General features: G+C 66.5%; 59 protein-coding genes. 45 read left to right on the top strand and 14 right to left on the bottom strand.

The window, feature by feature from the left end:
- Window positions 1-210 precede the first annotated feature (210 nt).
- Window positions 211-483: a hypothetical protein gene (locus NA3_RS32070; RefSeq protein WP_062968123.1), complete on the bottom strand. Its 273-nt coding sequence runs from the start codon at window positions 481-483 to the stop codon at window positions 211-213.
- Window positions 484-609: 126 nt separating this feature from the next.
- Window positions 610-888 carry a hypothetical protein gene (locus tag NA3_RS32065; RefSeq protein WP_062968121.1) on the bottom strand — a complete coding sequence of 93 codons (279 nt, stop codon included), beginning with the start codon at window positions 886-888 and terminating at the stop codon, window positions 610-612.
- Window positions 889-1,254: 366 nt separating this feature from the next.
- Between NA3_RS32065 and NA3_RS32060 the strand changes: the two genes are divergently transcribed.
- The 3 genes from NA3_RS32060 to NA3_RS32050 all read left to right on the top strand — a co-directional run bounded on the left by NA3_RS32060 (window position 1,255) and on the right by NA3_RS32050 (window position 5,199).
- The gene (locus tag NA3_RS32060; RefSeq protein ID WP_062968118.1) at window positions 1,255-1,899 is read left to right on the top strand and encodes an MspA family porin; all 645 of its coding nucleotides are present in this window, start codon (window positions 1,255-1,257) and stop codon (window positions 1,897-1,899) included.
- Window positions 1,900-2,696: 797 nt separating this feature from the next.
- Complete coding sequence (gene mycP, locus NA3_RS32055) at window positions 2,697-4,055, top strand: type VII secretion-associated serine protease mycosin (RefSeq protein WP_062968116.1); 1,359 nt, start codon at window positions 2,697-2,699, stop codon at window positions 4,053-4,055.
- A gap of 133 nt (window positions 4,056-4,188) precedes the next feature.
- Window positions 4,189-5,199 carry a hypothetical protein gene (locus NA3_RS32050; RefSeq protein ID WP_062968114.1) on the top strand — a complete coding sequence of 337 codons (1,011 nt, stop codon included), beginning with the start codon at window positions 4,189-4,191 and terminating at the stop codon, window positions 5,197-5,199.
- Window positions 5,200-5,277: 78 nt separating this feature from the next.
- Here the strand turns inward: NA3_RS32050 and NA3_RS32045 are convergent, their stop codons facing one another.
- Complete coding sequence (locus tag NA3_RS32045) at window positions 5,278-5,658, bottom strand: single-stranded DNA-binding protein (protein WP_062968112.1); 381 nt, start codon at window positions 5,656-5,658, stop codon at window positions 5,278-5,280.
- A gap of 385 nt (window positions 5,659-6,043) precedes the next feature.
- On the opposite strand from NA3_RS32045, the gene imuA' reads away from it, so the two are divergent.
- Complete coding sequence (imuA', locus tag NA3_RS32040; protein WP_128145844.1) at window positions 6,044-6,817, top strand: DnaE2-dependent mutagenesis accessory factor ImuA'; 774 nt, start codon at window positions 6,044-6,046, stop codon at window positions 6,815-6,817.
- A gap of 415 nt (window positions 6,818-7,232) precedes the next feature.
- Entirely contained in the window at window positions 7,233-8,426 is a 1,194-nt protein-coding gene (locus NA3_RS32030) for a DUF1173 family protein (protein ID WP_063917844.1), read from the top strand.
- Window positions 8,427-8,474: 48 nt separating this feature from the next.
- Here the strand turns inward: NA3_RS32030 and NA3_RS32025 are convergent, their stop codons facing one another.
- Entirely contained in the window at window positions 8,475-9,683 is a 1,209-nt protein-coding gene (locus tag NA3_RS32025; protein WP_167355070.1) for a helix-turn-helix transcriptional regulator, read from the bottom strand.
- 394 nt (window positions 9,684-10,077) lie between these two features.
- Between NA3_RS32025 and NA3_RS37280 the strand changes: the two genes are divergently transcribed.
- From NA3_RS37280 to NA3_RS32005, 5 genes are all read left to right on the top strand, one after another.
- Entirely contained in the window at window positions 10,078-10,266 is a 189-nt protein-coding gene (locus NA3_RS37280; RefSeq protein ID WP_128145847.1) for a hypothetical protein, read from the top strand.
- Window positions 10,267-10,473: 207 nt separating this feature from the next.
- Window positions 10,474-11,427 carry an NAD-dependent epimerase/dehydratase family protein gene (locus tag NA3_RS32020; protein ID WP_062968104.1) on the top strand — a complete coding sequence of 318 codons (954 nt, stop codon included), beginning with the start codon at window positions 10,474-10,476 and terminating at the stop codon, window positions 11,425-11,427.
- The gene (locus NA3_RS32015) at window positions 11,424-11,711 is read left to right on the top strand and encodes a ubiquitin family protein (protein WP_040724005.1); all 288 of its coding nucleotides are present in this window, start codon (window positions 11,424-11,426) and stop codon (window positions 11,709-11,711) included. Before NA3_RS32020 ends, NA3_RS32015 begins: the two co-directional genes overlap by 4 nt.
- Window positions 11,712-11,713: 2 nt before the next feature.
- On the top strand, window positions 11,714-12,661 hold the full coding sequence (locus NA3_RS32010) for a formylglycine-generating enzyme family protein (protein WP_063917843.1): 948 nt from the start codon (window positions 11,714-11,716) through the stop codon (window positions 12,659-12,661).
- Window positions 12,645-13,073, top strand: a complete 429-nt coding sequence (locus NA3_RS32005) for an NUDIX hydrolase (RefSeq protein ID WP_040724004.1) — start codon at window positions 12,645-12,647, stop codon at window positions 13,071-13,073. Before NA3_RS32010 ends, NA3_RS32005 begins: the two co-directional genes overlap by 17 nt.
- 356 nt (window positions 13,074-13,429) lie before the next feature.
- Here NA3_RS32005 and NA3_RS32000 read toward each other — a convergent pair whose 3' ends face one another.
- The 3 genes from NA3_RS32000 to NA3_RS31990 form a co-directional block, all read right to left on the bottom strand.
- Complete coding sequence (locus NA3_RS32000; RefSeq protein WP_062968102.1) at window positions 13,430-15,121, bottom strand: hypothetical protein; 1,692 nt, start codon at window positions 15,119-15,121, stop codon at window positions 13,430-13,432.
- A gap of 256 nt (window positions 15,122-15,377) precedes the next feature.
- Complete coding sequence (locus NA3_RS31995) at window positions 15,378-15,857, bottom strand: LysM peptidoglycan-binding domain-containing protein (protein ID WP_062968100.1); 480 nt, start codon at window positions 15,855-15,857, stop codon at window positions 15,378-15,380.
- Window positions 15,858-16,289: 432 nt separating this feature from the next.
- A complete protein-coding gene (locus tag NA3_RS31990; RefSeq protein ID WP_062968099.1) occupies window positions 16,290-16,967 on the bottom strand; it encodes a hypothetical protein in 678 nt (225 codons plus the stop codon).
- 435 nt (window positions 16,968-17,402) lie between these two features.
- Here NA3_RS31990 and NA3_RS31985 point away from each other — a divergent pair, with 435 nt between their 5' ends.
- Window positions 17,403-17,939: a hypothetical protein gene (locus NA3_RS31985; RefSeq protein WP_128145848.1), complete on the top strand. Its 537-nt coding sequence runs from the start codon at window positions 17,403-17,405 to the stop codon at window positions 17,937-17,939.
- 206 nt (window positions 17,940-18,145) lie between these two features.
- Here NA3_RS31985 and NA3_RS31980 read toward each other — a convergent pair whose 3' ends face one another.
- A complete protein-coding gene (locus NA3_RS31980; RefSeq protein ID WP_218021930.1) occupies window positions 18,146-18,787 on the bottom strand; it encodes a hypothetical protein in 642 nt (213 codons plus the stop codon).
- 260 nt (window positions 18,788-19,047) lie between these two features.
- Here NA3_RS31980 and NA3_RS31975 point away from each other — a divergent pair, with 260 nt between their 5' ends.
- The 6 genes from NA3_RS31975 (at window position 19,048) to NA3_RS31950 (ending at window position 26,624) form a co-directional block, all read left to right on the top strand.
- Entirely contained in the window at window positions 19,048-22,059 is a 3,012-nt protein-coding gene (locus NA3_RS31975) for a Tn3 family transposase (protein ID WP_062968093.1), read from the top strand.
- Between the two features lie 85 nt (window positions 22,060-22,144).
- Entirely contained in the window at window positions 22,145-22,537 is a 393-nt protein-coding gene (locus tag NA3_RS31970) for an ArsR/SmtB family transcription factor (RefSeq protein WP_062968091.1), read from the top strand.
- Window positions 22,534-24,501, top strand: a complete 1,968-nt coding sequence (locus tag NA3_RS31965) for a heavy metal translocating P-type ATPase (RefSeq protein WP_062968089.1) — start codon at window positions 22,534-22,536, stop codon at window positions 24,499-24,501. The genes NA3_RS31970 and NA3_RS31965 overlap by 4 nt, the downstream gene beginning before the upstream one ends.
- A complete protein-coding gene (locus NA3_RS31960) occupies window positions 24,498-25,013 on the top strand; it encodes a signal peptidase II (protein WP_062968087.1) in 516 nt (171 codons plus the stop codon). The genes NA3_RS31965 and NA3_RS31960 overlap by 4 nt, the downstream gene beginning before the upstream one ends.
- 10 nt (window positions 25,014-25,023) lie before the next feature.
- On the top strand, window positions 25,024-25,497 hold the full coding sequence (locus NA3_RS31955) for a hypothetical protein (protein WP_128145821.1): 474 nt from the start codon (window positions 25,024-25,026) through the stop codon (window positions 25,495-25,497).
- 356 nt (window positions 25,498-25,853) lie between these two features.
- Window positions 25,854-26,624, top strand: coding sequence for a tRNA-dependent cyclodipeptide synthase (locus NA3_RS31950; RefSeq protein ID WP_084492048.1), 771 nt, complete (start codon window positions 25,854-25,856; stop codon window positions 26,622-26,624).
- A gap of 205 nt (window positions 26,625-26,829) precedes the next feature.
- Here the strand turns inward: NA3_RS31950 and NA3_RS31945 are convergent, their stop codons facing one another.
- On the bottom strand, window positions 26,830-27,168 hold the full coding sequence (locus NA3_RS31945) for a DUF1707 SHOCT-like domain-containing protein (RefSeq protein WP_062968084.1): 339 nt from the start codon (window positions 27,166-27,168) through the stop codon (window positions 26,830-26,832).
- A gap of 288 nt (window positions 27,169-27,456) precedes the next feature.
- On the opposite strand from NA3_RS31945, the gene merB reads away from it, so the two are divergent.
- The 4 genes from merB (at window position 27,457) to NA3_RS31925 (ending at window position 29,958) form a co-directional block, all read left to right on the top strand.
- On the top strand, window positions 27,457-28,068 hold the full coding sequence (merB, locus tag NA3_RS31940; protein WP_062968082.1) for an organomercurial lyase MerB: 612 nt from the start codon (window positions 27,457-27,459) through the stop codon (window positions 28,066-28,068).
- A 51-nt stretch (window positions 28,069-28,119) separates the two neighbouring features.
- Window positions 28,120-28,530, top strand: coding sequence for a MerR family transcriptional regulator (locus tag NA3_RS31935; RefSeq protein WP_062968080.1), 411 nt, complete (start codon window positions 28,120-28,122; stop codon window positions 28,528-28,530).
- Window positions 28,527-28,835: a hypothetical protein gene (locus tag NA3_RS31930; RefSeq protein ID WP_062968078.1), complete on the top strand. Its 309-nt coding sequence runs from the start codon at window positions 28,527-28,529 to the stop codon at window positions 28,833-28,835. The genes NA3_RS31935 and NA3_RS31930 overlap by 4 nt, the downstream gene beginning before the upstream one ends.
- Window positions 28,836-28,950: 115 nt before the next feature.
- Complete coding sequence (locus NA3_RS31925) at window positions 28,951-29,958, top strand: tyrosine-type recombinase/integrase (protein ID WP_062968076.1); 1,008 nt, start codon at window positions 28,951-28,953, stop codon at window positions 29,956-29,958.
- Here the strand turns inward: NA3_RS31925 and NA3_RS31920 are convergent.
- The 3 genes from NA3_RS31920 to NA3_RS31910 all read right to left on the bottom strand — a co-directional run bounded on the left by NA3_RS31920 (window position 29,883) and on the right by NA3_RS31910 (window position 32,858).
- Window positions 29,883-30,443 carry a hypothetical protein gene (locus NA3_RS31920; RefSeq protein WP_062968074.1) on the bottom strand — a complete coding sequence of 187 codons (561 nt, stop codon included), beginning with the start codon at window positions 30,441-30,443 and terminating at the stop codon, window positions 29,883-29,885. The genes NA3_RS31925 and NA3_RS31920 overlap by 76 nt on opposite strands.
- 562 nt (window positions 30,444-31,005) lie before the next feature.
- Window positions 31,006-32,460: a replication protein gene (locus NA3_RS37275; protein WP_128145824.1), complete on the bottom strand. Its 1,455-nt coding sequence runs from the start codon at window positions 32,458-32,460 to the stop codon at window positions 31,006-31,008.
- A 221-nt stretch (window positions 32,461-32,681) separates the two neighbouring features.
- Window positions 32,682-32,858: a hypothetical protein gene (locus NA3_RS31910; protein WP_157126615.1), complete on the bottom strand. Its 177-nt coding sequence runs from the start codon at window positions 32,856-32,858 to the stop codon at window positions 32,682-32,684.
- Window positions 32,859-33,202: 344 nt separating this feature from the next.
- On the opposite strand from NA3_RS31910, the gene NA3_RS31905 reads away from it, so the two are divergent.
- The 3 genes from NA3_RS31905 (at window position 33,203) to NA3_RS31895 (ending at window position 36,065) form a co-directional block, all read left to right on the top strand.
- Window positions 33,203-34,495 (top strand): sensor domain-containing diguanylate cyclase, encoded by a 1,293-nt coding sequence (locus NA3_RS31905; RefSeq protein ID WP_062968070.1) that lies wholly within the window; start codon window positions 33,203-33,205, stop codon window positions 34,493-34,495.
- A 153-nt stretch (window positions 34,496-34,648) separates the two neighbouring features.
- Window positions 34,649-35,200 carry a hypothetical protein gene (locus NA3_RS31900; RefSeq protein WP_128145825.1) on the top strand — a complete coding sequence of 184 codons (552 nt, stop codon included), beginning with the start codon at window positions 34,649-34,651 and terminating at the stop codon, window positions 35,198-35,200.
- A gap of 229 nt (window positions 35,201-35,429) precedes the next feature.
- Window positions 35,430-36,065 carry a class I SAM-dependent methyltransferase gene (locus NA3_RS31895; RefSeq protein ID WP_227995668.1) on the top strand — a complete coding sequence of 212 codons (636 nt, stop codon included), beginning with the start codon at window positions 35,430-35,432 and terminating at the stop codon, window positions 36,063-36,065.
- A 34-nt stretch (window positions 36,066-36,099) separates the two neighbouring features.
- On the opposite strand, the gene NA3_RS31890 is transcribed toward NA3_RS31895, so the two are convergent.
- On the bottom strand, window positions 36,100-37,050 hold the full coding sequence (locus NA3_RS31890) for a hypothetical protein (protein WP_128145826.1): 951 nt from the start codon (window positions 37,048-37,050) through the stop codon (window positions 36,100-36,102).
- 297 nt (window positions 37,051-37,347) lie between these two features.
- On the bottom strand, window positions 37,348-37,800 hold the full coding sequence (locus NA3_RS31880; RefSeq protein ID WP_062968187.1) for a helix-turn-helix domain-containing protein: 453 nt from the start codon (window positions 37,798-37,800) through the stop codon (window positions 37,348-37,350).
- A 453-nt stretch (window positions 37,801-38,253) separates the two neighbouring features.
- On the opposite strand from NA3_RS31880, the gene NA3_RS31875 reads away from it, so the two are divergent.
- From NA3_RS31875 to NA3_RS31775, 21 genes are all read left to right on the top strand, one after another.
- Complete coding sequence (locus tag NA3_RS31875) at window positions 38,254-39,522, top strand: hypothetical protein (protein ID WP_128145828.1); 1,269 nt, start codon at window positions 38,254-38,256, stop codon at window positions 39,520-39,522.
- 35 nt (window positions 39,523-39,557) lie between these two features.
- The gene (locus NA3_RS31870; protein ID WP_167355069.1) at window positions 39,558-41,090 is read left to right on the top strand and encodes a cutinase family protein; all 1,533 of its coding nucleotides are present in this window, start codon (window positions 39,558-39,560) and stop codon (window positions 41,088-41,090) included.
- 517 nt (window positions 41,091-41,607) lie between these two features.
- Window positions 41,608-42,018, top strand: a complete 411-nt coding sequence (locus NA3_RS31865) for a DUF8176 domain-containing protein (protein ID WP_062968056.1) — start codon at window positions 41,608-41,610, stop codon at window positions 42,016-42,018.
- A gap of 248 nt (window positions 42,019-42,266) precedes the next feature.
- Window positions 42,267-42,734, top strand: a complete 468-nt coding sequence (locus tag NA3_RS31860) for a hypothetical protein (RefSeq protein ID WP_227995670.1) — start codon at window positions 42,267-42,269, stop codon at window positions 42,732-42,734.
- The gene (locus NA3_RS31855) at window positions 42,731-43,021 is read left to right on the top strand and encodes a hypothetical protein (protein WP_062968052.1); all 291 of its coding nucleotides are present in this window, start codon (window positions 42,731-42,733) and stop codon (window positions 43,019-43,021) included. The genes NA3_RS31860 and NA3_RS31855 overlap by 4 nt, the downstream gene beginning before the upstream one ends.
- A 10-nt stretch (window positions 43,022-43,031) precedes the next feature.
- Complete coding sequence (locus NA3_RS31850) at window positions 43,032-43,292, top strand: hypothetical protein (protein ID WP_062968050.1); 261 nt, start codon at window positions 43,032-43,034, stop codon at window positions 43,290-43,292.
- A 43-nt stretch (window positions 43,293-43,335) separates the two neighbouring features.
- On the top strand, window positions 43,336-43,959 hold the full coding sequence (locus NA3_RS31845) for a DUF8175 domain-containg protein (protein ID WP_062968048.1): 624 nt from the start codon (window positions 43,336-43,338) through the stop codon (window positions 43,957-43,959).
- Complete coding sequence (locus tag NA3_RS31840) at window positions 43,956-44,816, top strand: DUF8175 domain-containg protein (RefSeq protein WP_062968046.1); 861 nt, start codon at window positions 43,956-43,958, stop codon at window positions 44,814-44,816. Before NA3_RS31845 ends, NA3_RS31840 begins: the two co-directional genes overlap by 4 nt.
- Window positions 44,810-46,345, top strand: a complete 1,536-nt coding sequence (locus NA3_RS31835) for a hypothetical protein (protein WP_174561130.1) — start codon at window positions 44,810-44,812, stop codon at window positions 46,343-46,345. Before NA3_RS31840 ends, NA3_RS31835 begins: the two co-directional genes overlap by 7 nt.
- Window positions 46,342-47,832, top strand: coding sequence for an SCO6880 family protein (locus NA3_RS31830; protein ID WP_062968044.1), 1,491 nt, complete (start codon window positions 46,342-46,344; stop codon window positions 47,830-47,832). Before NA3_RS31835 ends, NA3_RS31830 begins: the two co-directional genes overlap by 4 nt.
- Window positions 47,829-49,577: a putative type IV secretion/conjugal transfer ATPase gene (locus NA3_RS31825; protein ID WP_227995672.1), complete on the top strand. Its 1,749-nt coding sequence runs from the start codon at window positions 47,829-47,831 to the stop codon at window positions 49,575-49,577. The genes NA3_RS31830 and NA3_RS31825 overlap by 4 nt, the downstream gene beginning before the upstream one ends.
- Complete coding sequence (locus tag NA3_RS31820) at window positions 49,574-49,918, top strand: hypothetical protein (RefSeq protein WP_062968042.1); 345 nt, start codon at window positions 49,574-49,576, stop codon at window positions 49,916-49,918. Before NA3_RS31825 ends, NA3_RS31820 begins: the two co-directional genes overlap by 4 nt.
- Complete coding sequence (locus NA3_RS31815) at window positions 49,915-51,033, top strand: C40 family peptidase (RefSeq protein WP_063917841.1); 1,119 nt, start codon at window positions 49,915-49,917, stop codon at window positions 51,031-51,033. Before NA3_RS31820 ends, NA3_RS31815 begins: the two co-directional genes overlap by 4 nt.
- A complete protein-coding gene (locus tag NA3_RS31810) occupies window positions 51,030-51,590 on the top strand; it encodes a hypothetical protein (RefSeq protein ID WP_062968040.1) in 561 nt (186 codons plus the stop codon). The genes NA3_RS31815 and NA3_RS31810 overlap by 4 nt, the downstream gene beginning before the upstream one ends.
- On the top strand, window positions 51,560-52,102 hold the full coding sequence (locus tag NA3_RS31805) for a hypothetical protein (protein WP_062968038.1): 543 nt from the start codon (window positions 51,560-51,562) through the stop codon (window positions 52,100-52,102). Before NA3_RS31810 ends, NA3_RS31805 begins: the two co-directional genes overlap by 31 nt.
- Window positions 52,103-52,151: 49 nt before the next feature.
- A complete protein-coding gene (locus NA3_RS31800; protein ID WP_062968036.1) occupies window positions 52,152-53,342 on the top strand; it encodes a DNA translocase FtsK in 1,191 nt (396 codons plus the stop codon).
- A 68-nt stretch (window positions 53,343-53,410) separates the two neighbouring features.
- Window positions 53,411-55,126: a type IV secretory system conjugative DNA transfer family protein gene (locus tag NA3_RS31795; RefSeq protein ID WP_062968034.1), complete on the top strand. Its 1,716-nt coding sequence runs from the start codon at window positions 53,411-53,413 to the stop codon at window positions 55,124-55,126.
- Complete coding sequence (locus NA3_RS31790; protein ID WP_062968032.1) at window positions 55,123-55,527, top strand: DUF4913 domain-containing protein; 405 nt, start codon at window positions 55,123-55,125, stop codon at window positions 55,525-55,527. The genes NA3_RS31795 and NA3_RS31790 overlap by 4 nt, the downstream gene beginning before the upstream one ends.
- Window positions 55,528-55,636: 109 nt before the next feature.
- Window positions 55,637-56,185 (top strand): hypothetical protein, encoded by a 549-nt coding sequence (locus NA3_RS31785; protein ID WP_128145833.1) that lies wholly within the window; start codon window positions 55,637-55,639, stop codon window positions 56,183-56,185.
- 33 nt (window positions 56,186-56,218) lie between these two features.
- Window positions 56,219-56,407, top strand: a complete 189-nt coding sequence (locus NA3_RS31780) for a hypothetical protein (RefSeq protein ID WP_062968028.1) — start codon at window positions 56,219-56,221, stop codon at window positions 56,405-56,407.
- 183 nt (window positions 56,408-56,590) lie between these two features.
- Window positions 56,591-56,911 carry a hypothetical protein gene (locus tag NA3_RS31775; RefSeq protein WP_128145834.1) on the top strand — a complete coding sequence of 107 codons (321 nt, stop codon included), beginning with the start codon at window positions 56,591-56,593 and terminating at the stop codon, window positions 56,909-56,911.
- Window positions 56,912-56,941 lie beyond the last annotated feature (30 nt).

The following is a 56,941-nucleotide window of genomic DNA, read 5'->3' as shown; positions in this document are numbered from 1 at the left end:
GCGAGACGTTAGGCCGGACGACTTGCCACGGTGACCGCCAAATGGCCTCAGCCGAGTAGGTCCCCCGTCAGAATGCCTGACAGTAGACGAAGGGCGCGCATCTTCTGATGCGCGCCCTTCGTGCCCTTCCACCGGCTCGAGCTAGATCCGGGAGCTGATGATCGGGCCAGATGTCCGTTCAGTTGTTGCCGATGCTGCCCTGAGGATCGCTCAGTAGCCTTCCCCGCCGTTCGGCAGCTGCCCGCTGGAGTCGACGTTGTTGGGGTCGTACGGGGTTGTGACACCAGGCTGGATCGGGGGGGCCGGGATCGAATGTCCTTCCAGGTACGGCGGCCGCTCCCCGTAGCCGTCCCAGGCTCCGGTTTCCGGGTCCACGCCGGTGTGGACCCCGCCCGCAGTGACTGCGGCGTTGGCCGCGCCGGCGCCGAGCGCGGCGATCGCCAGGCCGAAAGTAGCTGCTGCTACGGCCTTTTTCAGTGTCATCGGTGCTCCTTCGTGTCGCGGCGGCGCCGGTGTGCGCGCCGGCGGCGCATGGATACGCGCCCTGCTGCCGGGGCCCGGGCAAGGACAAGATGCAGGGGTGTTGACTGTCCCGCCCGGGAGTCGAAATCAGTTGTTGGGGAAGGGGATACTGCCCTGCGGGTCTACAGTCGGGTTCGTCACGCCGGGCTGGACGGGAGTCGACCGCCACTGATCGTTGTTTCGATCCCAAGTCCAGTTGCCCGAGTTGTCCGGCGGCGCCGGAACCGAGCAGCCCGCCATCGGATCGTCACCACATCCGGTATGCAATCCGCTACCGGCGCCGAGCGCGGCGTTGGCCGCGCCGGCGCCGAGCGCGGCGATCGCCAGGCCGAAAGTAGCTGCTGCTACGGCCTTTTTCAGTGTCATCGGTGCTCCTTCGTGTCGCGGCGGCGCCGGTGCGCGCGCCGTATCTCCAGCGGCCACCAGTGGTGGTTGCTGTGGATTACGTGGAGTGGAAACCCGAGCATTTCCCCCCGGCGGTCTCTGTAATTACCGGACGTTAGCAGATGGCGTAGCGCGGAACAATGATTGTGAACTAGCCAATAGGCTGGAACTCGGCTCGTTCGTGGTGCGTCCCAAGTTATCGATCCCTTGGAAAGTGGCATTTGGACGGCCCGGTTAGACTGCGGTTCATACCGGCATGCAAGTCGTTTCTGTGCTTATTTGTCGGGGGATTTAGCAGTTGCGGTTCCATGCTGCCGAGTGGTGTGGACAGACTTTCGAAGGGGATCCATGAAGCACGTGAAAACGGTGATGACTGGCGCTGCGCTGGCAGCGGCGGCGTGTGTCGGCCTGCCGAGCGTGGCACAGGCGGAGGTCATCACGTTGGCGCCGCACGAGCGGACCATCACCACCGAGGACGGCTGGAACGTCAAGATCCGGCTCGAGGATGAGTCGTGGAACAAGGTTCCGACCACCAACATGACGGGGACCAGTCGCGAGGGGTACGGCTCGCTGCGCGCCGTGGTGGAGATCTCGGGCAAGGGGGACACGCCGTTGAAGGGCGCGCAGGTCTCGGTCGGGTACGTGATGGGCTGCTTTGCCACGCTGAACAGCGTGAACCCCGGCATCCAGCTCAATGTCGGCCCTAACATCGGTTTCAATGTGGGCCCGATCGACCCGGGTGTCCGCGCCGGCGTGGGGGCGTTCGTGCAGCCGTCGGTGAACGCCTCGATCTCGCCCGGCCAGATTCAGACCGTGCCGGTGAGCTCGAAGAACGCCGAGAAGACTAAGACGGTCGTGCAGGTGCGTGAAGCCCACATGAGCATGGACGGCTGCCTGGGGCCGCTGCAGGTGCGGGCGTACGCGAGTGTCGGGATCGATACCAAAGAGGTCAAGGACGGCACGGTTGTCTATGGCGACACTTTCCCCATCTGAGCTGCGGAGATAGCACCATGAGCAGACGTCACCCCAGCAAGTATCTGCGCCGCGCGGGCCTTGTCGCGGCCACCGCGGCTGTCGTCGTCTCCGGGGGGCTGAGCATCGCGTCCGGTGCGGCGGCCCCGGAGCTCGACCCCGGCCCCGAGATCGGGAATCTCCCGACAGTGACGCCGGACAGAAACGGCAGCTCGGACTCCGGCAAGACCGACCCCGGGCATAGCGGGCCCGGTCCCACCGTGCAGCCAACCGGCGGCGGTAAACCGACCCCTCCGCCACCAGGCGACGGCGGCCGCACACAGCCCTGGGTACCGCATGTGCTGGTGCCCACCGTCAGCTCCGCTGTACCGACTACGACGACTCCTCGGCCACGGTCGAGGAGTGTTCTTCCGGGAATTGCAACTGATCCCGGCGGGTCGCAAGTTCCGGATGCACCGTGGTCCCCGTAGCGGGAATCAGAGGGTCGAATTAGAACAGTTTTCGAGTCCGCCGAGAGTCACGATTCTCGGCGGACTCGCCGTTTATTCGACATTTCTTGCTGTGCGAAATAACGGATTGTTGTTACAGCACAAAATTCGCCCGCAACATGACGTTATGTTCTACCTGCGAAAATAAGCTCCAGCGACCACGCATTGCGGTTGCGAAGAGTTTGCTAACGGGTCCTTGTTGCTGCGGGAGTCTCGCCACTGTGGTGATGGGATACTGACGCGGTGCGTGGAAGCAAGGCGGGGGTGGGCCCCGCACATTCAGTGCAGAGAGCCACATGGCGTGTTACGGGGGTTTCGGCGGCGATCGGAATGGCTGCGCTGTCAGCTCTGATCGGCGCACCGGCGGCAGGTGCGTCCGGTCCACCCGCGATCGATCCGGGGCAACTGCCCGCGGCGGCCGCTCCGGCGCCCCCGTTCCCAGTCGAGCCTGCCAACGCGTGCATCAACACGTTCACGGTGCCGTCGCCCGCTCATCCGCCCGCACAGGCGTTCCTCGATGTTGAGGCCGCGTGGCGGTGGAGTCGGGGCGCCGGCCAGACGGTCGCGGTGATCGACACCGGCGTCGCCCGGCATCCACGGCTACCTCAGCTGATCGGCGGCGGTGACTACGTCGCGACATCCGATGGCACCGAGGACTGCGATTCGCACGGCACGGTCGTGGCCGGATTGATCGGCGCGCAACCCTCGCCGTCGGACGGCTTCGCCGGGATGGCACCGGACGCGCGGATCATCTCGATCCGCCAGAGCTCTGAGATCTACCGCCCCAAGGGAACTCAGCCCAATCCCAACGACCCGAAGAACGGCGGCGGTGTCGGCACAACGACCACGTTGGCTCAGGCTGTGCGCACAGCAGCTGACAGCGGAGCTACCGTCATCAACATTTCCGAGGTGGCGTGCGGGCCGGGCGGCACCGTAGCCGATTTGGCGCTGGGTGCTGCGGTCCAGTACGCGGTGCAGGTACGGGACGTGGTGATCGTGGCGTCCGCTGGAAACAACGACAACCCGGCCTGTAAAGCGGGGAACGCGGATATCGACCCGCTGCATCCAGCCGCAGATCCGTGGGACGGCCTGCGTACGGCCGTGACCCCGGCCTGGTACGACTCCTACGTTCTGGCTGTCGGCGCAACGGATTTGAACGGACAGCCGTCGAAGTTCACGGTCCCCGGGCCGTGGGTGGGAGTGGCCGCGCCGGGTGAGGAGATCGTGTCTCTGGATCCGCACTCGGCGGGATTGATCAACGCCACTCAGCCGCCCAACGGCCAGCGAAACGCATTGGCAGGTACGTCATTCGCCGCTCCGTACGTCGCTGGGCTGGCCGCGCTCGTGCGGTCACGGTATCCACAGCTGAGCGCGACGGAGGTCATCAAGCGGATCGAGGCGACCGCACACAGACCGCCTGAGGGGTGGAATGAATGGGTGGGGTTCGGCAGTATCGATCCGATGGCCGCGCTGACCCATGAGGTGCCACCGGACCTGGCATTGGAGAAGAAACCGACCGCACTCGCGCCCGCGGCGCGGGCGCTGCCGGTGCCGCAATCAGCGCCGGAGCCTGACCACACCTCTCGCAACGTGGCACTGATCGGATCTGGCATCGTGGGTGTCCTTTTGGTCTTGGGAGTTCTGGCGTCCTTCCCATTGCGGCATGCGCTGCGACGGGATGACGAGTGATGGGCGACATCGGGCCGATCCGCCGCCGCATCGAAGTGGTTCCAGCCACGCGGCCGGTACTTCCTGTGCCTGCCGAGCCGGATCGGTCGCCGGCTGAGCCTGAGCCGATCCGGCCTGAGCCGGAACCATCGCGATGACCGAGCCGGTCGTAGGTCTCTACGCGCTGCGGACCTTTCGGGTGGAATCGGCGTCCGGGAGGCTGCTCCCGGTCACTACCTACACCGCGGCGCGTGGGAACAGCGCGTGGGACGGCGGCGTGTGCGTGGCCGAATGCGTCGAGCCGACCTCCGATCCACATCGGCCACCTTCTGAGCAATGCGGCTGCGGCATATACGGTTTCGGGGACCTGCAGACGTTGCGCACCGAATACCGCCAAGCGCACGCGATAGTCGCGGTGATCGCGCTTGAGGGCACGGTCCTCGAGGGTGAGCGCGGATATCGGGCGGAAGCGGCGCGGATCGTGGCGTTGTGGGCCGACAGCACGATTCTCGGCGCCGAGCTGGTCGCCCGCATCCGCGGCCACCTACCTGACGTCGCGCACTTCGACGACGTCGAGGAGTTGATCGCCGCGCATCCTGGCCTACGCCATACCCGGCCCCCTCGGCCCGCCGGCGACACGAGCGGTGCCCTTCGCACGGGTCGCAGGCGTGGTCTGCTCGTCGGCCGCTGGCCGGTCCAGCGGGCCCACGCGGTGGCCGTCGGGCGATGGTGGATCCGGGTCGGAATGTGGGTCTCGGTGTTGGGCTGGCACGGGTTCGTCGGCGCCGATGCCCTCCTGGGGCTGGGGCGGCTCACTGATGCCCTGATCGATGTGGGGCGATCGGCGACGGCGGCCGCGCTCACCCTTGGAGCTCCCGACGAGATGTGGTGGGGCCTGCTGCCGCTGGCTGTGGTCGCCGGGCTCTACATCATCGCGCCGACACGAACGCTTGCACGGCGTTTCATGTATCCGGCGGCGGTAGCTGCTCGGGTCACCTCGGCGTCATCGATCGTTGCGGCGTTGCTCGACCATCCCTCGGTCGCTCGGGCGCCGGTGGTGTGGCTGACTGCGGTCACCGTCTCGGTTCTCATTGTGATCGTCCGGTCAGATCCGAGTCGAAATGGTCTGGGCGGCACACTGATTCGGCGCAGCACGCTCGGCTGATCCGTTCGCATCCCGCGTGAGAAGTCGTTCCCGGCCGCAGGCCGGGCCAGGCGCGGTGGGCGCGCCTGGCCCGGTGGGTCAGGCCGCGGGGATGCGCGGGGCGCGGGTGATCGCGACGGTTTGGGTGCCGAGGTCGACGCGGATACTGTCGGCCCGCAACTCGAGCGTCGCGCGGGCGGTGCCCTCACGATCGGTCCATGCGTCGGCCGTCAGACGTCCGCCAGAAACGGTGACCAGGGCGCCTCGGGTCAGGGAGTCGACGGCGTGGACGGCGAGGGTGTTCCATGCGGTGACGCGGATCGCGGTGGTGTGGGCGTCAACCCATTCCCGCCGGTCTTCGTCGTATCGGCGTGCATTGGCCATCACCGTGAACGAGGTGACGGGGACTCCGTTGTTCGTGACGCGGAGGTCGGGGGTTTCGGCGAGGTGGCCGGTGATTTCGACAGCGACGCTGGTCATGGTGTGCTCCTGGGGATTGCTGAGCCGGTGGCCCTGATTGGTCCCGGATCCGGGTTGGTCACGACTTCGCGGGCCCCGACGGACGGTGCAGTGCCAGGCTCGGCGCGCCACGCCGACACGCCTAGGCCTGGCGGTGACCGGCCGTCGGGGTCATCGTGGTGTTGGGCCCTGCACGGAGATGGGGTGAGCGGGGCGCCGGGCGGAATCCATAGGCGCACAACAAGAGAACTGCGCTGACATCCTGTCCCCTGTCCGGTCGGCTGCCCGGCCTCCCCTCGCGGCCGCCGGGCTCCCGCTTCACGGCGATAGCCGACAGTGCGCTGTCGGACGGAGAGTTGGGGGCGGGGTGCACCCTACCAGCGGGAACCGTGCCATAGTAGAACACATGTTCGAGTCGAATCCGGGACGCAGTGCGGGTGCGCGGCTCGATCCGGCGCTGGCGGCGATGCCGATGGGACGGCGCCTGGACGAGCTACGACGGCGGATGGCCGCTATCCCGGGGAAGGTCGGGGCCGACGCCCCGGCGACGGTCGCCGCACACGACCTTCTGCCGATTCCAGGTCCGCTCGGCGAGCTACTTCCCTCTGGCGGCCTGATGCTAGGCACCGTCGTGGCATGCCCGCGGGGCGCGATTACCTCCGCGATCCTGGCGGCCGCTACTAGCTCCGGGCACCAAACAGCCATCGTCGGCGAGCAGTTCGACCGGCGGCGCCCGAGCTTGATCGACATATGGGAGATGGGCGGGACGCTCGAGCGGGTGGCGCTGGTCGACGCGGCCGGAGCCGATCCGGCCGAGATTGTGTCGGTGCTGGTCGACGGCGTGCCGGTGGTGGTGCTGGCGATCCCCGGCCTGCGACTGACACCGACTCAGGTGGAGACGCTGCGTGCCCGGGTACGCGGCAACCGAGGTCTATTGGTGGTCACGGAGGGCTCGTGGGTCCGTCAGCCGCACCTAACGATCGGCTGCCGCCTGCGAGGCGTCGGCGGGATCGGCCGGGGCCTGGGGCGGCTCAGTCGGATCGAAATGGACGTCGATGTCACCTCCGGTCAGTACGCACGGAGCGGGCGATTGGTGTTGGCGGCCAGCAAGGACGGACGTAGCCGGTGGATTCCCGCGCCTACGCCGGCGGGTCTCTTGCGTCTAGCGCACACCGGGTGATCGAAGTGGAGAAGGATCGGGAGCCGCAGATGATGCGGTGGTTGCCAGCTCCGCGTCCGGTGTTGGTGGATCCGCGGGCCGTATTCGTGTTGCCTCGTCGATGGCCCGCCCCTGGCGAGACAGCGTTGGGGGTGCTGTCGGGCGCGGTGGATCCGATGCTGAGCGAACGGTGGGTTCCGGCTCTCCTGCACCGGTGGTTGCGGACCAATTTGGGCGGCCTCTGGATGGGTGAGGTGGAGATCGTCCTGCAGAGCCGCAACCGGATGCTGCGGGTGCCGATCCGGCAGTGGATAAACCAATCTGCCATCCGGATACCTGACGACTCTGACTAAGGCACTCGAGATTGTCCGTTCGGATCGCTATCGTGGAGTCGAATGTCCTGCACGCGTGGGGTTTTCGGGTTCGGGGAGGCGCAATGAGTTTTCAGACCTGGGTGCGGCTGGCTGGCCGCCGGCTGCCCTATGCAGAGCTGCGGGCTGAGCCTGATCGTTTCTCCGGCCTCTTGTCCCGGGCCTGGGCCGACAAGGACGCCGAGTGCCTGTGCCGGACTCCTGCGTTGCCGTTGGTGACGCGCTGCCGGTCCGGCCACTACTCGCTCGCTGTCTGGCCCCACGGCGGCCCTCGGCATAATCCGATGTGCGCGTTCTTCAAGGTCGACGGCGAGCTGAGCGGCCAGAAGCCATACACCGGAGCAGCGATCCGTGAAGGCGATGACGGCGGCGTGGCGATCAGTTTTGCGGGCCCGCTCGCTGCGAGCACGCGATCGGATGCGCTGTCGCGTGAGCCGGTCGAACGCTCGGTGTACCCGGGAATCGGGCGCTCCCGGATCGGCCTGCTAGGCATTTTGCACTGGCTGTGGGAAGAATCCAGGCTCACTACCTGGCATCCGACCGTGCGCGACCGATCGTGGGCCGACGTGGTCCAGGCGCTGCGCAGTCAGGCCGAGATATGCACGATCAATTCCCAGCCGGGTTCCGACGTCCTGTACGTCGTACCACCATGGAGCCGTGGCAGCCTTCCGGCCTTCGATAGATTTCTCAGCAACCTCGATGGACGCTCCGCGTTGCGGCGAGGCTTCGTCGTCGGCGAGCTCGCGCATCGCCACGAAGCAGAGTTCGGGTACCGATATGAGCTCGTTGACCAGCGAGCGCGGCAGGTGATGGTCCGAAAAACACTGCACGAGAGGCTGACCCGCTCCTATCGACATGCGGTGTCGAGAGCGGCAACCGAGGCCGGCGGCCGCCGAGTTCTGCTCGCCTACGTCGAGCGTTCCCGCACGGGTTACGCCGTGGCGGTCGACGCCGCGATCATGTTGACCAATCAACAGTGGATACCGGCCGATTCATCGTATGAGGTGCTCGCCACCGACGCCTTGGTCCGTGCGGGCCGGGCCTTCCTCAAGCCCTGCCGCTACGACGGCGATGCGGTCTTCCCGGACTATGTCTTCCTCGACCAGCCGCAATCGTTCATGGAGGTCTGGGGTCGGGAAGACGATGCCGAATATCGCCGCAGGAAGCTGGAGAAGTTGCGGCATTACCGCGAATCGGGGGCACGCCTTTTGGAGTGGAGCGCGCCGGGCCCGATGCCGTCGCTGGCGCTGGCTGGGTGACCCAGCTCGGCGATCGATTCGCCGGACGGGCGGCTCACCACCTGGAGATCAGGCTGCATGGACGTACGCGCGCAGCGTTTGACGTTCTTCTTCTGCCTCTCGTGATCCTGGAAAATGTTGTGCTAGAAGCCCATCCAACTGGTTTAGGCGCTTCCTGACCCAACTGAAATGGTGCTCGATCGGCTGTTCGAGCACCGGCGAAACAGCGGCCAGACTGGCGTCCAAATCGCCGACACGAGCATTGGCCATGGCCAAATAGATCGTGGTCAGCATCTCGTCGCCTGGCGACCGCTGGACCCGCCAAGCCTGCAGAGCCTCCTCTGACGCCTTAATGGAGCGATTCAAAGTCTTCAGGTCATCGGCCCACATCAGCGAAAACCCGTGGTAGTACACCTGTTTAGCCGGGGTGAAAGTGAATAGGCCCGCGATCTCGTCGCTGTTGGCGCCTTGTGCCCGAGCGCGGTCTGCCTGTTTCAGCAATTCGAGCGCTCGCTCGCTTTGGCCGAGATTCGCGACCGACGCGGCGAGCCCGCACAGGAGCCGCGGTTCGGTGGTGCCAGTCGACTTACCCACATAGGTCAGACCGTCCTCAGCTGCGGCGGCCGCCAGCTCGAAGTCCTTCGTGAAACGGTGGGCGAGTGCCTGTGTGCCACGTGACCACGCGCGCAGCTGATCGTGGCCGGCGCGCTCGCCGAGCTGAAACGCTGCTTGGGCGTGGACCTTGGCATGATCAGCCTGACCGAGGTCGAGCGTCAGATACGCCAGCACGCCACAAACACGGCCCAGTGCTACGTAGAGATCGCGAATCGCGTTCGGACTATATGCGCCCACCTGTAGCCGACGAGTGAGCTCAGCGCGCAAGCCGAGGGCTCGCTCCAGCGTTAGGTCGTAGGACTCAAGCCTTGCCTTGGTCGCGATATCGACGATTCGCTGCTCAATTTCATCGAGTGAAGCACCGTCCGGAGCTAACAGCAGTTGCTCCGACCCGCGGCGGGCATCTTCAAGCAGTCGCATGGTGTCCGCCGCTGCTGCGCGCTCAGCCTGGTCAGCGTCCCAAGCAGCGACCAGTTCACCTCCCGCATCCAACGCCAGATCCGCTTCTTCGACCCAGCCACGATTGCCGGGCCACCGGCGGCCTTTCTCGACGCTCGTGATGTAGGAACGATCGCAGAACAGGACCGCCGCCAGCTCCCGTTGGCTCATCGGCTGGGCGAGGCGGAATCGGCGAAGTGCTTGTCCGATTCGGTTCGCGTTCATATTCGGCAATCGTGCAGTCGACGGGGTCATCTCTCATCATCCCAGGTGGTGACAGATCACGGATACGCGTTTTGTCACCACCGTAGTCCTACGGACACGAGCAGGTCAGTGGTGAGCTGAATTCACCGCTCGGCCAGGGAAATACCGCTTCGCCGAACGGGTCGAAAACCACGATCAGGAGGCAGAGTGCCAACCATCGACATGGAGCGGGATGTGACGCACGGCGACTGCGATGCGGACCTCAATGGGTTCAGCAGTCTGGCCTCAGCCTCGGCCGTCATGAGGTCACACGCTTCCCACGGGCCGTTTTGCATGCCGTATCTGGCAGCGCATGCCTACGTATCCGCTGGGGTTGAGGACTGATCCCGGCCTCGAGGCCGATGGGAGACGAACGGTGCAGATGCATTTGGTTATCGAGTTCCCGGAACTGCCGCCATTGCATTTTCGCGCCGATGCGGGGGCCGCCCGTGCATTCCGTGCGGAAATGGCGCGCTGGCACCGACATGTGTCGATCCGCCTGGACGACGCCGTACTTCCGACCATGAGGCCTTTGCCCTGTCATCGATTGTTCGAGAAGACGTGATGCCCACTGTGACCACAACCGACGGGGACGAGTTGCCTCAACGCGTCGCGCGACCGGTTCCCGGCCCTTTCAGACCGATTTGGACCGAAACGGACGCCGAGCTTATGCGCAGGGTCGCTCACGGCCTAACCAACCTCCAGCTGTGCGGCCAGGCACACAACCCCGAAAGCCTTTGTCCTATATGCCAATTGGAACAGGAGTAAGTTCATGCACACCGTGATTACGGGTGGCGCCGGCCTCATCGGCAGTCACCTCGCGGCCCGGCTGCTCGACGACGGCCACCGCGTAACCGTGATCGACAATCTGAGCACCGGCCACAGAGCAAACCTCGATGAGGTCGAGCAGCATCCAGCATTCACGTTTCGTGACGCCGACATCACCGATCGCCGGGCCTTTGCCCGGCTAGACGAAGTGAGCGGGATCGTGCATCTCGCGTGCCCAGCCGCACCTGCGATGTATCAGCAGCGGCCGATAGAAACCCTGTGGGCCGGATCCGCTGGAACACTCAATGCGCTGGAAGCTGCGGCCGCTCATGGTGCACGGATAGTGCTCGCCTCATCCAGCGACGTGTACGGCGACACCCCGATACATCCTCAACTCGAGACCTGTCTGGGCGCTGTCGACCCGCTAGGCCCGCGCTCGGCGTACCAAGTGGCGAAGGTCTTCACCGAGGCTGCTGCATTCGCATATCACCGCGGCGAGGGCGCCTTGGTGGGCGTGATTCGACCGTTCAATGTCTACGGGCCACACATGTGGCATAGCGACAGCCGGGCAGTCCCGGCCTTCTGTGCCGCCGCGTTGGCGGGGCGAACCTTGACCCTGCACGGCGGCGCTCAAACCCGCAGCCTGCTGTACGTCTCCGACGCCGTGGACGCGATATCCGCCATGCTCGACTCGCAGGAGTTCGGCCCGGTCAATATCGGCGCTACAGAGGAGGTGAGCGTCAAAGAGTTGGCGATGATGATCATCGCTGCGGCTGGCTCAGGGCAGCTCGATATCGCCGAGGCTCGTGAGCAGGAGGCGCCGGCTCGATGCCCGGACCTGAGCCGGGCCCGCGAGCTGCTGGATTGGGCCCCCCGTGTCTCGCTGGCCGAAGGCATCGCACTCACGATCGGATGGATGCGGGAGCACCGCAACGGGTATGAGGTGGCCAAAGCATGAGCCAGGTCCGGTTCATCCTGCCTGCGAACTGGGCAACCCTCACCGGCAGGGACATGTCGAACATCTGGTGCCCCGAGGTGGCCACCCTCGGTGAAGCGCTGCGGTGGCTGACCGTCGAATATCCGGCCGTCGCCGAACGGGTACTCACCGCTGATGGGACAATCCCGCGGTTCGCAACGGTGGCTCTCGACGATGAGCGTGTCGTGTCCGCCGACGGAATTGATATCCCGCTGACCAAGCCGCATCACGAGGTCTGTGTACTGTCGGCCTTCATGGGCGGGTGAGTATGTCCCACAAGACCGATGGCATGGTCTGGATTCCGCCTGGGCGCGCCGAAATCGGCTCACCGGAAACGCACTTAGCGTTTCTCGAGGAACTGCAGCACTACTCTCGGAAGTGGTTCGAGGATGAGGCTCCCCAGCACACAGTGATGCTGGATGGGTACTGGATCGATCGGCATCCGGTCACCAATGCGCAGTTCGCCGAGTTCGCCGACGAGACTGGGTGGGTCACCACTGCGGAGCGACTCGGCGCTGGCCTTGTCTATGGGCCGGACTATTGGGAACCGATCCCCGGCATATCGTGGCGACGGCCGCATCCGGATCTGAGTGCGGTCGACGATCGTCCCAACCATCCGGTCGTGCACGTCTCCCACGACGACGCCACGGCTTACGCCACGTGGGCGGGTAAGCGTCTGCCGACCGAGGACGAGTGGGAGTACGCGGCTCACGGCCCGAGCTGGCGAGCTTGGCCGTGGGGGTCGATGTGGTCACGCTCGGCGGCCAACAGCGCTGAGTACTGGGCTGGCTTCGCGATGCGCGACCTCGACGACTGGAAGCGCTGGTACGCCGGTCATTGGCGTTACCACGGGCCTGCGCCGGCCACTACGCCGGTGGGATCGTTCGCCGAATTCGTATCTCCGTTTGGTGTGCACGACATGGCAGGAAATGTCACCGAATGGACGTCGAGTAAGTACCGTCTCTACGGATTCGGAACCTACGACGATGGGTTCGGCGCGGCCGCTCGCCTCGGTTTCCGCGTCGCCCGCGGCGGGTCTTGGAAGATGATGCGATTGCAGACCCGCACAAGCGAACGTATTTGTGGCACACCGGAGTACGAAGCTTTCGACCTCGGATTCCGGTGCGCCGCCACTTTGGCCGCGCCCCACCCCCTCTCCACGGCCGGGCGTTCATCCATCACCATTGAGGAGAAGTTGCATGGCGATCACCGCTGAAGGTTCGAACATCATCATCCGCAACTCCGCCGACCAGATTTTGCTGTTCTTGCGCGACGACAAGCCGGACATTCCTTGTCCTGGCATGTGGGCCCTCCTCGGCGGCTACCGGGAACCGGGGGAAACTCCGCTCGAAAATGTAATCCGTGAGATCTCCGAGGAAATCGGGGTGGAGTTGGACCCCGCGACCGTCGAACATCACTGCACTCGCGAGAGGCATTGGGGACTTCTCGAGCACACCTTCAAGACCCAGATGGACCTCGATCTTGATTCCGTCACACTGACGGAAGGTCAGCGCCTCGGGTGGTTTACGGAGGCCGATGTTGCTGCCATCGTTCTCGGGTTCGAAGAGAACGAAATGTTGGCCGCATACTTCCAACAGACCCGAGGACAGCAACAACCTGTCGCATAGTGCAAGGAGTTGGCGGGAGCGGGGAGCCGGGATGCGCCGCCCCGCCAACACCGCATAGATGATCTGGTCGGCAGCGGTCTCTAGGTCTTTAGCTTCTCAAGCTGCCTGCGAAGCAGTTCCCAGACCCTGAAATCGCATGTCGCCTCTGCAGATATGCCAGTGCCGCCGGGACTAAGGGGGAGAAAGTTCTCGGCGGCACTGGTCTGTATCGGCGACCCCACTGGACCGCCCCCTGAGTAGCCACCTGGGGGGGAATGGGGTGGCTACCCTGTGGCTGATCATACGTGGCGAGCCACCGGAACCGGTTGTCCGCCACAACCTACCGGTTCCCGGGATCGTCGGAGCGGCACGGGTAATCAGCGCACTACCCGGACGGGCACCCGGACCGTCTCGGCGGCTGCTGCGATGGTCTTGATGGTCTTGTGGTGAACTCCCCCGCTGGTGGGAGTTGCGGTGGCCTTGTTGATTTCGTTGTGCGAGCACCCTTCGTCGAGCATTCGCAGGACGGTCGCGATCAGTTCGGGAGACTTCCGTGTGACGAGTCCTCGTTCCACGATGCGCTCTGCGAGGGTCGTGAACTGGTCGGGCCCTTCGTCGGTGCGAGGGACGGGCAGCGCTCGCACTACTGCACCGGATCCGGCAGTTGCGTTCGCACCGAGGTCCGCCTGATTCGCACTGGTGATGCGAGGTGCGAACGACGCCCGCACTTGATCGTCGTGGCGCTGGGCCGCGTCAGCGTCGCCATCGGCGGCCCCGGCGTGGTGCGGGTCTGTGCTCGCACTTGGGGCCGTCGCGGTCCGCGCCTCCTGCGCAGTTGGTGCGGGATCAGACGCGGCCGCTGTGGGGGTCAGGATCGTGGTGGGGCCTGCGTCGTCACTGGGACCGGTGACCCCCGCACCGGCGGCCGCACTACCTGGTGCGGCGCGCATTTCGGCGCGCTCCGCGGAGGACGGGGCCGGGAGGCTCTCGGCAGTCCGTGCCATGGTCCGGTGGGCTTCTAGTACGGCCAGGACCTGGGATCCGAACAGGCCGACGCGCTGGCCGATGGCCGCCGGAGTCCAGTTGTCGGAGGCGAGTGCCAGGATCGCGGCGATCTGCTCAACAGGCAGGGTGGTCAGTTCGCGCGTCGCCATCGCCTCTGCTGTTGCGAGGTCTGTCGGACCGAACTCCATCACCGCATGGTCGGGGTCGGGCACGATGCGCGCGGGGTCCGCACTTCCGCTGTGTGCGTGCAGCTGGTTGGGGGCAGTGTCTGCATCGGTGTTCGCACTGGCGCATGCAATGCCCGCTGCTGCGATGGTGCGACCGTCCTCGGCGGCCGGTGCGGGCCTGTCCTCACACGGTGCGGGAGTGGTTTTCGCATCGGCGTCCGCATCCGCCGGTGCGGCGCTCGCAGTGCGAGTCTGAGTGTTTTCCAGTGCGAGGGTTGCATTTCCATCGTGGTGTTCGTGGTCTGGTGCGAGCTCGTGCGAGTCGGTGTGCCCAAGTGCGGGTGCGTGAGCAAGTGCCTCGTCGATCAGCACGCTGTAGCGGTTGGCGACCCAGGCGTGAAGCCAGATGATGGATCCGACCATGATGGGCGCGACAGCGAATTCTGCGGCCTTTCCCGGATCGCCGGCGAACAGACGTGGTCCGGCATTGAGCCCGATTGTGGCGCTCAGGAGAGCGAGCTCGAAGAAGAGCACTCGCCCTCGTTCGATTTCGCGACCTTGGCGCGCGGCGGTGGTGGCGACAACCATGATGACGATGATCGGGATCGAGATCATCGCCTCGAAGCCATAGCTGAGCCAGTAGAGCGGGTTGGTCATGTCCCCGTCTGGGACAAGGTTGTGCTGGACATTCACTCCCGCCCACAGCATCCCGAGCACCACGACGGAAATCAGCGCTCGCGACGACCATTCGGACCGTCGGAAAAGGGTGGCGAGGTTGGCGTCAGCGGAGACCACACGCTGCCGCGCAGCGAGAGCCTTGCGATGCCACCGTTGATCGGCGTGATCGGCGCGCGCGATCGCATCCGCGGCGCGCCGGTTCCGCTTCTGCGTGGTCAACTCCGCGCTGACTGCCCGGCGCTCCTGTCGCCTCCGCTTCCGGCGAGTCCACTCAGCCAACCGCCGCTCCGCGGCGAGTTCTTTGGGGGACAATGCTTCTCGCAGCGCTGGATCTGTCTGCAGTGGGAGCATGCCTCGTGCGGCGTCCACTTGCTGCTGGAGTTGCTCCACAGACACCGGGGCGGCGGCGGAGCGGAGGATGTTCGGTTTCGTTCGCAGCATGATATGTCCTGTTCGAGGCAGGTGCCAGGTTCGGTCAGTCGTCCGATATCGCGGCGCGCACTGCCGCCGGAATGTCGTTGTAGCTGGTGCCGTTCTTGCGTGCGATGCTTCGTAGGGTGTCCTCGAGGTGCTCGCCGTCCACGCCCGCTGCCTTGGCATCTGCCACTGCGAGTACGGCCTCGTCGACGTACGCGCGAAGCTTGGCGAACCGGGAAACCAGCGGGAGGAACGTCTGCTCGACGGTGCGAAGGGCGAGCCTCGCGCGCGGTGCGGGGACAGCCGCGCCGGCCTCTGCGGGGGCGGCGATCGTCGCGCGGACGGTTTCGGGAATGTCGCCGTACCTGACGTCGGTCTTCCGTGCGATCCCCCGCAAGGTGTCTTCGAGTTGCTCGGCGGTCACTCCCACCGCTTTGGCGTCTTGGATCGCGAGTCCTGACTCGTCCACGTATTGCCGAAGTTTGGCAATGCGCGAGATCAGCGGGAGGAACGTCTGCTCGGCCGTGCGGAGCGCCAACCGCGCACGGGCGGGACTTGGCGCTGGGGCCGACTGGCTCGGTGCACTCTTCGTCTGCGACTTCTGCGAAGACGGTTGGGCAGCTGCAGATTTCGGCTCAGGGCCAGGGGCCGGGCGAGCATCTACAGGCGGCGCCGGATCTTCGACTGAAGCGTCCGGCGTCGGCGCGGTCGGACTGGTGTCTGTCGCTGTTGTAAGCGCGGCTTCTGCAACGCTCGCATCGTGGATTTTTGGAGCTGCCGCAGCGGTAGCGGGCGCATCCTCAGCTACCGCTACCGACGACTGCTGAGCGCTCTGCTGGGGCAGTTTCTCGCGGTTCACCCGAGTTCGGCCACGCTGGGACGGTGCAGCCACTGCTGCTGCGACCTTGTTGGGGTCGATAGCCATGCTTGGTGTCTCCCTTGAATACGAAAGTCGTTGTGTTGGTTGCCCTTACGAAGCTTCGAGTTCTTCGACGACCTTTTCGTAGCCGAAGCATCGCAGAGGGACAGTGTGTGCCGCTCGGGCGATATTCCCGTCCTGGCGGATCATCGACTCCATCACCGGGATATTGACGGTAGTCAGTGCCTCACGAACGTCTTTCGTGAGAGCTAACGAAGGGTTAACGCGAACGAGCAGGACTCGTGCATCGATCTGTCGATTCTGTTCCTCCTCGATCTCCCCCACCAGTTCGAACGCTGCTGTGACTTGTTCGATGGTCAGGTAGCTCGGTTCGGTGGGGAGAATGACGGTATCCGACAGTCGTACAACCTTTTTGAAGCTCTCAGGGTCGGCCGGTCCCCCATCGATGATTCGCCTGGAAGCTGCGCTCCCGTGAATCAGGGACCACAGGTCATCGTCTGTGTCCGCGGGCTCGACATTGTAGTTCTTGGGCCATGGTCGATGAGCGGCCTTACCGAGTCCTAGGCCTTCATGAGCCTTATCCGCCCAGCTGACTGCTGAGTGGAAGTAGTCGAAGGAGATGACATCAACGGTCTCCCCTCGTGCAATGTAGGCGTGCCCGGTGAGGATCGCTGCCGTGGTCTTGGTGGTACCTCCACCTTTGACGTGAGCGCTGCCGATGGTCTTACCGGTAGCAGGAGGTCGCCATGCGGAGTACGGGTCGGTCATGGGCAGAGACGGTACCGGATCGTTACCAAATCTGCTGCGCTACAACCGAAACACACTAGTGGATCGGCGTGTCGTTCGTGCGCGCGTGTGCGCTTGGGCGCACACGCGCGGTACGCGCGTACCGCGCGCGAATACCATTCGAATCGCCAGTTGTCTATAGCTTCTGAAAAGTTCGCTATTTATGTCACGTGACACAATGGCTCTCCTTCAAGGGGGACGAAACATGGGCGAATTGGCTACTGGCGGCCGCGCTGGGCGGTCGAAATCGTGGTCTCTGACACCGCGCGAAACGGGGCTGCGGCGGGGGAGTTGAAGGGGTTGGGCAGCCATCGCGGCCCCCGGCGGGGATGGGGATGGCGTGGAACTTACTCCCGTCGGCGGCACGATGACGGTCCTTCGGCGGCGCGGGGCACTGCGCGCCGTAGTCTCGGAGGCGTGGCGGGTGTTGTGGATTTGGTGAACGAGACGGCTGAGCGACTCGAGGCCATGCCGTCGGACGTCACTGCACCCATGGCTCTGGCATACGCCCACACGGGATTCGGTGCACTGACCCTCGCGGCCGCGGTTCTCAGCGGACAGGCGTCGAGCGCCCGTGCGAGCGAACTGGCCGCGATCAATCTTGCCGTCGTGGCCGCGCATGAGGACATCGCCGCCGTGGTGGACGAACAGTTGCTCGACGACGTGATCGATACGCGGGTGATCGAGCTACTCGAGGATGCCGAAAGTCTTCCCCGTATCCGTGCGTCTGCTCGGTATCTGCGCGAGGCAGCAATGCGGACCGTGACGGCAACTCGTGCAGTTCTGACAGATCTAGCGGCCGCGCAGGGGATTTCAGCTCCATTGCGGGAAGCGATCGCAGAGGCGGGAAGCATCGTGGACGACATCCATATCCTTCTGGATGGGCCTGCGCATCTCCGTTCTGCTCTCGCCGAGGACTACTACGAACGAGTGATCGTTCAGTCCGGCGAATAGCGCCTATTGCCCCAACAGTGTGCTCGCGCCGAACTGAGTCCCAGGCAGGGAGTGCGACGCCGGCGGAGGGGCGTGAGTTGGGTACATGCTTCGCGGGATTTCGGCGTTTCTGGGTTTCCGGTAGAACTCGCCGAATTTTTGGGCGGATATGCAGCAGCGCCGAACCACCCAGCTGGGGTGAATGGTTCGGCGTTGCTGGGCGCGTGTCAGCCTTCTGCGCGGGCGGGGTCGGTGGTGGCGTGGGCGGCCTGGTCGTAGGTGGTGGCGCCGGTGGCGTGCATCCAGGCCAGGATGCGGGCCAGGGCGTCGGCGCGGGTGTAGTTCGGGGCGGTCACCTTGCCGATGTGCCGGTTGACGAACACTTCTTCGCCCAGCGCGTTCCGGATCTGGGCGTTGGTGCGGCCGTGCATCGTGCGGGCCAGCGCGTCGGATACGCGTCCGCCGCGCGGTTTCGGCAGCTCGGCGCGGGCACCTGTGATCGCCGCGCGCGCCGATCGCAGGGCGGAGCGCAGTTTGCCGAGCTTGTTGAAGTCGGTCACCGCGCGGGCCTGGTCGATGGCGGCGCGGTCGACGCCGGTCAGGGTGCCTTCGTCGTCGCGGCGCGCGATCTCGTCCAGCACGGTGGCGATAGTGCCGATCAGGTCGTCGAACAGCCGGTTGCAGCCGTCGAGCGCGGCGGCCAGGTCCGCCGGTGAGTCGCCAGCGCGGTACATCCAGTCGCAGCCGTAGCGGTTGAGGACGCGCTGAGCTTCCCAGATCGACTCCGCGGGCGTGCCGGGCACGATATCGGTGGCCTTGGCCGTGTTCATGCCGCTGACCCCCGCCGGTACCAGCTGGGTCGTGGACACCGGTCCCGGCAGCAGGTGCCGCACTCGGTCGCCGGCCTCGGCCTCGGCCGCGCCGGGATCTTGTCCGGGCTGGGGCAGGGTGTGGCCCCGACCGCTCGCGCACCACAGATGGGGTCGCCGTAGTATCGGCCGAATTTCGGGCGGATTTGGCGGAGTGGGCTGGTAGAGAACGGTTTTGGCGTTCGGGGTGCGGGGCCGGGTGGTTGATGCTTGGCTTGGCTGCTGATGAGGGTTGATCGGCGTGCTGGAGGTTGGGGTTCGTGGCGACGCGGGTGTTCGCGGACGAGGAGTTGGAGCGTCTGCGGGGGTTCCCGGAAATCAGCCGGGAGGAGTTGTTCCGGTATTTCACGCTGACTCCGGCGGATCTGGCGTTCGTGGATCCGGGCCGTGGCCGGGGTCCGGCGGATCGGTTGGGTTTGGCGGTCGCGTTGTGCACGTTGCCGTGGCTGGGGTTCGTGCCGGACCGGGTGGCGATGGCGCCGGCGGTGGCGGTGGCCCGGCTCGCTGAGCAGCTTCGGGTGGACCCGGTCCAGATCGGCTCGTATGGCAAGCGTGTCAAGACCCGCACCGAGCATGTGCGGCTGGCCGCTCAGTATCTGGGTTGGCGGCCGGCCGGGCCGTTGGAGTTCAAGGAGTTGGATGAGTTCTTGCTGGCGCGGGCGATGGAGCATGATTCCCCGACGCTGTTGTTCCGGCTGGGCTGTGAGTATCTGATCTCGGCTCGGGTGATCCGGCCGGGCCCGGTTACGGTGGTGGAACGAGTCGCGCACGCCCGCCATCAGGCGCAGACCGAGACCTATGACCGGCTCGCGGACGAGTTCACACCTGAGCGGTGCGCGGAGCTGGACGCGTTGCTGGTCACCGATGCTTCGCTCGGGGTTTCGCGGTTGCGGTGGCTGTCGACGCCTCCGGTGGAGGCGTCGGCGCAGGCGGTGAAGGCCGAGGTCGAGAAGCTGGGTTTCCTGCGCGGGATGGGCGCGGATCGGCTCGATATGTCGGTGTTGCCCGCCGAGCGGCGCCGGTTCCTGGCCACGATGGGCCGACGTTTGACCCCGCAGGCCCTCGAACGTCGTGACCCGCAGCGCCGGTATCCGATCTTGTTGACGGTGCTGGCGCAGTCGGGCACCGACGTGCTCGATGAGGTGGTGGCGCTGTTCGATCAGGCGATCTCGGCGAAGTTCGGGCAGGCGGAGCGGCGCATGCAGCAGCAGCTGGCCGAGCGCGGCAAAACCGGTGAGGACCGCCAAGCCCTCCTCGATGAGTTGCTGGCTATCGTCACCGATCCGCAGATCGGCGATGAGGAAATCGGTGGTTTGATCCGGGGTGATGCGATCGGGTGGGAGCGGTTGCGGGCTGCGATCGCGCAGGCCAAACCGCGGCTTCCGCGGGATCACGGGCATCTGGCCGCGCTGGACTTGTCCTACAACTATTTGCGGCAGTTCACCCCGGCGGTGCTCTCGGCGGTGCGGTTCGCCGGTGGGACCGCGGCGACCGAACTGTTGCTCGCGGTGGACATGCTGCGCGAGCTGAACGCGACCGGCCGCCGCAAGGTGTTCGACGAGGCCCCGGACGGGTTCGTGCCGGCCAAGTGGCGCGGCTATCTCGAGGAGGCCCGGAAGTCGGGCAGCGCCACCGGGTATCGGCACTACTGGGAGTTGTGCGTGCTGCTGGGGCTGCGGGACGGTTTGCGCAGCGGGGACGTGTACGTGCCGGGCTCGCGCCGCTACGCCGATCCGGCCGCCTACCTGCTCACCACCGACCAATGGGGCCCGCAGCGGGCCGAGTTCTGCCGCCTGGTCGGCAAACCCGCCGACCCCGGCGAAGCCCTGGCCGCGGTGACCGACGAGCTGCACGAGGCGGTCGAAGGGCTGGAGGCGGTGCTGTCCGGCGGGGACGGCCCGGTGCGTGTGGACGAGGGCGGGGATCTGGTGATCTCGCCGTTGACCGCCGAAGACGTTCCCGCGGAGGCGGTTTCGCTCAAGGCGGAGCTGACCGAGATGCTGCCGTTCGCGCCGATCGTGTCGCTGCTGATCGAGCTGGACAAACGCACCGGCTACCTGGACTGCTTCACTCACGCCTCGGGCAAACAGACCCGTACCCCGGAGCTCAAACGCAACCTCATCGCGGTGCTGCTGGCCTATTCGACGAACCTCGGTGTGACCCGGATGGCCGAAGCGTGCGGGATCTCCTACGACATCCTCGCGTGGACGGCGGAATGGTATGTGCGGGAAGAGACCCTGCGTGCGGCGAATCTGGCGATCATCGACTACCACCAAAGGTTGCCGCTGACTGCGGTGTTCGGTGCGGGCACACTGTCCTCGAGTGATGGGCAGCGGTTCCCGGTGCGGGGCAAGTCGACGACGGCGCGGGAGATGGTCATCCACGGCGGCCGGGTGCTGTCGACCTACACCCATGTCACCGATCAGCACGCCACCTACGGCACGAAGATCATCGTCGCCACGAAACGCGAAGCACACTACGTGCTCGATGAAATCCTCGGCAACGCCACGGATCTGCCGATCACCGAACACGCCACCGACACCCACGGCGTGACCCTGGTCAATTTCGGGCTGTTCGATCTGCTCGGGATGCAGCTCTCGCCCCGGATCCGGGACCTCGGGCGCATCACGCTGTACCGTCCCGGCGCCCGCCGCGACACCGAGGCCCGGTTCCCGCACGCCGGGCCGCTGATGACACGGCGGGCCAATCTCGAGCTGATCGCCGAGCACTGGGACGACCTGCTCCGGTTGGCCGGGTCGCTGAAGTTCGGGCACGCCACCGCCTCGCTGCTGGTCGGCAAGCTGTCCGCGTCCGGACGGCAGAACACCCTGGCCACCGCGCTCAAGGAGTACGGCGCGGTGCGCCGCACCGTCTACGCCGCCCGCTACCTGTCCGATCCGGACTACCGGCGCAAGATCTCCCGCCAGCTCAACAAGGGCGAATCCCTGCACGCCCTGCGCCGCGACCTGCTGTATGCGCACGAGGGCACGATCCGGGCGCGGCAGCTCGACGACCAAACCGGGCAAGCCTGGTGCCTCACGTTGGCCACCAACGCCGTGATCGCCTGGACCACGGAGTATTACGGGCTCGCGGTCGAGCAGCTGCGCCGGGCCGGGCGCCGCATCGATGACGAGGTGCTGGCCCATATCAGCCCGGCACACAGCGAGAACATCAACTTCTTCGGCGCGATCGAGGTCGACATCGACGCCGAGCTGGCCCAGCTCGGGCCGACCGGCTACCGGCCGCTGCGTGTGCGCGACACCCTGTTCTGATCTGACCGGGGCCGGCAGCCCGCCGGGCGTCACTGTGACGTGATCGCCCCGTGGACCAATCCTTATTTTGAGATATCATCGGATTATGTCGATTAAACCCGGCCCGGTCGATGGATCGGTGCGTGACGACCTCGCCGGTGCGGTGGCGTTGTTCCACAGCCTGTCCGACCCCACCCGGCTGGCGATCGCGCGGCACCTCGCCTGCGGGGAGGCGCGGGTGGTGGACCTGACTCGGGCGCTGGGGCTGCCGCAGTCCACGGTGTCCTCGCATCTGGCGTGCCTGCGGGACTGCCGGTTGATCACCGGCCGCCCCGAGGGCCGGCAGATGTTCTACGCTTTGGCCCGCCCGGAGCTCCTGGATCTGTTCGCGGCCGCGGAGACGCTGCTGGCCGCGACCGGCAACGCGGTCGCGCTGTGCCCCAACTACGGCACCGGCACCGGCACTGCATTCGACACCGCCGAGGAGACCATCCGATGAGCGATGCGTGCGGCTGCGGCCACGACGAACCCGCCACCGGCGACGGCGAGCAACGTGAGCCCGAGAAGCTGTGGGAGGTCGGCGAATTGCGCTGGGCCGCGGTGTCGGGTGTGTTCCTGGTGGCCGCGTGGATCACGAGTTGGACCGGCGGGCCCGATATCGCTGTGCGGGTGCTGGAGTGGGTGGCGTTGCTGGCCGGCGCGTATACGTTCGTCCCTTCCACGGTGAAACGCTTGGTGCAGGGGAAGATCGGTGTCGGCACGCTGATGACCATCGCCGCTATCGGCGCGGTCACGCTCGGCGAGGTCGGCGAGGCCGCGATGCTGGCGTTCCTGTTCTCCATCAGCGAAGGGCTGGAAGAGTATTCGATCGCCCGCACCCGCCACGGTCTGCGCGCGCTGCTGTCGCTGGCGCCCGACACCGCGACCGTGCTGCGCGACGGTACCGAAACCGTCGTCGCCCCCACCGACTTGCGGGTCGGGGACCGCATGATCGTCAAACCGGGTGAGCGGGTCGCCACCGACGGCATCATCCGCACGGGCCGCACCGCCCTGGACACCTCCGCCATCACCGGCGAATCCGTGCCGGTCGAGGCCGGTCCGGGCGGCGAGGTGTTCGCCGGATCGATCAACGGCGCCGGTGTGCTGGAGGTCGAGGTCACCACCACCGCCGAAGACAACTCCCTGGCGCGGATCGTGGCGATCGTCGAGGCCGAGCAGTCCCGCAAGGGCGCGGGCCAGCGCCTGGCCGACCGCATCGCCACACCCCTCGTCCCGGGAATCATGGTCGCCGCCGCGCTCATCGCCGGAATCGGTGCCCTGGCAGGTGATCCCGTGGTGTGGATCGACCGCGCGCTGGTCGTGCTGGTCGCCGCGTCGCCGTGTGCGCTGGCCATCGCGATCCCGGTCACCGTGGTCGCCGCGATCGGCGCGGCCAGCAAACTCGGCGTCCTCATCAAGGGCGGCGCCGCCCTCGAAGCGCTCGGCGCGATTCGCGGGGTCGCGCTGGACAAGACCGGCACCCTGACCGCCAACCGTCCCGCCGTCATCGACGTCGCCACCATCGACGGGGTGACCCGTGAGCAGGTGCTGGCCGTGGCCGCCGCGCTGGAGGCTCGCAGCGAACATCCCCTTGCGGCGGCGATTCTCGCCGCCGTCGACCACGCCGACCCGGCCACTGAGGTCGAGGCGGTCACCGGCGCCGGGCTCACCGGGCATCTCGACGGCCGCCGCGTGCGGCTCGGCCGTCCCGGCTGGCTCGACACCGGTGTGCTGGCCGCCGATGTGGCGCGGATGCAGGAAGCCGGGGCGACCGCTGTGCTGGTCGAGGATGACGGGCGGGTCATCGGCGCGATCGCCGTGCGCGACGAACTGCGCCCCGAAGCCGCCGAAGTCATCGCGCGGTTGCATGCCGACGGCTTCCACGTCGCCATGCTCACCGGCGACAACGACGCCACCGCAACAGCTTTGGCGAACGACGTCGGGATCGATGACGTGTATGCCGAGTTGCGGCCCGAGGACAAGGCCCGCCTGGTCGAGAAGCTGCGCGGCCAACGCCGGACCGCGATGGTCGGCGACGGCGTCAACGACGCCCCCGCGCTGGCCACCGCCGACCTCGGTATCGCCATGGGCGCCATGGGAACCGACGTCGCCATCGAAACCGCCGACATCGCGCTCATGGGCGAAGACCTGCGGCATCTGCCGCAGGCATTCGGGCACGCCCGACGTGCCCGCCGCATCATGTTCCAGAATGTCGGACTGTCCCTCGGATTGATCACGATCCTGATCCCCTTGGCGTTGTTCGGGATCCTCGGTCTCGCCGCCGTCGTTGCCGTCCACGAGCTCGCCGAAATCGTGGTCATTGCCAACGGTGTCCGCGCAGGACGCACCGCACCGCTGGCTCCCGCCCCCGGCCGGTCGGTGGCACCGCTGCCGCAGACCGCGACAGCGGGGACCTCGGCATGAGGACTACCGATCGCGCCTCGGCCGCGCGAGCCCGTCTCGCGGCGGTCGCTGTCGTGGCGGTGCTGGCCGCGCTCGATCTGGGGCTGAAAGCCTGGGCCGAGCGCGGCCTGACCGCGGGCCGCATCGTGGAGCTGCCCGTGGTCGGGCTGCGGCTGGCCCACAACCCCGGCATCGCGTTCAGCCTCGGCGACACGCTGCCCGCCGCCGTGTTGCTCACCGGCATCGGGGCGATCATCACCGGCATCACGGTGCTCACCTGGCGGGCCACCGGGCCCGGGTCCTCGATGGCGTGGCCGCCGCTGGCGGTCATCCTCGCCGGCGCGATCGCCAACTTCGCCGACCGTGTCGGCGACGGCGTGGTCACCGACTACCTGCACACCGGCTGGTGGCCCACCTTCAACCTCGCCGACACCTACATCACCTGTGGTGCCCTCGCCCTGGCCGTGCTCGCCCTGCGCCCGGCCCGCACCGGGGCGAGCGCCGGCAGCCAAACCGAGTACGACGCCCGGTAGTATCGCGGTTGTGATCGCTGCCCCGCCCGCTGTGCGACGAGCCGGTATCGCCCGGCTGCTCGTCGTGCTGGCCGTGCTGGCGGGCATCGTGGCGATCCAGAACGCGCACTGTGCCACGGGTTCGGCGATGACCATGAGTCCGACCATGACCGCCACCCCTGTCGCTGCCGTCGGCAGCGACAGCGGCGGGGACATGCCGCACCACGGGATCGACCCCGTGACGCATTCGGGCCCGCGCGACACCGTCACCGCCGCCGCGCTGACACCGCGCACGAATGCCGATCCCGGCACTCCCGCGCTGGCCTGCGATATCGCGATGGCCTGCCTGGCGGTGTCGCTGGCGCTGCTGGTCGCCCTGGCCCTCGTTCACCCCGCACTGATCCGGTCCCCGCATCGGCTCCCGCTGCCACTGCGGGCCCGGCGCCCGGCATCGGCGCCGCCACGCCCACCCAGCCTCTCCGCGCTCTGCGTCCTGCGGACATAAACCCGGCATGCACCGGTTCGTCGCCCATGACGAACCGGCAGCCCGTGCTACGCACCGCCTCACCGTTGTGGCGCGCCCCCCGGAAAACCATCCGCGCCCGGCAGCACCCAGTGCCCGCCCACGCCACCGGAGGGTTTTCCCGCTGCGCCGCCGTCCGGTAGCGGCGTCGGATCCCCGGCGACCACCGTCCGCGTGAGCTGACGGTCGCCCATCGCTGCGTCGCACACCCGCGGTGTTCTCACCGGATGGCCTGCCGCTTCCGGCGCCCGTGTCCCCGGGCCCGGCCGATCCGGTGACCGCACGGCTGCCATCTGCCCTGTCACTGTTGTGCTCCGACCGAAAGGCCCTTGCTGGGTATGACCGTCGAATCCGCTGAAGACCACGCCACCACGACCCGCACCGTCGCGTCGGCCGCGTTCACGGCCGAGGCGTTGACCGGCCGCTGCCGTGCGCTCGCCGACGCCGGTGATCACGCATGCATCGGGATCAGCCCGTTCAACAGCTACTTCACCACCGACCGCATCACCGCCCTGGCCCGCTGGGCACGCCCACGGTTCGCCTCGGTGCACTTCTACGTGCCCGACGGCCCGTCGGCCTACACCCTGCAAGCCCTCGGCTACACCCCGCAACAGGCCGCGCACAAGGCCCGCCGCCAGGGCCGCTGGCTCGGCAACAAGATCCGGCGGGCGCTCACCGATATCGGCGTACCCGACCCCGAGCCGCTGGTACTGGACTCGGCCGCCCTGCGCACCAACACCGCCTATCACCGCCTGCACACCGAGGTGTCCGGACAGTTCACCCGCGACCCGGACTTCGCCGCCGCGTGCCTGAGCGCGTCGGGATGGGTGCTGGGCCAGCGACTACCCGACACCGCGGCCCCCACCGACGCGCAGACACACGCGGCCGTGCGGTATCTGCTCGCCGAGCTGCCGCTGTTCACCGACACCGCCGCCATCGTCGGCACCACCGCCTCGGTGTTCTGCTACCACCAGCCACCGGCATTCCTGCACGCCCTCTACCACCACCGCCTGGCCTGGAAACCCGCACCGCACCAAGGATTCCTCGTCCTGGCCCCCACCGGCGAGCGCGCCGACCCGACCACCCGGCCCGACCATCCGAACCGATAACAGAAAGGAGGACCGATGAACCCGCTCCAGATGATCTGCGACTGGCTGTGCAAAGCCATGGGCCCCTGCTGCCCGATGTAACCGACACCTGCGAGGCGGTGCCCGTCGCCGACCGGCACCGCCCCGCAGGCCGACACCTTCCCAGGGCGAGCCGACACCCGCCCACACGTCACACCACCACCCAGGGCAGCGCGAGCCGGCCCCATCAGCAACCGGGCATCACCGACATCGACGCCGGCATGTGCGCTGGCAGCTCGACTGCCGCAGCGATCCCCCCGCCCATCAGTGCTACTGCCGCGGCGGTCGCGACGGCCACGATCACCGGACGCCACCGCGATCGACGCGCGGTAGGAGGCACCGGGACCGGTAGGTCATCGGTGAGAGCGGCGAGCTCGCCGAGGGTACGGGCAGCGAGCGCCCGCTGAACCCGCTCGGAATATTCGTCCACGCTCAGCCGCCCGGTACCGACTTCGTACTCGAGCTGCCGGGCAACACGTTCCCGGTCGGAGTCGGCTGCCCGAAACGATGCAGGAAGCCCGTTCATGATCCCAGCGTAAGCACGAACCAGTGCGATTCACACACCCGGATACCCCGGATAACGAGCCCTGGAATACAGAGCATCACCGGCTCGCCGTCGAGCAGACGCGCAGGGCGGGACCGCCGCATCGATGACGAGGTGCTCGCGTAGCGGCCGCTGCGGGTCCGCGACACCTGTTCTGACCAGTCCGCGAGAGCGCACGTCCGCAGGGGGCCGGCGGCGGCTTGACTCGGTACCCCGGTACAGGGTGGACGCTGGAGGGACCACGCGGAAGCATCGTGAAGGGACACGACGATGACCGACGATCTGCACACGAGCCTGACCGAGTTCCTGCGCCACGACGATATGCCGCGCTTCCTCGGGCCGCTGGTCCGGCTCGTCGCTGCGGGCCGACCCGTCGAGCTGGCGCGGATCGCCGAGGCCGGCGACATTCCTGTCGAGCAGCTGCGGACGTGGCTGCGCGATCAGCCCGGCACCGACTGGGACGAACAGGGCCGGCTGGTGGGATTCGGCCTGACCCAACGGGAGACCGTCCACCGGTTCACCGTCGATGCCCGGGTGCTCTACACGTTCTGCGCCGCCGACACACTGTTGTTCCCGCCGATCCTGGGCCGTCCGGCCCTGGTGGAGTCGCCGTGCGCGGCGACCGGCCGACCGATCCGCATCGAGGTCGGCCCCGACGCGGTGGGCGCCACGGACCCCGAGACCGCGGTCGTGGCACAGCCCGCACTGTGCGGCACCGCCGACATCCGCGCCACGTTCTGCGACCACGGCCACTTCTTCGTCACCTCCGACGCGGCACGGGAATGGCAGGCCCGGCATCCCGGCGGAGATGTGCGCCCGGTCGCCGAATTCTTCGACATCGCCCTGGCCACGTGTCGTGAGCTCGGATGGGCCAGCAGCTGACCGCCTCGCGCGAGTTGACCCTGTACTCGGGTACCGGGTTTACCGTGGGTCATGAGAACCGCACAGGTCGCCCACCAGGCCGGGGTGAATGCCCAGACGCTGCGCTACTACGAGCGACGTGGCCTGTTGCCCGAGCCACCCCGCACCGAGAGCGGTTACCGCCGATACGGACCCGAGGCCGTGCGCATCGTGCGGTTCGTCAAGCGCGCGCAGGAACTCGGATTCGACCTCGCCGAGATCGACACACTGCTGCACCTGGCCGAAGGCGGGCCGCAGTCGTGCGACGACACCCGCCACCTGGCCCAGAACAAGATCGCCGACCTGAACGCCAGGATCGCCGCGTTGGCAGCGATGCGAACCTCGCTGACGCGCCTGGTTGCCACCTGCGACCAACCGCCGACCGACCGAGACTGCCCGCTGCTGCACAGCCTGCACCCCGACCCCGAACAGGACACCCCGTGAACCAGGACACCGACGCCGGCCCGCACGTCCAGCTGCTGCACGTCCCCGACTGCCCACTGCTGGGCCGCGTGCGCGACACCCTCGCAGAAGCCCTGCGCCGCACACCCATTCAGGTGGTGCGGGTCGACGAAATCGAAGGCAACTACCCGTCCCCATCGCTTCTGATCGACGGCATCGACGTGATCACCGGCGAACCACCCCAGCAGACCGCGTGCTGCCGATTCGACCTGCCCACACCCGAGCAGATCACCACCGCACTCGACAACGCCACCCACATCCGGGCATCCGACCCCGAGAGCGAATAACCCCGGATAACGGGCTGTTATCCGGGGTAACATCGGATCCGGCCTGCGGCGATCCCGCCGCGGCGACGACACGAAGCGGCCCCGTTATCCGGGGCAAGCCAGGAGAGGTGGGCCGATGGCGGCGACCGTGACCCGGATCCACACCGCCGCGCCCCGCACACTGCGCGGATCCGCCGAAGCGTTCCTGGACACCATCAGGCCCGGCAACACCCGCCGCGCCTACACCGTCGCGGTCGTCAAGACCGTCGACCAGCTCGACGGCCGCGACCGCGACGGGCTGCCCGGTCCCAGCCGGGTCCTGGACTCGGTCTCCGACGACGAGATCGGCGCAGCCCTCGAATCCCTCTGGGGCCACGCCGCGGTCAACACATGGAACGCGCGCCGCGCCGCGGTCTCGAAATGGCTGTCCTGGTGCCGTGAGCAAGGCTGGAACGCACCGGCAGTCCCGGCATCGGCCGCGCGCTCGACGCCGCCGGACTCCGAGACACCGGTGCGCTCGCGGACCGCGATCGACCGGCTCATCTCCCGCCGCGACATCCACCTGCGGGAGAAGACGCTGTGGCGGATGCTGTATGAGACCTGCGCTCGCACAGAGGAACTGCTCCAGCTCAACATCGAAGACCTCGACCTGGCCGGCCGGTGCGCCCGGGTGAAGTCCAAAGGCGCCAAACCCCGCACCCGCCGCCGCGGCGCCACCCACCACGAACACGCTCTGGAAACCGTGTACTGGGACGCCGGCACCGCCCGGCTGCTACCGCGATTGATCCGCGGCCGTACCCGCGGACCGGTATTCGTGACCCACCGCCGTCCCGGACCGGGCAAATACCTCGCCGACCGCGACCTGTGCCCCGACACCGGACTCGCACGGCTGTCCTACGATCAGGCCCGCGATCTACTCGACGCCGCCACCGCCACCGACGGGCCCGGAACCGGATGGGACCTACACGAACTCCGCCACTCCGGGCTGACACACCTCGGCGAATCCGGCGCGAGCCTGCTCGAACTCATGGCCAAATCCCGGCACCGCAAGGCCGAAAACCTGCGCCGCTACTTCAAACCCTCACCCCAAGCGATGCGCGAACTCACCAGCCTCATCGGCCCCGGCACATCCCGCACCCACTGACCAGCAACTACGCCCAAATCCGCCCGAAATTCGGCCGATACTACGGCGACCCCCAGATGCATGCTCGGATACAGCGCCTGATCGGCTGGGTCGTTCGGTTTCATCAGCTCGGGCAGAGCAACGATCGCCCCGGATGCCAGCGCGCTGCGTTCGGCGTATTGCTGCAGATCCCACAAGGGTTCGTGGATCCGCGCGTAGGCGGTATCGAGCGCCCCTCTCTCGGTGTGGCGGGTGTGGCGCTCCGCGGTGCCGGGTGCCCCGTGGTCGGCGGCGAGACCGTGCGCGGACGCCAGATGCATGCGAGCGGCGGCGATATGGCGGGCCTGCATCACCGCGACCGGTGCGGGCAGCACCGCCGCGGTGAGACTCTTCAGGTCGTCGGGGGCGGTGGACTGGTCGAGCTGTCGGGCGGCCTCGCTGTAGGGCTCACCGGTGCGGGCCATCCGCGCCCGAACCTTTGCCTTGCGCGCTTTGTCGCTGGTCATGACCGATTCCTTTCCGCGGCGAAGTCCCCACGCGACTTCGCCGGTACTCGCGAATCAGCAAGAGGTGGAAGCGAAGTCGATTCGTTCGCGCGAGGCCGAGCCCCTTGTCCTCGTCCACACCCGGCGGCGTGGGCGCTCGGGCGGTCGGAAGCGGGCAGGCGCGAGACTGCCACTACGACAACGGTAAACCCACCCACCGACACACAACGTGTGACCATATCCGCCCAAAAATCCGGCGAGTTCTACCGGAACGCCCTTTTCCGACACTCCGCAGACCACGAGGGTGATAGGCGCCGACCGCGTCGCCGCGATCCGCGCCTCGCAGCCCAATCGAAGCAAGGGTGAATTAACCAGCAGCTGTCGGGAAATCATCCCGGAAGCAGGCCGACGCGGCATCATGCAGACGACGAAGACTGAGTCAAGCGAGCAGACCCGGCCCGCCGGCCGGGTCTCTGTTCGCTCGGCTCGTCATCAACAAGCGCCTGACTGTCCGCGACCGTCTCCTCCAAGACGCAACTCGCGGCGTAGTCGTCAACCGCAGCCAAGCCCACCGTCGCGCTGGTCATCGGCCGTGAGCCAACCGACGCCAATGGGCCCGGTGATCGAATTGCTCCCCAGCCTTTCTACGATTCTCGCTCGCTTCACCGATCGCAGAGGCCTGGGCCAGTGCGGACCGGCGGCCCTCGCCACCGAGCGCTTCATCCGCCCGAGCGCGAACGGCCTGTTTGACCTCTGTGACAGCTTCCTCAACAGCAGCATCGATCGTCGCTTGCGCTTGGACGGCCCGCTGCACCTCGATTTCGCGGACGATATGGCGAGGGAACGGCAGATCAACCTTGGCCAGCATCCCCCGGACATATGCCAAAGGGTGACGTACTTCGACGGCGCGCAGCTCGTCGTTGAGATCGTCTGCCGTCCAGCCATGTTCGGCAGCAGGCGCTAGCACCACTGCCCAGGCGTCGGCCCGGTTACGTTGCGCCCACAGCGGGGTTCGTGCGTCAGCGAGCCATTTGAGGGCCAAAATGAGGGCTTTCTGAGGCGCCGCCCCAGCTTTTCGGCGAGCCGCCTGCTTCTCATTGCGGCGCGAAGCGCCTCGTTTTCCACAACCTGTCGCCAAGTTAGAACCACTAGAAGTCACTTTTCTCAAAGAAAAGTGACCCCTAGCGGGATGGGTAGCCATCTTGTCTTGACCAGGGTAAACACCATCACGACGGACCACCGAGTTATCCACAGCTTCACGAGCTGGGTGCAGCGCCCACACCGACGCCCATCCGCGGGCCCGGTCTCCTACACGCCAGCTCGCCATCCGCTCGGCGTAGGTCCGCTGCCGTCCACGGAGCACCTCGGTCGCGACCCCCATCAGCAGCATCGCCAGACGCACACGGGTGACCTGAGTGACCGATACACCGGATCGCTCGGCGATAGAGGCATTCGTGAGCCTGCACTCGCGACCGGTGCCACTGTTCGCGGCGGCCGCCATTACGGTTGCGACCTTCAGAAACGTCTTCTTCGTGACGCCGCCGCCTGAGTTCTTGGCCCCTGCACGCTTCTTGACCAAAATCGGCCGGATTGAGCGGTACCGCCGATCGAATGTGCTGCCGATACTTTCGAGCCATGCCTCACGAGTGATCCAGCACTGCACGCCTGCGTACGGGGAATCATTGTCGTCCCGACGCGGATCGAGCTGTACCCGGCACAGACGGCGGCAGGCGGCTTGCTTGCCACCCCAGATTGCAAGTAGGCGGGGGGAAATCGCGGTGCATTGATGGCCACAGACGTGACCTCGGACCAGGCTCGTCGGGCACTTGGCTCGCCCGCGACGCCGGCGGGCGGGGCTGGATCCGCGATAGGGGCCGACGATCGCGGCCTCGATGGTTTTGGTCCATTCATCATCCACAGGCCGCAACGGGCGGTAGGGGAGCACGTCGGTAAACGAATTGCCGCGAGGAGAGACACGCTGCCGATCGGTTGTTTCGGTCTGCGGGCGTGCGATATCCTGGGACCAGTGGTTCGTCATCAAGAGGAGTCCAATCCTGGTTCTTGGTGAGGGGCCCGGTGGGGGCGAGGTGACGCTCGCCTCCCCACAATCTTTCGAGGGCTCCCGGTTGTCCGGCCGGGGGCCCTCGGTCCGTTTGGGGGTCCAAACGGGCCCTGGGGGTCATATTCAGTTGCTGAGTCGTTCGGTAGGTCCTTGCTTTCCGTTCCTCCGGAGTCGATGCCCTACAGCGGCAAGCGGGTTCAGCTCGCTCGACGAGAAGCCTGCGGCACCTCGAGCAACGTAGGGTCGGCCAGCTCGATCTCGCTCTCGTCGGGGAGTTGCGATCGCAATGCGTCCTCGACGACCTCCCAGACATGGACGTTCTTCAACGCGGCGACTTTCCGTGCACGCGCCGCCACCGACTTGTCGATCGTCACGAACAAGTCGTCAATCTCGCTCTCATCGCGTCTCACACGGCGCGGGCCGATGCGTTCTCTCCGGCGGGGCATAGTCATATGACTATCACCCTTGGGCCGGTATTGCACCCGCGCCACGCCGGAAATTGTTTACGCCGTGGGATATACGTCACGACTCGCCGGATCCTGATCTCCCCGGGCCGGTCGATTTCACCGCAGCCGACGACGGTTGAGCGGTCCGGCGAGTACCTCACGCATCGGGCATGCAGTACTTTTAAACGGCAGCGTCTTGGACAGCAGTACCAGCCGGAGGAGGACCGCCGCGCACCCGAAGTAGCAGCTAGCGACTCGGATGGGGAGTTGTAGTGGACGACGACCTGAGCACGGCACTCGCCCAGCAATGGGAGCGGGCGCTTTCGACGATCACCGCCGATCCTTCCTGCGCCACGGTAGAAGTCACCTTCCTGCGTGACCTCCTACGAGACCTTCACGTCGGTCTCACAGCAGACACCTTCGATGCCGCCGCCGGTTCCCGAGCGGGAGCGGCGTTGGCGGGTGCCCGGCTCACCGATCCCGCGCTGCCGGTTCTTTCCGCCCCGGTCCTCCACCGGCTCACCGAGTTCAGCGATCACCCCGACACCGGCTCGCGCATGGCGGCCCTGCTCGTCGCGTTCGGCCACGGCCACCACTTCCTCGCCGAAGCCATCCGGGCCGACGATGTCGAGGAAGGCCAGCGCCGGTTCCGGCTCGTCTTCGACCACGCGTCCATCGCCATCGCGATCGGCGACACCAACGGTGTTCTGCTGGAAGCCAACCCGCATCTGGCCGACATGATCGGGGTACCGGTCGAGTCGCTGCGCGGAATCAGCGTCTACGACTTCGCCCACCCCGACGATCAGGCCGCGATCCGCCAGATGGTCTACGACGACCTCGTACCGGCTCGGGCGGGCACCGCGAAGATCGAACGGCGCCTGCAACGCGCGGACGGCAGCACCGGATGGGCCACATTCGCGATCACCTATGTCCGGAGCGCCTTCGGGCCGGACTACCTGCTGGCCATCGGCGAAGACGTCACCGAACGCCACCAACTGCAGGAACAGCTCCACTATCAGGCACGCCACGACGCGCTCACCGAGCTACCCAACCGCCGCCACCTCCTCGACACCCTCAAATCGGTGATCGCTCAGGCCGGCGAGAACGATCTGATGGGGCTGTGCTTCACCGACCTGGACCACTTCAAAGAGGTCAACGACCGATACGGTCACGGTGTCGGCGACCAAGTGCTGGCCACCGTCGCCCGTCGCCTGCACGACAGCCTGCAAGACGACGGATGCCTGGTCGCGCGAATCGGCGGCGACGAATTCGTCATCCTCATCCCGCCCCCGGCCGACACCCGGAGAGTCGCGGCTGTGGCAGACCGCCTGCGCGGCGCCCTCTCGCATCCCCTCATCGTCGGCGGGCACCGGCTCCACATCTCCGCCAGCATCGGAGCCGTGGTCACACCGGTCGCCGGCAAGGAAGCGGAGTGGCTACTCGACGCGGCCGACACCTCCCTGTACGACGCGAAATCCGGCGCCCGAGGCAACTGGATCCTGCACACCGTCCGTGGTCTTGACGCGGAGGGTGAGGGTGGCTCTGCCAGGTACGGAAACGTCTGACAGCCTCACTGACCAGGCAGTATCTCGCGGATCCGCGGCTGTTGTGCGACGATCATGACCAAGAAATTGGGGAACGGCCCGTCTGTGGTGCTCTGTCACCGGCGTCGATGCGCCAGCACGGTGATCAGGGGCAGTTGAACGGATTGGAAGGCTATGACATCGGAGATCGAAGCGGAGTTCCGACCAGACCTGTCACCTGATCATTTGCGGCGTTTTGTGCGGCAGATCCAGGCAGGAATGCCGCGATCCCTGTGGCAGCTGATCGAACCGTGGTCCCGCACTCCACGGCTGTGGGTCGGGGACGCTGACGGCGGCAAGGCCTATGGCTTGGACCTGCCAGCGCACAGCGATGAGGCGGTCTGTGAACTTCACGCACCGATTCGTTGGCACGAGATTGTGCGTGGATCGCGCGACATTCACCTACTTCACCCCGCGCCGACCGCAGAGCAATTGGGGGAAATGTGGGACAGGCTCGTAACACTCGGCCTGCAACCGGCCATGCGCGCTCATCTCGGGCCTTGGCGGGACCGGTGGGTGCGCGACGACTTCGCCCCGGCGCCTGGTGCATGGGCTGTGGATGTGATCGGCATATCCGCAATCGGTGCCATCGACAAGGCGACGGCCGATGAGCTGGCTAGCCTGATCGACGGCCGGACCGAATGCGTGGTTGGCTTCGGCGAGTGGGCGTACTGGTCGACCACCTGATACCCGACATTTCAGGCGCGACACAAAGTTTGCAGTTCCGTTGCCTTTTCGCGCGGGCTGCGGATATGCTGCCTCGTGCACCGGCCGGTGAGTGACTCCCGAGCCCGAGTCGCAGTTCCACCTTGCGGTAGAGGCGCTCTCGCTGCGCCAAGCACCCGGAGTCACGTCTATGCGTTCCCCTGACATCACTCGAGACGAGTACGACGGCGCCCGATATACCCCTGCGCTGTTGGCCGCCTACGATCTGGGCGTCCTCGGAATCAACAATCGCTTCGTCTGGCGTTGTCCCACAAAGCATTTAATTGCCCTCTACAATCGGAATGCATCAGCTGACCATCTTGATATCGGCCCAGGCACCGGATGGCATCTCGTGCACACCACCTGGCCAACCAGACTGCCCCGGATCGCTCTGCTCGACCTGAGTGAGGACTCCCTGGCGTTCTCGGCGCGCCGGCTGCGTGACCGTGGAATCACGCCCGACATCTATGTCGGGTCCGTCCTCCAGAGTTTGCCGACAGATCGCCAATACACTTCGGTTGCTGCGAATCTGCTGATGCACTGTGTGCCGGGGCATGGCTGGGGCAGCAAGGGGATCGCCTTCGAACACATCGCCGCCGCCACCGCCGACGACGGCGTGTTTTTCGGGTCTACGGTGCTGACGGGCGGTGTGTCGCACACACTCCTGAGCCGTGGTGTCGCCGAGGCCTTCAATCGCATTCGCGTATTTCACAACCAGGCCGACGACCTGCCCGGCCTGCGCCAGGCGTTGGAAGCGGCGTTCGAGGACGTCTCCATCGACACAGTCGGATCCATGGCATTGTGGTCGGCTCGCCGGCCACGGCGTGAAGGACACGGCGCCGCGTGATAGGGCAATTCCGCTGTCGCCCAACACCCGCGTGTCAGGCGGCCGCGTTGTCGTCGATGTGCGGGACGAGCAGGATCGCGACCGGCAGAACGGGCGACTGATGGGCGCCGGGCATCAAGAATGCGGCTACACGGAACGGCGCCCCGTCGATGTCGATGATTTCTTCGGCCATCGTGTCGGCGGCTGCATCGATGATGCGGTCGAAATCGATCTGCTCGAGGATCTCGGCCAGTCTCGCATCGCTTATCTTGTCGGCCAAGGCGCCGGTGGTAGCGACGACAACCTTCTTGGCGGGATCCACCATGACCAGAGTGGCCGACGTGTAGCGAACCATGTTGCGCGAGCGCGTATCCAGTTGGGTCCGCTCGCGCAGCTGCACCGTCAGACCGTAGACGCTGCGACGTTCGTCCAGCTCGGTGTCGACATTGGCCGCCGACCAGAAGTGCTTCCAGGGTCCCTGGTCTCCACGCCTGATGGACCAGTACGCATGTGCGAGAACACCTTTCTTCCCAGTGAGCGCGTCGTAGTAGAGACTCAGGAAGTGCGGGGCGTCATCGAAATTGACCAGTGTGAGCAGATCTCGAATCGGCCGCTCCTCGCCGGGCCGACGTCCGTCACCGAGACTGGCAAGGTCGTCGCCGCCGCTGCGAGTGGTCACGCTTTCCAGATCCAGAACCCACGAGTTGTAGGTAGGACGCTCGGGCACGGGGCCAGGCGCGAGGTAAACGATCAGACCCACCGGAACATCGTCCGGCGCGGTGATCCAATGCTGATGGCACTCGATCCGGCCCTCGGTCGCCGACTTGTCCTCGGTCCGCCCGGATGACAAGGCTTCGTTGACTATTGAGGTGAACAGCTGCTCACCTTCACGGTCGAATCCGAGCTTGGATGCTGCGCGCCGTAGGGAACGGGCGACTCTCTCCCCGCCGGCGGAATGCACCATGATCTCGTTGTGGAGGCGCGTGCCAATCACGTCGATCCCCACCCAGCACCGCGGCAAATGCATGACAAACGAGCCTACTCAGTCTCATGAATTCGTGTCGATCCAGGTCAGCGCCCTCGGCGCCACGAAAAAAGGTGATTGCCGCAACACAATCGGCCGTGTTACGCTGCCCACGCACCAGCCGGTGAGCGACTCCCGCGACTGGAAGCAGTACCTGACAAGAGGTCTGTTTTCGGTTGCGATCAGCAGGGGGTCACCGGAATGGATGCACTTCGCGGATACCATCTTCCGCCAACTCACCAGATCAACCCGCGGCTTATTGTTGCGCGCGGTGAGCATTCAGGCCCTGGTGCCAGGCGGTCGATTCCGCGCCCGTTCCCAAGCTGCCTGAGCTTCCTCGGCCGAGATGGACAGCGCATTCGCAAGTCGCTCAGCGTAATCCGGCGACAAAGCGACGTTCGCGCTCTCGACGCGGGCGATAGTGGAGATACTCAGTCCGGTCGCGCCGGCTACCTCGTCCTGAGTCATGCCGCGCAGCACGCGCCAATCCCCGAGAAACCGTTCATCGACCGGAATGTCGATCAGCCGATCCATGCTCACGCCCAGGGCGATGGCCACGCGCTCCAACAGCTTGACCGAGGGCGACTTCAGGCCACGTTCCCACTGATCGATCGTCGACTCGCCGACCCCAGCGACTCGTGCCAACTCCGCACGCCGAGAGAGCGTGGGGTGGTTCTCGCGCAGCTGGCGGAGTCGAGCGCCATCGAATCCGCGGGTGACCTTCCTGGTCATCGCGGCTCGATCCATTTGCGCTGGTCGGTCATCGGAACAAACCATGCCACACCCCTCACCAGTTTCCGCCATCGTATGAAAATACGAGTGCGGGAATAGGGTATACTCGCACGTAGCACGACACGTGAGATCGAAAAGCAACGAAGGCGAGGCAGATCACCGCAGGTGCGGACGACGAGCATTTCCGCTGCTCAAAGTCGCTGGCTAGAGCTTCGAAATGAAGAACCTTTCCCCCCGGTGGCACGGGGGGAAAGGCCCGGTAACTGGATCCGGATCCACGGGTGGCACCGCTCCGGAACCAAATGCAGAAACAGGAGAGTCTGCATGTCCACAGTAAAACGCATCGTGGTCAGTTCGCGCGGTACAACCGCAGAACTGGGCCCGGTGACTGAGACAGCTGCTGGCCGGCACCGGTCGCGCAGCGCGGGCACCACAGCACGGGCAGGTTTGGCGTTGCAAGCAGTGGCGGCTGCCATGGTCGCCGCTGCGGGTGTCGCTCATGCGGCACCGGAAGCGCAGCCCGGCGTCACATCACCTCCCACCGATCAGCAGGCCGGGGTGACCCCGTCCCCCAAGAGCAACGAGCAGGCCGGGGTGACCCCGCCGCCTGCGCCGCCGCAACGGCCGCAGGAACATTCGCCGCTGGGGCAGGTCGTTCCGACCCCGGATCTGCCGAGCGATCCGAGCGAATACCGGACCCCGCCATCGCGCAGCCAAGGCACCGGACAGCAGGGTTCGACCACCCCGAGCAAACCCGCACCCGGCCTGCAGCAAGACATTCCGAACTTGCATGCGCCCGAACCGGTGACTCCGCCGAAGATCATCGTCCCCGCGCCGGTGGACCGCATCGGGCTCGGTGATGCCACCTGGGCGAACCCGGGTCTGCCTGCCGACGTCGTCTACGACATCAACGGCCATATCGCCCTTATGCAGCGCAATACGAACGCGTTCCTGCAGTCGGTGGGCGTCAATGCCTCCCGCTCGGACATCATGTCCACCGCGATGGTTCTCGGTGGGGTCACAGGATTCACCGCCGGTGCGGTCGCAGCTGGAGTCCCCGCCGCGATCGGCGGCGGGGTGGTCGGCGGGCTGGTCGGCGGCACCATTGGCGGCGTCGCCGGTGCGGCCGCAGGAACGCTGATCCCGGTGCCCGGCATCGGGACCGTGACCTCGGGTGTAGCCGGGACCGCCATCGGCGCGGCCGCTGGCGCCGCGATCGGCGCAGCTGCCGCCGGTGTGCCTGCCGCCCTCGCGGGCGGCGCCGTGGGCGCAACAATCGGCGCGGTCACCGGGGCGGTCGCCACGGCCGGAGACGGCAGCGACTACACGCCGCCGCCCCCCGAGGAGGGGCGCACCGCGCCGTCGCTGCACGATCAGGCGCGAGTAGCTGCCGACACCGCGATCCACGCGGGAGAGCAGGCCGTCGGCTGGGCACAGTCGCAGCCCGGCGGCACGCAGGCTCTCGAGGGCGCCGTCGCTGTCGGTGCAGCGGCTGGTGAGGCTGTGCAGTCGCAGCCGTGGGCGCCCCAGCTCGCCGAGCAGGCCACCCAGATCACAAGTTCGGTGGTGTCCGCGGCGAAGGCCGGTCCCGCGACCGCCGACACGGTGACTGCCGCCGCGCAGGTCGCAGCCGAGCAGGCACCATTCACCCCGGAGCAGTTCGGCCCCCTGACCGGCGCGGCCAACGGCGCGTTATCGGCATTGCAGGAGGCTCTGCGATGAAGCCCGTGATTCGCACGGCCGCAACCGCTGTCGCTGTGACCGGCCTCGGCGTCGCGGTTGCCACCGGATCTGGTGTCGCATCGGCCGATCCCAGCTCGAACAGTGATTGCCCAGTGTTGTTCGCCCTGGGGGTGCAGGGCACGGGGGAGACGACCCCCGGCGCGGCCCCCAACGACAACACCGGCATGTTGTCCGACGTATTCGGCCCCTTCATGGCCGACTCCGCCGCCGCAGGGGTCGACGTGAAGCACGAGAACACGCCCTACGACGCATCCTTCGGCGGCTTCACGCTGACGGGCGGCACTGCCTCCTATCAGCAGTCGGTCACCAACGCGACATCCAAACTGTCGCAACGCATTTCCGATATCGCGAAACAGTGCCCCGCCACCAAGTTCGCGCTGGCCGGATACAGCCAGGGCGCGCACGCGGTGTCGATGCTGGCACAGCAGGAGGGCCAGGGCCACGGCCCGGTACCCGCCCAGCGCATCGCAGCTGTCGCGCTGTTCGGTGACCCGACCCGCAATCCCGGCGCGGCCCCGTTCCCTGGTGCTGACGGCCGCACCTCGCCGGAGGCCGCGCCGGGATTGCAGGGCAAGGAGATCGCAGCTCTGGCGCATGTCACCCCGGCGGCGCTGTCGGGCGGCGGGATCGGGCCCGAGCGCGATATCGCCACCAACTTCGGCACGCTGACCGGGCGCGTCGCATCGTTCTGCGCTGGCGGCGATTTGGCCTGCGACGCGCCCGACCACGCTGCTTTGTTGCGTGCAGTAGCCAACGTGGCCGGACAGGCCGATTTCGGTGGTGACCCGCTGCGGGCGCTCGGTTCCATCACGCAGTCGCTGGCGCTGACCGGCATCAAAACCGTGACCAACGTGGTCAACAAGGACGTCTCTGGCAACTCCCTTGCGTCGTTGTCGTTGAATCCGCGCAAGTCGATCTCCGAGCGGATCGCCGAAGCCTCGGATCCGCGGACGCCGCTGGATCCGGGCCAGGTCATGCAGGCGGCGTTCAAGGTCGCAACCATCGGCATCAACAGCGCAGTCACGGTGGCGCGGGCGATTCTGACCCCGACGAATATCGCCGAGATCGCGGCGGCCGGGCTGACCGATCCCATTGCCGGCCTAGCGGTTTTCGGTACCAAGCTGCTGGGTGCTCTGCCGCAACTGATTCCGCCGTCGACGGGATCGCGGTTGATTCAGCAGACCTTCAACGCCGTCGTGCAGAACCTCACCGACAACCAGGACATGCTGCAGGCGGCCACCTGGGTCAAGTACTCCGACGTGATCCAGCGGCATGGCTCCTATCAGCACGATCCGGTCACCGATAACGGGCAATCCGCCACGCGATATGTGGCCGATTGGTTCACCGCGACGGCAAAGGACTTGGCCGCGTCCGGCGCGGCAGAGGTGCCCGCACCTCGCAACGGCGTCCCGGCCTCGCCGACACCTGTGCCCCCGACGACCGGATTCCGTTTCCCGCTTACCGATTCGGGCTCTACGGGCACCGCGTCCAGCAACAGCCTCGGCGACCTCGGCCTGCCCGGTACCGGGTCGGACAGGTCGAACTAGGAGGAGGGGGCCGGGGTCTCTACCTCTCCTTCCGGCCCCCTCCTCCTCTCTTCTCTTCATCGCGCACACGCTCCCTAGGAGGTGAGCAATGTTGTTCCAGCACAATGGGTCCAGGGCCCAGGCTCCGAAAGAACCCGAATGGTCGCAGTGGCTGCAGCCGGAATTGAGCCCGGACGCGGCGCCTGTCGTCGCCTCGCCGGGCTCGGCGGCCCATGAAACTCAGCAGCAACAGGCCGCTTGGCCCCAGCCTCCGGCATCCGCGAGCTGGTCGGACTGGCTTCCCGGCGACGCCGGTCCTGCCACGCCCGCACCGGCCACTGTGGCGGGTGATCAGCCGATCATCGCTGAGCACGTTGTTCCGCCGTCGACACCCGAGGCGCGCCGTCGCCGGCGTGGCCCGGCTGTTGTGGCGGTGGCAGGCGGCGTCCTTGCAGCTGGTGCGGTCGCAGCGGGCGGCTTCGCTGTGATGGGACACGACTCGGCACCAGCACCGGCCCGCCCGGCAGTACCTAGCCAGGTGGCCACCAGTGCCGCCGACCCGGTGCTCGGCGGTGGTCCCGGATGCGACGCGGTCCGGACCCCGAACACGGTGCGAGGCAACGGGACAGGGAACAAACGCACTGCGGAGAACGTGATCCTCGCGTTCCAGAACGCCTACTACCACGACAGATCCGGAGCTGCGGCGCGGGCCTTCGTCACTCCCGACGCCTCGGTGTCGCCCGCGGAGGTGATCGACGCCGGAATCGCGACCGTGCCCCAGGGCACCCACTACTGCGTCCAAATCTCGCCCAGCAGTGACGAGCACTGGTCGGTCGTGATCGTGGAAAACCGCCCCGACCAGTCCGTGCATACCTACCGCCAGCTCGTCACTGTGGCTCGGCAGGCAAATGGCGACTACCTCATCAACGGCATCGGGGGAGCGCAATGACCGGCCTGCTCAACCACGGTCGTGTGCGCGCCGATGCGGCACCACCCCACACCCCACGACCGTCGGAAAACGGTGTGATGTCGCATATTCCGTTGAGGCCGCTGCCTCCGCGGGGACGGCACTTGTCAGTAGCCCACGCGGTGGCTCCGCCGATGAACCAGCGCGCACCGATCTGGGATCGTCCAGTGCCGCATGAGGAATCACGGCCTCCGCTGGTGTGGCTGATGGGAGCGCACGGAGGAGCCGGGGTGTCGACCCTGTCGCGAATGCTGGCGCCGACGGCCGACTGCGGCCGCCAGTGGCCCGCAGTCCTCGGTGGCGAATCGCCGTTCATCGTGCTGGTCGCCCGCGAAACTATCGAAGGTCTCTCCCGAGCCCACCACCTGCTCCGCCAGTGGCACAGCGGACTAGCAGGAGATCGCTCGGTGCTGCTGGGCCTCGTCACCTGCGCCTATCAATCCGGCCGCCAGCCTAAGCAGATCCGGCAGTACCTCGATGTCATGTGGGACCTGGTCCCCGAAGACGGCCGCTGGCGCATCGAGTGGCAGCCCACATGGCCGCTGACCGAGATGAAAGAGCTTCCCGTCTGGACTCCCGGGAGCATTGCCCCCACCAAAGGCCCCGACCCGCTCGCAGCTGTGCGGAACGTCGGCGAATCACTGATCAAAACCGTCACCGCTGCTATGCGGCCCACCTCCGAAGGAGACCTCAAATGATCCACGATGTCGCACTCCAGGCAACCCACGTGCTCGCTCAGGTCGACACGATCACGCCTGACGCCCCTCCCGGAAGCAAGGGCGTCGTGAAGATCCTGCAATACGCGCTCTGGGGCGTGTTCATCGCCGGAATCCTGGCCATCATCATCGGCGGCGGCGTCCTGGCCTGGGAGAAGTTCAACGGAGGCGTCCACACCGCGCCGAAAATGGTCGTCGGCGCGCTGATCGGCGGCATCGTCGCCGCGTCAGCGAGCGGTCTGTTCAACGGCGTCCTCGCCGCACTGTAGGCGCCTCCTCATGATCACCACCATCGCCAAGCCGCTGCCGCCCGAGGTGTATCAGCCACTGCTCACGATCGCGAGCTTCGCGTTGTGGACGGCGCTGATGCTGTGCCTCGGCTGGTTCCTCATCGCCGCCGGTCGGTTTCATGCCGCCTGGCGCAACGGCGGCGGATTCGAAGCAGCGATGGACTCGCTCGGGCGACCGCTGCTCGGCTCCATCATCTGCTCCTCGTCGCTCGGCATCGCTACAGCCGTAATCAACTCGATCCAGCAGTAGACGACGCCCGCTTTCGAATCTTCGCTCTCACAAGGAGATTGACATGCCACGCACAGCACGCGCGATCGGCGCTCTGCTCGCGGCGGCCGCCCTGCTGTCCGGTTGTGGCGGCAGCGACCATGACACCCGCCCAGCCGGTGCGCCGACGGCGGACCCGAATCGCCCACCATCCGGACTGCATTGGGAGAAATGGCAAGAAGCGCTGCTGCCCTACGGCGACGACGGCCCGAAACATGTCGAAAACGATGCTGCGACAGGATTTTCTGACACCCCGCAGGGTGCAGCTCTGGCCGCCATGCAGCACGCCTACCGGTCCACGAACGCGCCGGATAGCACCTGGTACACCGTCGCTGCGAGGGTCCTCGTAGCCAATCCGGGAAAAGACGCCTGGGTCACCACACGGGCTCTGTTCTCGGTCAAGGCGGTCGACCCCTCCGCGGTTCAACGCTATATCGGCTATCAGATCACCTCCTGGACCAAAGACCGCGCCGCGATCACCCTCTACACCAGCTACCCCGACGGCAGCCTGCTCGCGACGGACACGGTCGTGACCTGGATCGGTGGCGACTGGCGTCTGCAGCTGCCTGACCCTGCCGACAAGACGCCCACCAAGCACGCGGTCCTGCAAGTCCCGGCCGCCATGGTGAAGGTGGAGGCCCGGTCGTGACGTCCGAACCTGAAAACACCGACAGCCGGGGCAGTCTGCGGCGACCGGCGACGTTCGCAGCGGCCTTGGTGGCCATCGTCTTGATCGTCGTAACCGGAGCGATCGTTTTGATCGGCCGCCACAGCGGATCGGATCCGGAGGCCGCGAAAACGAGCTCGCCGACCACGGCCGCGCCCACCACAGCTCCGGCGAGCTCGGCCACCGGCTTCACCACACCCGACGTGGACCCGTTCGGCCGCCGTGTCGACGTGCCCGCCAACCCCGCCGGCCAGCCCCTGGAACAGACTGCCCCGCAGCGACGTCCGGATGACCCGCAGTGGCTCACTGCCGCCCCCGCCGGCACCCGCGGCCCCGATGCCAAGGGCGGCTGGCAGCGGGTGCACGGCGCAGTCGTGCCGTTCTCGACCTCCGACGGCCCGACCCACATCCAGGACGGTGTGCCTGTCGGCTACGCACACACCCCGCAGGGCGCAGCGCTGGCGGCCGCCTTCGTGATGTGGCAGACCCGCGCCCGCCTCGGCGATCGCCCGCTGCGCGAGCACATGGTGGTCATGAGCGCGGCCGACTTCGCGCAATTCGACCGGCTGAAAGCCCAAGGTAAAGCACCGGACACCCAACCGGAACAGGTGACCCGCTACATGGTGGCGCCGGACGCCTTCCGGATCACCTCATGGTCCGACGACATGTGCCAAGTCGCCCTGGCGGTGCGCCAGGGCTCCGACACCGGTGCCCCGCGGTGGACCGGTCTCACCCTGGCCATGGTTTGGGACCAAAACGAATGGAAGCTGCGACTTCCGGCCGACAAGATGATCCCTCAGCAGACGGTGACCTCCATCGGGGGGTGGACCGCATGGTGAGCACCGGTACCGCCGTCCTGCGCGCGGTCGCGCATCGGGGCCGCCTTCTGCTGATCGCCATGACCGTCGTGGCCGCCGTGTTCGGCCCGGCTGCCGTCGCATCCGCGCAGCCCGCCGATTCCGGCGGTGGCACATACGGATTCAACGACACGTGCGAAGAGATCCACGACGACCTCGACAACGTCGGGATCCCGGGGACTCCGTTCAACCTGGGCAACGCTGTCGGCGGCGCATGCAAGGCGGGCAACGCCGCAACACACCCGGGCGACGCCGCACAGGCCGTCAAGGACAAGGCCTGGGACTCCACCTTCGGCAAGGTAGTCGATTCCCTGCTCAACGGATTGGGCCAGGCGGTCAGCCTCGGCCTCACCTTCTGGGCCAAGGTCCCCAACTCCGCGGTCGACGATCTGGACGGCCTGATCGCCAAGGTGCGTGACTACACCTCCGATATCCAGATCATCATCCTCGCTTTCAGCCTCATGTGGTGCGGGGTGAGATTAGCGGCCGCGCGGCGCAACGCAGCGGCATCCGAAGCTGTCGACGCCTACAGGGTGCTGCTGCGCACGGTCATCATCTCCGGCGGCTGGAGCACCGTGCTGGTCCTCGGCACTCATGCCTCGGATGCATTCGCGTCGTGGGTGATCGACGACGCAACCGGCGGCAACGCCAAGGGCATCGCAGAAGCGATGATCGAAACCCAAGCGCTGTCGGCATTTTCGCCGGGCCTGGTGCTGATCTTCGCGATCGTCGGGCTGTTGTCGGCGCTGCTGCAGATCGTGCTGGCAATCGTGCGGCAGGGACTGCTGTGCGTGGTCGCGGGCATCCTCCCGCTCGCCGCATCAGCCAGCGGGGGCCGGACCGGGCAACAATTTTTCGAAAAGCTGCTGATGTGGAGCGTTGCGTTCGTGCTGTACAAGCCGATCGCCGCGATCGCCTACATGGTCGCGTTCACCGTCGCCGGCACCAATCAGATCGACCCGAACACCAAGCCCGACACCGACACCGCCGTTCGGATGCTGGTCGGGATCGCGCTGCTGTGCAGCGTGGCGTTCGTGCTGCCTGCGCTGATGCGGCTGCTCTCACCGGTCAGCTCTCTCAGTGGCGGCGGGTCCAGCGCGATGGTTGTCGGCGGACTGATGGCTGGTGGCGCAAACGTCGGAGGAGCGTTCAGCCGCATGGCCACCGGCGCAGCCGATTCCCGTGGTGGGGGTGTGGTCCGGGCCGGTAACGGCGGCGGTGGCGGCAACCCGCCGACGGGTGCCGCTGGAGGCGGCGGCCGGGGCCCGAGCGGACCGTCCGGCCCGAGCGGACCCTCGGGCGGCGGCCGGACCGGCGGAGGCGGCGGAGCAGCGGCCGCGGGGAAGGCAGGCGGCCCGGTGGGCGCGGCCGCTGCAGCCGGAGCACAGGTGGCCGGTGCCGGTCTGCGCGGGGCGAACTCAGTGATCAACGACGCCGCCGGTCAAGGAACACCCTCCACCACATCGGCACGTCCCACAGGCACTAGTAGCAGTAAGGCGGTTCCGCGATGACAACGCACGCTCCAGCTCAGCCGATCGAACGTACCTACGGGCTGTGGACACGCCCCCGGAGTGAAGGCCTGTGGGGCTTCGGGTGGGCAGTGACCATGGCGGCCTTCGGGGCGATCGTCATCGCCATGGTGATCGGCCTGGTCGCTGGCTTTCTGGTCGGCCTGATCGTGGCCGCCGTCGAGCTTGTCGTGTTGGCACCAATGGCCTGGCGCGTGGACGGCCGCACCGGATACGAGCGAGGAATTCTCATGATGCAGTGGTTCCGCACCGTCCTTCGTCGTGAACACATCAACGCGGGCGGCGTCTTCTCCCGGCGCGGCAGCTGCTCGCTGCCGGGCCTGATGGCAACGTCACAGCTCTACAAATTCCGCGACTCGGCTGGCTACGAGTTCGGCATGGTCCACATTCCCGAGCACAACCTGTACACCGTTGCCCTGCGCTGCTTCCCGCAAGGTGCTCGCGCCGTGGATCAGGAAATGATCGATTCCTGGGTCGGCAGCTGGGGGCAGATGTTGGCAAGCCTCGGCGGCGCTGCCGACGTCGAAGCGATCACGGTGGTCGTCGACACAGTCCCGGAAACGGGAAACCGGCTCGCCACCGAGATCGAAGCGATCACCTCGCCCACCGCGCCGGCCATGGCGCGGGAAGTGATGTTCGAACTCGCAGACGCATTGCCTCACAACAGCGTTCGCCAGGAAATCTGGTGCAGCATCACGTTTCGCGCAATGACGGCCGAGCGACGCAAGGATCCTGCCGAGCAAGCCGTCGAAATTGCCCACCGCCTGCCCGCGATCGTTGCTGCTCTCGGCGATGCGGGGGTTGGTGCCCGGCCGATGGATGACCAGGAGATCATCGCGATCGTACGCCGCGCGTGGGATCCTGCCGCCGAAGCAGATCTCGAGGCCGCCCATGAAGGCGACCAGCCGCACGGCATCGAATGGTCCGAGGCTGGACCGGTGTCGTATCACGAGCATGCCGATCGTCTGTGGCACGACGGCGTGAACTCGGTGAGCTGGGAAATGACAGGCGCACCCCAGGGTGTCGTGCGCGAACGCGTCCTCGAGCCGCTACTCAAACCCAATAGCGACCTCCCGCGCAAACGAGTCACCATCGTCTACCGGCCGCATTCGGCCGATGCCGCTACCAAGATCGTCGACGACGATCACCGTGATTCCTTGATCGCCAATGACACCGCACGCGGAATCGGCTCCGCGCAAGCGGCTTTGCGGGTGGAGGCTACCGGGCAGGCGCGTGAAGAACAGGCCCGTGGCCACGGTGTTACCCGGTTCGGCGTCCTGATCACCATCACCGAGCCGGAAAAGGCGGAGCTCCCCCGCATCGACGCTCTGATCAAAGCGTTGTCGACCCAATCACGGCTGAAAATCCGTCGCAGCTACCGGTATCAGGCTGCCGCGTTCGCGGCGAGCCTCGGAATGGGCGTCCTGCTGCCGGAGATGGCGACGATCCCGCGGACGGTGGCCGAATGAGCCGCCGCGTCGTGTCGAATGAGCCGATTGCCTCGAGCCGCGACAAACCGGGACTGGGGCAGAAGGTGCTGGCTCCGGACGCACGCGCCAAGCTGGAACGTCGAGTCGCGAACAGCAACCCGCTCCTCGCCGCCCCTGCCCGGCTCCGTCTGCACGTCGACGACAATCGGCGGCTGGCGCAGCGGATCCGCGCCGACGAGTCCAGCGGCGGGCAGGCCTCGGTGGTGCGGGTGACCAAAAGCGGGATCGTCGGCCCCGGCGGCGGACGGTCGCGCTCGGTCGGACGGCCTGCCGAGTATCGCGGCACCACAGCGCAGGTCGCGGGCCTGTGGCCGTGGTGCGTGGGTGCGAGCGCGCCGCTGATCGGCACCCCGCTCGGTCCTCACCTCGATACCGGTGAGCCGGTCTGCTTCGCTCCCATGAACTACTTCACTCGCGGCATCATCACGGCCCCGAGCCTGTTCGTGCTGGGCCTCAACGGCTTTGGGAAGTCGTCCCTTGTTCGGCGGCTCGTACTGGGCGCCGTCGCACAGGGAATCACACCGCTGATTCTGGCCGATGTGAAGCCGGATTACCGCGACACCGTCGCGGCCGTCGGCGGTCAAATCGTCGACCTCGGGTACGGCCACGGCAAACTCAACCCCCTCGACGGGGGCGTGATGGCCCTGGCGCTGCGGCGATTGGATCAGTTGCAGATGCCGGAGGCCGCCGAAAGCCTGCGAACCGAACTGCGGGCCCGCCAAACCACCCTCATCGCCGGCCTGGTGGAACTGTCGCGGGGCCGGAAGGTCGCCGACTTCGAAGAGACACTCATCTCCACAACCTTGCGCCTGCTGTTCACGCCGAAACATTCTGGTGGCCACGGCTTCACCCTGGAATCGCCACCGATCATGCAGGACCTGGCCGACGTCATCTCGGCAGGAGGCGCCGAGCTGCACGAGGACGCTGGCGCGTACACCGAGGACGAATACCAGAGCGCCACCATTCACCTGCGGCGGTCGCTTCGGGCGCTGACTCGAGGCAACTTCGGGCAGGTGTTCAACGGGCACACGACGACCCCGTTGGATCTGGACTCGGTCGCCATCTGCGTCGACGTCTCCCACATCCCGAAAAACGACAAGAAGCTGAAAGCGGCGGTCATGCTGGCCAGCTGGTCGGCCGGATTCGGTGCGGTGGAGTCGCTGAACCTCCTCGCGGAGGTCGGCGTCGAAAAGCAGCGTTATTTCCAGGTCGTGATGGACGAACTGTGGCAGGTTCTCGGTCTCGGCGACTTCATGATCGAGCGTGTCGATGAACTCACCCGGCTGCAGCGTGGACTCGCCACAGAGCTGATCATGATCAGCCACACGATCAAAGACCTGCAGGCACTCGATTCCGCGGCGGCGTCGCGGGCCCTCGGTTTTCTCGAACGTGCGCGCGCCAAGGTGTTCGGCGCCCTGCCTCCGGAAGAGATTCGCCGCCTCGATTCGATCGTCCCGTTCACCGAGGCCGAGGCGGCGATGGTGACGAGTTGGTCGGCTCCGCAAGCCCTTACAGGCGAGTCGGCTCGCCGCAGCGGCCCGCGGCCGCTGCCGCCCGGGCTGGGCAAGTTCCTGCTGAAGATCGGTGAGGACCGCAGCCCCGGCATTCCCTTCCGGGTGCGCCTTGCCGAGGCAGAGCAGCGGTACGGGATCCACGAGACCAGCCGCATGTTCGAGAGGTTCGGCCGCCGCGACGTCGACGACGAACAGGAGGCAGCATCGTGACCACCTCCATGCGGGGCGGCTTCCGTCAATACGGCGAGGTCGACGCTGAGCTGCGAGCACTGGCGGTCGCGGCTGCGCAGGGGCTCATAGCCCAGGGCAGGACTCGGACCGCGGCGGCCCGCACACTCGCGCCAACCTTCGGCGTGCACTGGAACACGATCTGCAACTGGGTCCGAGCGGCGGAAGAACAAGAGATGCCGACCACGGTGGCGGCCCTGCAAGCTCGGGTGCGGGAGCTGACCGACGAGCTCGCCCAGACGCGAGCCGTGATCCAGAAGCTGACGGCCGCCGGCGGCCACGCGCGGCTGCAGGAGTACACCGACATCGGGCGGGCCGGGTGAACAAGATCGTAGCCGCGCTGGTCGGGCTCGCCGTGGCCATGTCGTCGGTGTTGTTCGTCGTGCTGTTCGCCCTCGACGACGACACCGCGTGCGCGCCCGGCGGGCCGGTGCTCGGGCAAGGCCTACCGAGCGTGGACGGCGTGACCATGGCGGGCCTGAATCAGAACCAGCTGCAGATCGCGAAGCTCACCGTTCAGGTCGGTGAGCAGCGCGGCATTTCCGAAACCGGGATCATGGCGGCGCTGATGGCCGCAGCCCAGGAATCGACGTTTCAGAACTACGCCAATTCCAATGTGCCCGAAAGCCTTTCGCTCCCACACGACGCCGTCGGCTCCGACTACGACTCGGTCGGCCCGTGGCAGATGAGAGCCTCGATCCACGGCAAAGACGGCATCGCCGCGTTGATGGACCCCACCTATCAGGCGAACTGGTTCTACGACACCCTCAACGGCATCGACGGCTGGCAGACGCAGGACCCTGCCCAGCTGGCCGCAATCGTGGAAAACCCGCGCGGTGATCTGCGAGGACTCTACGCAGCGCACTCCGACATGGCCGCACAGCTCTATGCCGCATTCAAGGGATCCGGCGGCGGCCCGGCACCCGCGGCGCCGTCCGGGCCTGCGACATGCGCGCCGGGAACCGGAACCCAGCCCCCACCAGGTGACTTCAACGCACGCGTGCTCGCGGCGGCCCAGAAATGGCTCGGCACCGACTACGTATGGGGCGGCGGCGACCAGACCGGCCCGACCGCAGGCGGATTCGATTGCTCCGGCCTGGTGCTCTACGCGGTGGCGCAGGCCTCCAACGGAACAATTGTGCTGCCGCACTACACCCAATCTCAGCAGGACGATCCGAGAGCGCAGGTCATCACCCGCGACCAGATGGCGCCGGGCGACGTCGTGTTCTTCACCTCGCCCGGTGAGTCCGACTCGCACCATGTCGGCATCTACGCCGGAGACGGCAAGCTCCTGCACGCCCCAGAAACCGGGGACGTCGTCAAATACTCGCCGATCAGCGCATTCGACGGCGAGCGATGGGACATCCGCCGCTACGGCTCCGGAAGTTCGGCCACCACCGACCCCAACACCCCCATAAACGCAGGAGCCACACCATGATCCAGCACATCCACCGGCCGCGCGCGGCCGCGTACGCCGCCACGATTGCTACCGCGATAGTGATCGCGGCGGGCGGGTGCGGCAGCCACAACGAGCCGACGCCCCCTCCCGCGACGTCGGCGACACCGTCGCCCGCGCCGGCGGGTGTGGACGATCGTGACCCGGACCAGGTCATGCTCTGGACCGCCAACCAGCTCTACAGCTGGCGGCCCGCCCAAGATGCCAGCGCCGCAGCGGGTTTCGACCGTGCCCGGCCGCTGCTGGATCCGACCTACATCCAACAGGTGGGCGCGAGCGCCGCAGGCCTCGCCCGCGTCACCGGCGCGAGCTGGGCGCGGTGGGCGGCCGACAACGCCACCATCACGGCCTCTTCTCGCATCACGGGCGACGACCACCCGGCCGACACCGGCAGCAAACACCAGCGAGTCGTCGAGATCACGCAGCGAATCAGCGCGCCTGGCGCCACCGAACCCGATCGGAGAGTGATCGCCTACATGATGGCTGCCCGCCAACCAGGAACCGACCAATGGCGCGTGTCGATGATCTCGCCTCGCTGACCAAACCATCCGTATCGCTGGGAGGACGAAACATGATGCAGATCAGCGAGTTAGCAGACGAGATTGTCACCGACTGGGTTGTCCGGGAGCTTCCAGCCGCCGCGCTCCGGGGTGTAGCGCGGCACGATCTCGCCGGAGAAATCCAGGCTCAGCCGCCTATCACCGCAGAGACCCTCGAGGCCGACAACGGGCTGCGACGGTACCAACACGAGCTGCAGCGCGCGGTGTTCGCGCTTCCGGCCAAGCGGTCCGCCGCGGTGCCGAGCGACGACGAGATAGACGCGTTCATATACGCGGAGGTCGGCGCCGAGATATTCGATCTCGTGCACGAGCTGGCCGCAGACCTGGCATTCACCAGCGGCGACGCAACGGGCGCGTGGGCGCTGCAACTGCTGCGCAAGGCCTACCGCATCAATCCCCGCGCTACCGCCGAGGCCATCCGCTGCCGCTACCACGAATTGTTCGAAACGGCAGTCATCGACGGCGTCGGCCGCCTCGATATGTGCAGCTAGCCGCCGTCATCCCTGGCCCGCTCTCACCGACGCGAAACGGAGACACACGATGCATCCTCAGCAAGAAGACGAACAGATCCTGGCCGAACACTTCGCCCTCATGCAGATCGCAGCTCAAACACTGCTCGCTGCCCGCCGCGCGCTCGCCGCGCAAATCCGCCAACGCGAATCGCGAGCTCAGCAGATCGCACGGGCACACTGGCAGACTCGACAAGCAGCCGCGACCGCCGCGACCGCCCGCGACCAGGCCCAACACAATCGAGAGTTGGCACAGACACACACCCGCGAGACGCTCATCGCACGATGGGCGGCGGCGGAGGCCACGCGCGCCGAAGCGGAGGCCGTGGCCGAGGCATGGTCGGAGCGGATGCAAGAGGCCGGGATCGATCCGGCGGAGGTCAAGACGCTCGCCGACGACATCGAATCCGGCCGGATCACACCCGAACAGGCGACGAACCAGACCCGAGACATCGTCAGCGAACAGCTGGCCGAGCAGTACGTCGCAGAGCAGTTCATGATGACCACTGCTGCCCAAATCGCCGCCAAAGCACAAGAGCCTCAAATGCATCCGGATTGGGGCGACGAGAAGCTCGTCCGAGCCGCGTACCTGGTGGTCAATTCCCAGTTCGGATCGACGTCGATGCTGCAGCGTCAAATGCGTCTCAGCTACCGCGAGGCTGAGCAACTGATGGACAGACTCGAACGGTGCGGCATCGTCGGCCCCAGGGACGGAAGCCACGCCCGCGAGGTCCTCGTGGGCGATACCTCAGAACTCGATCGACTCATCGACACGCAGACCACAGATGGCATGTACGTCCGGAACTCCGCGGCGCGGGAAGAACGGACAATTGAGTCCGCCGCCGCCGTCGCGGATCCTGACGAAGGCAAGTCGCTGACCGATCGGCTGCGCGGAACGGTGGCGGATTCGGCGCTGGATTCCCCCGATGCGGAGTGGACGTCGGCCGATGCCCGGTTCGCCACACTGGTCGAGCAAGGAATGGATGCGCGCGAGCTGGTCGAGGCCGTAGCCGATTGCCAAACCGGCCGGGAGGCGGTCCTACACATGGACGACGTGGTCGAGCGTCACAAAGAGCAGGCCGAGTCCGCCGAGATCCGGCGACTGATTTCTGTCAGCGAGGTCAACCGTGGGACCAGCACTCCAGGCCCGCAGCCGGGCCCGGAGATACAGCCTGCAACCGCAGGCATGCAGCGCGACACGAGTGTGGCGGTGGAACTGTGACGAGCAGAACGCAGGCACCAAGTCATCGGGTCTCGGGTTGGACCGCCCTGGGAGTACTGGCGGCCATCATGCTGGTGCTGTTGCTGGTCGCCTACGGCGCCTGGTGGCTGGCAGCACAATTCACCGGCGACACTATCCCGGGTAATCCGCTCGTCGCGTTCGGATTTCGCCGCTACCGTGCCTTGTGGACGCCACTGGCGACGGTCTTCACCGTGATCGCTGAGAGCGCGCTCGTCGGTATTGCGGTCTTGGCGCTGGTGCGCCGTTTGCGGCGGTCCGAGATCGACAAGCGCGCGACGACTATTGCTGATCACCGTGAGCTGTCGGAGGTGACCGGCCGCAGCGCTCTTGAGAAGGCGAAGCGGTTGCGGCCCGGGGTCGATATGACCGAGCCTGGCGCGATCGGGCTCATGGTCGGCACCACGGTTCCCGGGGATGCGCCAATCCTGCAATCCTATGAAGACACCATGGTCGTGGTCGCGGGCCCGCGCACCGGCAAGACCGCCGGGCAGGCGATTCCTTCGGTGCTTGATGCACCTGGACCGGTCATCGCGACGTCGAACAAGTCCGACCTGCGTGACCATACCCGCGGCGCGCGTGAGCTCATCCCCGGAAGCAGGGTGTGGGAGTCGGATCTGCAAGGGGTTACCGGCGAAGCGCATCAGAACTTCTGGTGGAACCCACTGGGCAACATCACCAGCCTCAAAGACGCCCGCCGGCTCGCGTCACGGTTCATTGCCGCCGAAAAGATCGACGGTGCCCGCGTCGACGGATACTTCGACGGTGGCGCGGCGGAACTGCTCGCGATCTACTTCCTCGCCGCTGCCATAGCCGAGGGTGACATCATGCACGCTTACGCGTGGTTGTCCGACGAAGCCAACGATTTTGCCAGGAAGCTCCTCGCGGCCAGTGGTCACACCATCGCGGCGACGAAACTTCGCACAGCACAAGGGCTTTACCCGAAACAGCGCGACGGCCTTTACGATGTTGCGCGCCGCAATCTCAACGTGCTGACCGATCCCGACTACGCGCGCACCGTGCTGCCGCAGCGCCGCCGCCGCATCGCTGGCGATGACACCGATCTGGCGGAATGGTCACCGACACACTCTCTGCCGGAGTTCGATCCACAGGCGTTCGTCGTATCCCGCGACACGCTATACGCGATGTCCATGGAAGGAGCGGACGCCGCCACCGCGCTGGTCACCACGCTGGTCGGCCGGATCTTTGACGAGGCCTTGAAGGTAGCGCGTGTCAGCCCAGGCAGGCGACTGGCCGTGCCGTTACTACCGGCGCTCGATGAAGCCGCCAACGTGTGCCCGCTGCCGGAACTGCCGAAGTGGTACAGCCACTTCGGATCTCAGGGCATCGTCTGTCAAACCTATGTCCAATCTCCCGCACAAGCCATCCAGGTCTGGGGGGAGGAGGGGTGGGAGCAGATGCTCGCGGCCGCCAACGTCCACTACTACGGCGGCGGTGTCAAAGACACCGACTACCTCGGGCAAATATCGGAAACCATCGGGCTTATCGACGTGTCTCGCTGGTCGACGTCCCACAATCCGCACGGCGTTGCCCACTCCCAGGGCTGGAGCAGCGAGGCAGCCATGCCCGTTTCCATGCTGGCCAAGCTCCCCAAAGACCGCGCCATCGTCATGACCACTGGTAACCCGCCGGTCCTGGTGCGGAAAGCATTTTGGTCCGACCGGCACGACGCCGGTTCGGTGACCGCATCCCTGGCCAAATACGGCCCCGACGGCCATATTGCACTCGCGAAGGAGATCCTGTGACCACCGCCAAGAGCACCGACGACAAGCAGCCCGATATCTACCTCGACGCCGGCGAATGGGTCGACAGCTGGCTCGCACCGGCCCTCGAAGGGAAGTTCGAGGGCGGCGGCAAAGGCCAAGTCGTGTGCCCGGAGTGGTTCCGGCACCGCATGGTCGCCCTCCGCATGCACGCCCTGTGGCGTGAGTGGGAGAAGGCCAACCGCGAAGACACGATGTCGAGCTGGTGGGTCTATCACTTCGACGCTCACGCGCGCGCTCTCTTCGACGCGGAGCGCGGCCCGATGCACAACTGCACGCCGGAGAAGCATCGGACCCCCGGCCGGGTCAACCCAAACCAGGCCCCCGCCGGTTGGTTCGACCAAAACGAATCCGGTCCGGATTACCGCGTCCTCAGCAACTAACTGTCGGGAAACGGCCTTCACTGAAATTCTGACAGTGCGCAGCTGTCAGAATTTCCTGACACAGGATAGAATGTAAGGAGTTCCTGACAGGCGCGAAAGGGTGCGGGACATGGGGAGACAGACCGACGACGGACGTCATGAGGGCCATGTGGCGCACATCTTCGCGGACGGCATGTCCGGTGGGGGCTGGGGCGGTGGCCGGCCGATCGCGACCACCGCAGCCGACGGCACGCGCTTGGACAACTGGGAGTATCGGCGCGGTGCTGATGTCGTTGCGTGGCAGGTGATCTGCACCGACAACTCGACATACCGCTATCCCGAGTGCTGGCGCGGTCCGGTATGGAGCCGGGTAGCGACCGAAGCCGAGCACGACCCCGCGCAATACCGGATCTACTGCGGCGATGAGCGCGCCATGTTGCCGGAGGATGTGGAAGACCTGCTGATGGAGGACTGGGACCGGCATGTCGCGCCGATCCAGGGCTGCTACGCCATCGAGGTCGCAGCTGAGGCGGTCGCCCAGGCGCAGGAGGAACTCACCAATGCGGTGCGGGCCGCGCGCGAGCAGGGCGCATCATGGGAGGCGATTGGCCGCGCCGCGGGAATGACTCGGCAGTCCGCGCATGAGCGCTGGGCGAAACTCATCCCTGCTGGATCTTGACCGGCTGGAACGAGAAACCAGATCGGACGAACGATGAACGACGATTCCCGTACCGGGATCCCCGAAGTTGACGCGCTGATCGATGCCGCCGACCGGGAACATGGCGAGTTCTGGTCCCTGACAGCAGTCAGCGATGCCGAAGGGACGGTTGCAGCGGTACGCCAGTCCGATCTCGCCGAGCGGCTGGCTCTATCGGTGGATCACGAGACCGTTGATCGGTGAATTTCGAGCCGCCCCGCGTTGGGCATCGGTGAATTCCGAGGTCACCCCGGCCAGTCGACCCGCCGGCCACCTCCAGCGCACAGACCAGCGGCGGAAGGTCGGTCGGGTACGACACCCGGCGGTACCATGGTGCCAGGATTCGCCGATGCCGACCGCGGCCGGTGGTTCGAAATTGACCGATGTGTGGTCTCGAAATTCGCCCTTACGGCCAAGCGGCAGACCGCGGCGCGGCGGCGGTGGTCGGCGGCCAAGGGCAGACTCACCAGAGCGCAGAAGGATGGAAGCGCCGAAAAGATCGCGGAGGCCCGGCAGCGCTGCGACGCTGCCTATGCCGAGTTCGACGCGATCTCCAAGGCCGTCATCACCGAGATGCAGAGCATCGTAGGTGCAGGTCTGGAACGAAACGAGCGATTACTTGGCCAGGCCCGCCGGTCGTGGGATGCCGGATCGGCGGTCATCGAGGCTCTGCGCCCGAAGCCTGGTCCTGGATCTCATCTCGTCTGATTCACCGATCGACGTCGAGACCACCACCAC

It is taken from the genome of Nocardia africana NBRC 100379 (assembly GCF_001612635.1).
In the GTDB taxonomy this organism is placed as follows: Bacteria; Actinomycetota; Actinomycetes; order Mycobacteriales; family Mycobacteriaceae; genus Nocardia; species Nocardia africana.
This window is presented reverse-complemented; position numbering and strand designations above follow the sequence as displayed.

Bases quoted from the DNA above. Each gene is read 5' to 3' on its own strand.
- NA3_RS32070 (WP_062968123.1), bottom strand. From the start codon at position 483: ATGACACTGAAAAAGGCCGTAGCAGCAGCTACTTTCGGCCTGGCGATC.
- NA3_RS32065 (WP_062968121.1), bottom strand. From the start codon at position 888: ATGACACTGAAAAAGGCCGTAGCAGCAGCTACTTTCGGCCTGGCGATC.
- NA3_RS32060 (WP_062968118.1), top strand. From the start codon at position 1,255: ATGAAGCACGTGAAAACGGTGATGACTGGCGCTGCGCTGGCAGCGGCG.
- mycP (WP_062968116.1), top strand. From the start codon at position 2,697: ATGGCTGCGCTGTCAGCTCTGATCGGCGCACCGGCGGCAGGTGCGTCC.
- NA3_RS32050 (WP_062968114.1), top strand. From the start codon at position 4,189: ATGACCGAGCCGGTCGTAGGTCTCTACGCGCTGCGGACCTTTCGGGTG.
- NA3_RS32045 (WP_062968112.1), bottom strand. From the start codon at position 5,658: ATGACCAGCGTCGCTGTCGAAATCACCGGCCACCTCGCCGAAACCCCC.
- imuA' (WP_128145844.1), top strand. From the start codon at position 6,044: ATGTTCGAGTCGAATCCGGGACGCAGTGCGGGTGCGCGGCTCGATCCG.
- NA3_RS32030 (WP_063917844.1), top strand. From the start codon at position 7,233: ATGAGTTTTCAGACCTGGGTGCGGCTGGCTGGCCGCCGGCTGCCCTAT.
- NA3_RS32025 (WP_167355070.1), bottom strand. From the start codon at position 9,683: ATGAACGCGAACCGAATCGGACAAGCACTTCGCCGATTCCGCCTCGCC.
- NA3_RS32020 (WP_062968104.1), top strand. From the start codon at position 10,474: ATGCACACCGTGATTACGGGTGGCGCCGGCCTCATCGGCAGTCACCTC.
- NA3_RS32015 (WP_040724005.1), top strand. From the start codon at position 11,424: ATGAGCCAGGTCCGGTTCATCCTGCCTGCGAACTGGGCAACCCTCACC.
- NA3_RS32010 (WP_063917843.1), top strand. From the start codon at position 11,714: ATGTCCCACAAGACCGATGGCATGGTCTGGATTCCGCCTGGGCGCGCC.
- NA3_RS32005 (WP_040724004.1), top strand. From the start codon at position 12,645: ATGGCGATCACCGCTGAAGGTTCGAACATCATCATCCGCAACTCCGCC.
- NA3_RS31990 (WP_062968099.1), bottom strand. From the start codon at position 16,967: ATGACCGACCCGTACTCCGCATGGCGACCTCCTGCTACCGGTAAGACC.
- NA3_RS31970 (WP_062968091.1), top strand. From the start codon at position 22,145: ATGTCGATTAAACCCGGCCCGGTCGATGGATCGGTGCGTGACGACCTC.
- NA3_RS31965 (WP_062968089.1), top strand. From the start codon at position 22,534: ATGAGCGATGCGTGCGGCTGCGGCCACGACGAACCCGCCACCGGCGAC.
- NA3_RS31960 (WP_062968087.1), top strand. From the start codon at position 24,498: ATGAGGACTACCGATCGCGCCTCGGCCGCGCGAGCCCGTCTCGCGGCG.
- NA3_RS31950 (WP_084492048.1), top strand. From the start codon at position 25,854: ATGACCGTCGAATCCGCTGAAGACCACGCCACCACGACCCGCACCGTC.
- NA3_RS31945 (WP_062968084.1), bottom strand. From the start codon at position 27,168: ATGAACGGGCTTCCTGCATCGTTTCGGGCAGCCGACTCCGACCGGGAA.
- merB (WP_062968082.1), top strand. From the start codon at position 27,457: ATGACCGACGATCTGCACACGAGCCTGACCGAGTTCCTGCGCCACGAC.
- NA3_RS31935 (WP_062968080.1), top strand. From the start codon at position 28,120: ATGAGAACCGCACAGGTCGCCCACCAGGCCGGGGTGAATGCCCAGACG.
- NA3_RS31925 (WP_062968076.1), top strand. From the start codon at position 28,951: ATGGCGGCGACCGTGACCCGGATCCACACCGCCGCGCCCCGCACACTG.
- NA3_RS31920 (WP_062968074.1), bottom strand. From the start codon at position 30,443: ATGACCAGCGACAAAGCGCGCAAGGCAAAGGTTCGGGCGCGGATGGCC.
- NA3_RS37275 (WP_128145824.1), bottom strand. From the start codon at position 32,460: ATGACGAACCACTGGTCCCAGGATATCGCACGCCCGCAGACCGAAACA.
- NA3_RS31900 (WP_128145825.1), top strand. From the start codon at position 34,649: ATGACATCGGAGATCGAAGCGGAGTTCCGACCAGACCTGTCACCTGAT.
- NA3_RS31880 (WP_062968187.1), bottom strand. From the start codon at position 37,800: ATGACCAGGAAGGTCACCCGCGGATTCGATGGCGCTCGACTCCGCCAG.
- NA3_RS31855 (WP_062968052.1), top strand. From the start codon at position 42,731: ATGATCCACGATGTCGCACTCCAGGCAACCCACGTGCTCGCTCAGGTC.
- NA3_RS31850 (WP_062968050.1), top strand. From the start codon at position 43,032: ATGATCACCACCATCGCCAAGCCGCTGCCGCCCGAGGTGTATCAGCCA.
- NA3_RS31845 (WP_062968048.1), top strand. From the start codon at position 43,336: ATGCCACGCACAGCACGCGCGATCGGCGCTCTGCTCGCGGCGGCCGCC.
- NA3_RS31835 (WP_174561130.1), top strand. From the start codon at position 44,810: ATGGTGAGCACCGGTACCGCCGTCCTGCGCGCGGTCGCGCATCGGGGC.
- NA3_RS31830 (WP_062968044.1), top strand. From the start codon at position 46,342: ATGACAACGCACGCTCCAGCTCAGCCGATCGAACGTACCTACGGGCTG.
- NA3_RS31825 (WP_227995672.1), top strand. From the start codon at position 47,829: ATGAGCCGCCGCGTCGTGTCGAATGAGCCGATTGCCTCGAGCCGCGAC.
- NA3_RS31810 (WP_062968040.1), top strand. From the start codon at position 51,030: ATGATCCAGCACATCCACCGGCCGCGCGCGGCCGCGTACGCCGCCACG.
- NA3_RS31805 (WP_062968038.1), top strand. From the start codon at position 51,560: ATGGCGCGTGTCGATGATCTCGCCTCGCTGACCAAACCATCCGTATCG.
- NA3_RS31800 (WP_062968036.1), top strand. From the start codon at position 52,152: ATGCATCCTCAGCAAGAAGACGAACAGATCCTGGCCGAACACTTCGCC.
- NA3_RS31795 (WP_062968034.1), top strand. From the start codon at position 53,411: ATGCTGGTGCTGTTGCTGGTCGCCTACGGCGCCTGGTGGCTGGCAGCA.
- NA3_RS31785 (WP_128145833.1), top strand. From the start codon at position 55,637: ATGGGGAGACAGACCGACGACGGACGTCATGAGGGCCATGTGGCGCAC.
- NA3_RS31780 (WP_062968028.1), top strand. From the start codon at position 56,219: ATGAACGACGATTCCCGTACCGGGATCCCCGAAGTTGACGCGCTGATC.